The organism is Williamsia sp. Leaf354, from assembly GCF_001424365.1.
In the GTDB taxonomy this organism is placed as follows: domain Bacteria; phylum Actinomycetota; class Actinomycetes; order Mycobacteriales; family Mycobacteriaceae; genus Williamsia_A.
On sequence record NZ_LMPL01000004.1, the window covers coordinates 173,015 to 230,685 of the forward strand.

A 57,671-nucleotide genomic window follows, 5' to 3' on the forward strand; every position below is an offset into this window, starting at 1 on the left:
CGCCCGGCGCGCCATCACCGGATTGGCGAGGTGGTAGTCGATACGCCAGCCCGAGTCGTTGTCGAACGCCTTGCCGCGCCACGACCACCACGAATAGGGACCGGGCTCGTCGCCGACGAGCGCTCGTGTCACGTCGACCCAGGAGCGGTCGAGCAGTCCCCCGACCCACGCACGCTCCTCGGGGAGGAATCCCGGGCTGCGCTGATTGGTCTTCCACGCCTTGAGGTCGAGTTCGCTGTGCGCGATGTTCCAGTCGCCACCGACGATTACCCCGCGCCGTCGCCGGGACAACGTGTCGAGGTGGGCGCCGAACTCGTCGAGGAAGCGGAACTTCTCGTCCCGCTTGGGTCCGTCGGACGCGCCCTTGGGCAGGTAGAGCGACCCCAGGGTCAGCGCCGGGAACTCGTCGTCGGCGGCGACGTCGATCTCGAGGTAGCGGCCGGTGCCGTCGAACTCCTCGCTGCCGAAGCCGACGCGCACGGCGTCGGGGGCGACGGTGCCGAGGACACCGACGCCCGCATGGCCCTTCACCGACGATTCCGTCATCGACAGCGACCACCCCGCGTCGAGGGCCGGTGCGAGCGCCTCGACCGCCTGATCGCGGGACGCGCGGATCTCCTGCAGGAGCACGAACCGGTGGCCCGTGGGCGCGCCCAGCCAGGGCAGGATCCCCGGGTTGTGGGGGTTGCGCTCCTTCACCGCGGCGCGGATACCGTTGACGTTGACCGAGGTGATGGTGAGGGACACGCGGCGAGTGTAGCGAGGGGTCCCGACATCAGTGGACGGCGGTGATCTCCTGCGCCGCAACCGGCTTCGCCTCGCCGAGGTCACTATGGCGATCGGTGTGGGTGTCGTGGGCCACCACACCGTCGGTGCGACGGTGCGCCAGCAGCGTCACCCCGAGGACCACCAGTCCGGCCGCGGCGAGCGCCGCACCGAGCAGCGACGGGGCGCGGTAGCCGTAGCCGGCGCTGATCACCAGCCCGCCGAGCCAGGCGCCGCCGGCGTTGGCGATGTTGAGCGCCGAGTGGTTCAGCGCCGCCGCCAGGGTCTGCGCGTCGTCGGCCACATCCATCAGACGCGTCTGCAACGCCGGGACGAGCGCCGAACCGGTCACCCCGACCGCGAACACCAGTGGCAGCGCGGCCCACACGGTCCCCGCCACCACGGCGAACACCACGAGACTGACCAGGATGGCCACGAGTCCCGCGACCATGGTGCCGATCACCGACCGGTCGGCGAGCGCACCGCCGACGATGTTGCCGACCACCATGCCGATGCCGAACAGCATCAACGCGAACGGGACGAGACCGCCGGGCAGGCCGGAGACGTCGGTGAGAGTGGTGTGGATGTAGGTGTAGAAGGCGAACATGCCGCCGAATCCGACGACGCCGATGAGCAGGGTGAACCACACCTGCGGTCGGGCGAGGGCGCCGAGCTCGGTGACCGGGTTGCTCGCGGTCATGCCCGTCAGCGACGGCAGATACCGCAGGAGCGATGCGATGGTGGCGAGACCGATGACGACGACCACGCCGAAGGCGGTGCGCCAGCCGAATGCCTCACCGAGCCATGTGGCGGCGGGGACACCGACGACGTTGGCGACGCTAAGTCCCAGCATCACCTGTCCGACCGCCTTGGCGCGACTGCCCGGTCCCGCGAGGTGCGCGGCCACCAGGGCGGCGACGCCGAAGTAGGCCCCGTGCGGGAGGCCCGCGACGAAGCGCGCGGCCATCAGGGTGCCGTAGGTCGGGGCGACGACGGTCGCGGCGTTGCCGACGGTGAACGCCACCATCAGCGTGATCAGCAGGCCACGTCGCGACATCCGCGCGGTGGCCGCGGCGATCAGGGGTGCCCCGACGACGACGCCGAGTGCGTAGGCGGAGATGACATGGCCCGCGGTGGGCTCGGAGATCCGCAGTGAGTCGGCGATGCTCGGCAGCAGTCCCATCGACACGAACTCGGTCGTGCCGATACCGAAGCCACCCAGGGCCAGCGCGAGGATCGCGTTGCGGCGGGCGGTGGTGGACACGGGCATGAGGCAACCTCTCGCGACAGAACTCGGGAGACGCACACCGGTGGGCGCCAGGGACGCGTCGGCGATCTCTCGCCGCGCACAGAGAACCTCAACGTCATGAGGTCGGGAAAAGATTCCGGGCACACGGTACGCGAGGGCGATTCTTTCGAATCTGGCTGCGCGGGATCCTTTCGGGACGAAATCGGCGATGTTATATCCTTGACGCCAGGTCATGAGTATCAGCGCCAAGCCCCGGCTCGCTGATCGGCAACCCTCCAACCGCGGTGGGGTGCTCCGGGTGAAAGACCAGGTTGTGGGCGTTCGCCGAAGGCGACGCTCCGCAGCAAGCGCGGGTCCGATGGTCGGACCCACGGGGCACTGTCGCCCCACCGACCGAAAGAGAGCTGTTTCCGAAGATGTCTGAAGCAACCGTCGACGCCGCCGAGGTCGACCCCACCTCCCACTGGGCCTTCGAGACCAAGCAGGTCCACGCCGGGCAGACCGCCGACGCGGCGACCTCGGCCCGTGCACTGCCGATCTACCAGACCACCTCGTACACCTTCCGCGACACCCAGCATGCCGCCGACCTGTTCGGACTCGCCGAGCCCGGCAACATCTACACCCGCATCATGAACCCGACGCAGGACACCGTCGAGCAGCGTCTCGCCGCCCTCGAAGGCGGCGTCGCCGCGTTGCTGGTGTCGTCGGGTCAGGCCGCCGAGACCTACGCGATCCTCAACGTGGTCGAGACCGGTGGTCACGTGGTGTCGAGCCCCCGTCTCTACGGCGGCACGTACAACCTCTTCCACTACACGCTGCCGAAGCTGGGCATCGAGGTGTCGTTCGTCGAGCAGCCCGACGACATCGAGTCGTGGCGGGCGGCGATCCGTCCGAACACCCGCGCGTTCTACGGCGAGACCATCGCCAACCCGAACAACGAGATCCTCGACATCCCGGCCGTCTCGGCGCTCGCGCACGAGACCGGTGTGCCGCTGATCGTCGACAACACGGTGGCGACCCCGTACCTCATCCAGCCGCTGGCCCACGGTGCCGACATCGTGGTGCACTCGGCGACCAAGTACATCGGTGGCCACGGCACCGCGGTCGGCGGCGTGATCGTCGACGGCGGCACCTTCGACTGGCGGGTCCAGCGCGACGGGCAGGATCTGTTCCCCGGCTTCACCACCCCCGACGCGAGCTACCACGGTGCGGTGTTCGCCGATCTCGGCGCACCGGCGTTCGCGCTCAAGGCGCGCGTGCAGTGGCTGCGTGACACCGGCGCGGCCATCGCACCGTTCAACGCGTTCCTCATCGCGCAGGGCCTCGAGACCCTGAGCCTGCGTATCGAGCGCCACGTCGCCAACGCCCGCAAGGTGGCCGAGTTCCTCGAGGGTCACAGCCAGGTCGAGTCGGTCGCCTACGCAGGCCTGCCGTCGTCGCCGTGGTACGAGCGCGGACAGCAGCTCGCACCGCGCGGCCAGGGCGCGATCGTCGCCTTCGAGATCGTCGGCGGCGTCGACGCAGGCAAGCGTTTCGTCGACGCGCTCACCCTGCACAGCCACGTCGCCAACATCGGTGACGTGCGGTCGCTGGTGATCCACCCCGCCTCGACCACCCACTCGCAGCTGACCCCCGAGGAGCAGGTCTCCGCAGGTGTCACACCGGGACTGGTGCGTCTGGCGGTCGGTATCGAGGGGATCGACGACATCATCGCCGACCTCGAGACGGGATTCCGGGCGGCGAACTGATCGTGACCACCGAACCCCGAACGTCCACCGTCGCCGGTGGGGTCTCCGCGCCGCCCGACTGGGAGAGTCTCCCCGACGGCGAGTTGACCTATGCGTCCGTGGGTTCGGTGGAACTCGACAACGGTGGCCGGATCGACGACGTGACCCTGGCGTTCCAACGCTGGGGCACGTTGTCGCCGGCCCGCGACAACGTCGTGTTGACGCTGCATGCGCTCACCGGTGACTCCCATGTCGTCGGCGCCCCGGGGCCCGGTCACCCGCTCCCCGGATGGTGGGACGGCCTCATCGGCCCCGGCTGCGCGGTCGACACCGACGAGTGGTGCGTGATCTCGGCGAACGTCCTCGGTGGTTGCGGCGGGTCGACAGGCCCGGCGTCGCCGGGTCCCGACGGCCGGGCCTGGGGTTCACGCTTCCCCCACATCACCGTGCTCGACCAGGTCCGCGCCGAGGTCGCTCTCATGGATGCACTCGAGATCGGAACGGTGGCAGCGGTTCTCGGCGGCTCGATGGGTGGTGCCCGGTCGCTCGAGTGGATGATCGGTTATCCCGAGCGGGTTCGCAGCGGACTGGTGCTGGCCGTCGGACCGCGTGCCACGGCCGATCAGATCGGCACCCAGACCACACAGATCGCCGCCATCACCTCCGACCCGGATTGGCGGGGCGGCGACTACCACGGCACCGACGTGCGTCCGGTCGCCGGCCTCGGCATCGCCCGTCGCATCGCCCACCTGACCTATCGCTCGGAGATCGAACTCGACCAGCGGTTCGCCGATGATCCTCAGGGAGAAGAGGTCCCGCTCGCCGGCGGCCGCTACGCCGTGCAGAGCTACCTCGAACACCAGGCCGACAAGCTCGCCGGTCGCTTCGATCCCGGCAGCTACGTGGTCCTGAGCGAGGTGCTCAACCACCACGACGTCGGACGCAACCGCGGTGGCGCCGAGGCCGCGCTGCGCAGCTGCGAGGTGCCCGTGATCGTCGGCGGGATCTCGTCGGATCGGTTGTACCCCTTGCGAACCCAGGCCGAGATCGCCAGCCTGATGCCCGGCTGCGTCGGCGGCTTGCACGTCATCCAGTCCGACAGCGGACACGACGGCTTCCTCACCGAGTTCGACGCGATCGCCGATCTGCTGAAGCGAACGATGGAACTCGCCCGCGGCTGACCGGTCGGGCAGCGGTGTTCCGGTGCGTCAGGGTGCGGGTGTCACCGACGGCGTGACCGACCCCGGCGCCGGCGTCGAACGCGGTGCGGGTATCGGGACGAGCGGATACGGCGTGAGCGAGCGGAGATCCGTCGGCACCACCGGGGACAACAGTGGCGGCGAGGTCTGCGGTCCCGAACCCGATGGCGATCCGGAGGTCTCTGGAGGTCCCGGCACGTTGGGGGTCAGCTGCGGACTGGTGGCGCTGATCGTCGACGTCGGGCCCGAGGTGTCCTCGGGGGTCGGCAATTCGGTTGTCGCCCAGGGACGTTCCTGGCGTCGATCCATCCCACCGTTCGGATAACCCAGCGTGGGCGAGGTCGTGGTGGTGGGCAGGTCGGCCGTCTCGGTCGGCTGCACGACGATCGACCGGCTGGGCGCCTGCTCGTTCGGCGCCGTGGGTCGGGCGTCGGTCGTCCGGACGACCGGCGTGGCGGTGTCCGGCCGGTCCGCGGTGGGGGCGTCGGGACGTGCCGCCGTCGTCGCGGTGACCTCGACGTCGCGCACGGGCGAGGACGATCCGTCGAGTGCGGCGGTGAAGGCGTAGACCGCGAGCATCGCGACCGCGAGGAAACATCCCACGATCGCCAGCGGTACCGCCGACCACCAGTCGCGGTGTCCGCGACCACCGATGAACGCCAGGCGCAGCGCCGAGGACCGATTGGGGCGCGCCAGCAGCGCCGCGCCGACGGCGCCCAGGAGATCGGGGGTCGACGCGACGACGACCGGCCCCTTCGTGGCGTGCTCGAGGACCCGGCGCACCGCGGCGATGTTCGCGACACCGCCGACCAACACCAGCGCGGTGTCCTCCGGGATCGACTGTGCACGAACGTAGTCCGCGACCGCGTCGGCGAGGCGCTCGGCCATCGGCTCGCTCACCGCCGACACCATGTCCGCGGTGATCGGCACCGGTCGTCCCCGCACGAGGATGGTCGTCGCATCCTGTTCGGCCAGTTCCTCTTTCGCGGTTCGACAGGCGCTGATGAGCGCCCGGCGCGAGGCGCGTGTGGTCGAGGGCAGGTCGTCACCGACGAGATCGGCGAGGGCGCCGTCGATGGCGTGTCCCGACATCACGGTCGACCGCGTTGCGGCGGTGAGCTTTCCCGTCGCCGGGTCGAGCCGCGAGATCGTCACACCGGTGTCTCCGCAGTCGATCAGGATCGTCTCCTCGTGCGCGGCGATCTCACCCGACTCGGCCAACGCGTGGGCGACCGATTCGGCGTCGCCGAGCAGATGGATCTGCCGCCGGGGACCCGACCCCCGCGACGAGAACCCAGCGCGGTGACCGGAGTCACGGGACGCGACACCGATGGCGGCGACCGACAGGCCCGCGGACGCGGCGCTGCCGAGCATCAGATCGATGCCCGCGTTCACCCTGCCGGCGCGGTCGAGTCGGTCGGTGTGGTCGACCTCGATGACCCGTGAGTCGACGACGAGGCGCTCGTGGTCATCGACCGTGACCAGGGCACAGTGGGTCATGCCCCCGCCGGCCGACACTCCCAGAGTGGTGATCGGCGGCCGCGGATTGGTCGCAGAGGTGGCCGTCATCGCGATCGAGAATAGTCGGTGGGCGGAGGGGAAAGCGACCGACTATTGATCGATACCGGTGCCCAGGGCGTCGATCGAGGCGGCCAGCCAGATGATCGCGCCACCGGCGATCGCCATGGCCACCACGTCCACGAAACGGCCTCTGACCTGGAGCAGTCCTACGCGCGAACTCGGCAGCACCGCTCGCAGGAGAGCTGCCACCAGTGCCCCGCCGCCGAACACGAAGGCTCCCCGTCGCCAGCGGTCCAGGATCAGGAAGATCAGGGCCACGGCCACGAACGCCAGCACGACCGCGAATGGGATCTGCACCAGGACCGAGCGTCGACGGCGCGCACGACGGACGTCCTCGACCGAGCGGCCGGGGCCGCGGCTGCTCATCGCCGGCGACCGCTCACGACGTGCGTTGCCGCAGCAGGGCCTCGGCCCGCTCGACGACGTTGACGAGCAGGAATGCGCGGGTCAGCGGACCCACACCGCCGGGATTCGGCGAGATGTGACCGGCGACGTCCCACACGTCGGGGGCGACGTCGCCGACGAGGCCGGCGTCGGTCCGACTCACCCCGACGTCGAGTACGGCCGCACCGGGTTTGACCATGTCGGCGGTGATGAGATGCGGTACGCCGGCCGCCGCGACGACGATGTCGGCACGCGCGACCTCGGCGGCGAGATCGGTGGTCCCGGTGTGGCACAGCGTGACCGTGGCGTTCTCGCTGCGGCGTGTGAGCAGCAGTCCGATCGGACGACCGATCGTGACGCCGCGACCGACCACGACGACGCGCGCCCCGGCGATGGGGATGTCGTAGCGGCGCAGCAGGTGCACGACACCGCGGGGGGTGCAGGGCAGTGCCGCGTCGGTGCCGAGCACGAGGCGGCCGAGGTTGATCGGGTGCAGGCCGTCGGCGTCCTTGCCGGGATCGATGCGTTCGAGGGCGGCGTTGTCGTCGAGCTGCGGGGGCAGCGGCAACTGCACGATGTAGCCGGTGCAGGCCGGATCGGCGTTCAGCTCGTCGATGACGGCGTTGAGCTGTTCGGTGGTGGTGTCGGCGGGCAGATCGCGGCGCAGTGACGCGATGCCGACCTTCGCGCAGTCGGCGTGCTTGCCGCGGACGTAGGCCTGCGATCCCGGGTCGTCGCCCACGAGGACCGTGCCGAGGCCCGGGGTGACCCCGGCCTCACGGAGCGTCGCCACGCGCGCCGCGAGGTCGACGAAGATCTCGTCGCGGGTGGCCTTGCCGTCGAGTGCTGTCGCCGTCACGCCACCAGTGTCCCCGATCGCGGCCGCGGGCCTGCGTTCAGCCCAACCGCAATCCGTGGGCCAGCGCGTAGTCGACGGCGTGGTCGTGGTCCACGACGGTGTCGGTGACCTTTGCCGCGACCCAGAACGCCGGGTCGATCCGCGCCCCACGCAGGTCGGAGTCGGTGACCGTCGCACCGACGGCACGCGACCCGGTCAGGTCGACGCCCGCCAGAGTCGACGAGGTGACGGTCGTCGACGCCAGATTGGCCTCGCGCAGACGCGAGCCGGTCAGATCGACCCGGTGCAGGGTGAGACCACCCAGCGACGTCAGGGACATGTCGCAGTCGGTCAGCGACACCCGACGCATCAACGACTGCGTGATGGTCGACCCCAGGAGGCTGCAGTCGGTGAAGGTGGCGCCCGGCATCGGGCATCGGTCGAGGGTGCACGTACGGAACGCGGTCCGGCGGTGCTCGGAGTCGGCGAGGCGACAGCCGACGAACGTGCACCGGGTGAACACGACCGCCTCGGTGGTCAGTTCGGAGAGGTCGCAGTCGAGGAAGGTGCAGTCGTCGAACGTGTCACCCGACCACGTCTGGCCCGACAGGTCCTCCTCGTCGAAGGTGTGGTTGTCGTAGGCGGTCATGGATGCCCATGATGCGCCGTCGCCGGGCCGGGGACGTGACCGCGGGTGCCGGCATGCGTTCGAGCAGGTGGGGCGACACCGGGGGCAGTGCGGGCTCGGTGGTCATGTGCTCGACCAGAAGCGGTGACACCGGCGGGAGGTCGCCGACGACCCGTGTCCGTCGTCGACCGATCCGGGTGATCGGGTAGCAGGCGAGCCCGACGATCGCGGCGCAGAGGTGGCCGATGTCGGTGAACGTGAAGTGTGTGCCGTGCACCAGAGGCCACACGATCGGGGTGAGGCAGACGACGGCCAGGGCACCGCCGTAGAGCCAGCGCCAGCGGCGCGCGATCCGGTAGACGAGGATCCCCGCCACACCGGCCAGCCCGTAGCTGACGCCGATGTCGATCACCGCGAGATCGCTCTGCGGTGCACGACCGCTGTCAATGGCCCACAGGAGGATGCCCTGGCTGATGTAGGTGGCCGTGACGTGGGCGATGACCACGACCGCCACCCAGCGCGCCGTCCCGAGCCAGCGTTCGACCGGTGCGTGGATGAGGGTGAACACGATCGCGTAGAGGAACCAACCGTTGCCGTCGATCCAGAAGGCGCTGCGGAACAGGCTCGGGAGCGGGTTGTGCAGCAGGTGTCGGAGGTTGGTGGAGCGGTTCTGGAGGATGTGCGTCAGCTGATCGGGCGCCACGCGATGGGCGATCACGGTGGTGACGAAGAGGACGGTGAGCCAGAGATAGGTTCCCGGCGCCGACCGCACGTAGCGCCAGACGACCCCGGACGTGGTGCGCACCGTGTCCCGCATGTCCCACCCAGTTCGTTCCGTGACCACCGCCTGCGCCGGGTCTGCCCTGCCCCGTCGTGCTCGACAGGTGCTCAGGCACAGTAGACGCTTGTGTTCCGCATTTTGTTCCATGAACCTCGCATACCCCCCAATACCGGCAACGCCATCCGTCTGGCGGCCAACACGGGGTGTGAGCTGCATCTTGTGGAACCGCTCGGCTTCGACCTCGATGCGGCGAAGGTGAAGCGGGCGGGCCTGGACTACCACGAGATGGCGTCGGTGACGGTGCACCGCGATCTCGACGCCGCCTGGGAGGCGCTCGCCCCCGAACGCGTCTACGCCTTCACCGCGCACGCCGAGAGGTTCCACACCGCGGTCGACTACCGGCCGGGCGACGTGCTGCTGTTCGGACCCGAGCCGACCGGTCTGTCCCCCGAGGTCCTCGCCGACCCGCACGTCACCGATCGCCTGCGCATCCCGATGCTCGCCGGTCGTCGATCACTCAACCTCGCGAACGCCGCGAGCATCGTGATGTACGAGGCCTGGCGTCAGAACGGCTTCGAGGGCGCGGTCTAGCGGATTGCGTTCGAGCGCTCTCTCACCGTTCGCACGCTTGCTCGCTGTTCGCATGTTCCCCGCGGCATGCGACCGACACACGAGCGTGCGAACCACCCTCGGGCGTTCGATCGAGCCCACGCCGGCGCGATCAGTCACTGCTCCAGTCCACGCGGGACGCCATCTCCAGAAGTCTCTGCCGGCGGGCGGGGCTCGTCGCCCCGACCCATGCGATCCGTCCGCGGACGTGGGCCTCGAAGTCGGGGATGTCGTCGCGATTCTGGTCCTTGGCCCCGGTCCGTATCGCGTTGTGCATCAACGCCCGCAGATCGTCGTACTCGGATCGGGACACGCGCGGACGATCGTTGACCACCAGTCCCGTGAGGCGCTGTTGCTGGTGGGCGTACATGATGCGCGTCTTGTCGCCGTGGACGGTGAAACCCTCGGCGGTCACGATCTGCGCCACCACCCACACCACCGCCGACGGGTCCTCGATGGTGCCGCTCAGCGCCAGATCGTCGCCGTAGCGGGTGTAGACGAGTCCGTGTCGGTGGGCATAGCCGGTGATGCGGCGGTCGAGCGTGCGCATCACGAGGTTGGCCAGAGCCGGCGAGGTCGGCGCCCCCTGGGGCAGGTGGCGGGATCGCAGGATGGCCGCGTGCACGGGGTCCACGCCGACGAGTCGTTCCGCCGGTGTTGTCGTGGTGCACAGGTCGGCCAGAGCGCGGGCGACGGCGGGCGGGTACCCGACCGCGGCGAACACGGCACGGACGCGGGCGACGGTGATCGTCTCGAAGCACCGGCGCAGATCGATACGGACGACCACCGGCCGACCGGCGTGGGGGCTCGCGAACGTCACCGGCGACGTCCCGGCGACGAATCCCTGTGCGGCAGGGTGAGGCGGTAGCCGGTCGAGGACACGGCGCAGGATGCGTCGCTGCGTCTCACGCAGACGGGGTTTGGGGATCTCGAGGACGCGGACACCCCGACGCTTGGGGATCGGGGTCACTCGATAGTGCTGCAGCGGGCCGGTTCTCGACCGCAACCAGGTGCCGCGGTCGGCCAGCCAGTCCAGCTCGGGCACGGTCATGTCGTAGGCCGCCGCGAGGGCGGAGTAGTCGGCGTAGCGCGGCAGACCGTCCCACAGCTCGCGCGGCGCCGGTCGGGGTCGCATCGGCGGCATCGCCAGTTCGACGATGCGCCCGGCGATCGCGTCACGCCGATCCGGGGGTTGGCGGGGAAACGCTACGAGAAGGTGACCTGCGACGGCGTCCGCCTGCGCGTCGTCGAGACCGCGGCGGTGTGCCGAGAGCGCATCGGCGAGACCCGCTCGCGTCCACTCGGGATCGGCCGCATCGACGATCGCGGCGAGCATCTCGGCCGTCGAGCGCGGATACCGTCGCACGGCCCCGATCGTCACCGGATGCGTGGCGGGCGAGTCGACCGAATTCTCCTGTCCACGGCGCCGCGATGCACGCGCAGCGTGCGGTCCGGCGTCGGACGCAGGGTCTCGCTGTGTGGTGTACCCAGGGGTTGCCCCTGAGACGGGTGTGTCACCCCGTTCTCGTCTCGCCCACCACGCATCCGATCATGTTGCCATGGCTCACTATCGCCAGTCGCGGGATCGGGTGCCGACCTTGAGGTCCATCTTCTCCAGGTGTTCGGCGACCACGGTGACCGCGCCCTCGGCGTTCTGCACCGTGCCGCGGATGACCAGTGCGGTGGCGTTCTGGGCGAGGCGGCGGTAGCGCTTCCACAGCCCCACCGAGCAGACCACGTTCACCATGCCGGTCTCGTCCTCGAGGTTGATGAAGGTGACGCCGGACGCGGTGGCCGGGCGTTGCCGATGGGTGACCGCCCCGGCGACGACGACGCGTGACCCGTCGGGTACGGCGAGCAGACCGTCGGCCGCGACGACACCCATCGCGGTCAGGCGGGGCCGCAGGAACTGGGTGGGATAGACGTTCGGCGTGACCCCGGTCGCCCACGCGTCGGCGGCCGCGGTCTCCACATCGGTGAGACCGGGCAGCGTCGGCGCGGTCAGCGACGCCTCGAGCGCGAGCTGATCGGCCCGCTCGAACGCGGCCGCCCCGGCATCCCACAGCGCCTGTCGCCGACTACCGCCGAAACAGTCGAACGCACCCGCGGTCGCCAGCGCCTCGAGTTGCCTCTCGCCGAGTTCGGCGCGACGGGCCAGGTCGGCCGGGGTGCGGTAGGGGCCGTCGGCGACACGGCGGTCGACGATGACCTGCGCCACCTCGTCACCGATGTGACGCACCGAGCCCAACCCCATCCGCACGTCGAGACCACTGTTCTCGAGATTCGCATGGGCCAGTGAGATGTTGATGTCGGGGCCGTGGACGGCGACACCGTGCCTGCGCGCATCGGCCACCAGCGACTGCGGCGAGTAGAACCCCATCGGTTGCGCCCGCAGCAGCGCGGCGCAGAACGCCGCCGGGTGGTGGTACTTGAACCACGAGGAGTAGAACACCAGCGCCGCGAAACTCTGCGAATGACTCTCGGGGAAGCCGAAATTGGCGAACGCGGCCATCTTCTCGAACACCCGGTCGGCGATCTCGCCGGTGATCCCGTGGGTCTGTTCCATACCGGTGTAGAAGCGTTCCTTGAGTTTCTGCATCTTCTCCGGCGACCGCTTCGATCCCATCGCGCGTCGCAGCTGATCGGCCTCGGCGGCGTCGAAACCGGCGACGTCGACGGCGAGCTGCATCAGCTGCTCTTGGAACAGCGGGACCCCGAGGGTCCGTTCGAGCGCCGCCCGCATGGACGGGTGCTCGTATCCGGTCACCTCGAGTCCGTTGCGTCGCCGGATGTAGGGGTGGACCGACCCGCCCTGGATGGGGCCGGGACGGATGAGCGCCACCTCGACCACGAGGTCGTAGAACTCGCGCGGCTTCAGCCGGGGCAGGGTGGCCATCTGCGCGCGCGACTCCACCTGGAACACGCCGACCGAGTCGGCGGCACAGAGCATGTCGTAGACGGCCTTCTCGCCCAGGTCGATCCGCGCGAGATCGACGTGCAGCTCCTTGTGCTCGGCGACGAGATCGATCGCGTAGTGCAGCGCGGAGAGCATGCCGAGGCCGAGCAGGTCGAACTTGACCAGACCGATGGCCGCACAGTCGTCCTTGTCCCACTGCAGCACGCTGCGGCCGGGCATCCGCGCCCACTCGGTGGGGCAGACGTCGGCGATGGGGCGGTCGCAGATCACCATGCCGCCGGAGTGGATGCCGAGATGGCGCGGCATCCCCGACACCTGACCGGCGAGGTCGAGGACATCGGCGGGGATATCTGCTTCCGGGTTCTCGTCGCCTGGGTTCTCATCTTGGTCGACCGTGCGTCCCCATCGGCTGACCTGTTTGCTCCACGCGTCCTGCTGCCCGATCGAATACCCCAGTGCGCGAGCCATGTCCCGCACCGACGACCGCCCGCGGTAGGTGATGACGTTGGCGACCTGTGCGCTGTACTCGCGGCCGTACTTCGAGTAGACGTGCTGGATGGCCTCCTCGCGTCGATCGGATTCGATGTCGACGTCGATGTCGGGCGGACCGTCCCGCTCGGGCGACAGGAACCGTTCGAACAGCAGGCTGTTGCGCACCGGGTCGACGTTGGTGACACCGAGGGCGAAACACACCGCGGAGTTGGCGGCGCTGCCGCGACCCTGACAGAGGATGTCGGACCGTTTGCAGAAGTCGACGATGTCGTGCACCACCAGGAAGTACCCCGGGAAGTTCAGCGAATCGATCACCGCCAGTTCGTGTTCGATCTGTCGATAGGCCTTGGGGTGTGTCGCGGGTGTGCCGTAGCGGTCGGCGGCACCGCGCATGGTCAGCTCCCGCAGCCAGGTTTTCTCGGTGTGTCCGGCCGGCACGTCGAACGGCGGCAGTTCCGGTGCGATCAGACGCAGTTCGAAGGCGCAGTCGATGCCGAACTGCGCGGAGTTGTCGATGGCCTCGGGGTGTGCGGCGAGCAGTGTCGCCATCTCGTCGCCACTGCGCAGGTGCGCTCCCCCGAGCGGACCGAGCCACCCGGCGATCTCGTCGAGACTCGACCGTGCACGCACCGCGGCGAGTGCCATCGCCAGACGCCGCCGGTTCGGGGCGGCGAAGTGGGCTCCGGTGGTCGCCACCGTGTGCAGGCCGTGGGCGGCGGCGAGCGTGGCGAGCGCCGCGTTGCGTTCGTCGTCGGTGGGCAATCCGGCGGTGGACAGTTCGACGACGACGTTGTCGCGGCCGAACCGGTCGATCAGAGTCCGCAGCTCGGTCGCGGCGGCGTCGGGACCACCGCTCGACAACGCCTGTCGCACCGCACCTTTACGACACCCGGTGAGGATCAGCCAGGAATCGTCCGCCGCCGCGGCGAGGGTGTCGAGATCGTGGCGCAGCAACCCCTTCTCACCCGCGGCCATGTGCGCGGCCGCCATCTGACGCGACAACCGGCGGTATCCGTCCTGCCCGCGTGCGAGAACCAACAGATGTGCGCCACCGGGATCGGCGACGCCGGTGCGCGCGGCGTCGTGCTGCAGCGACAGCTCCGCGCCGAAGACCGTCGGCATGCGCCACTCGCGGGCGGCCTCGGCGAACCGGACGACCCCGTAGAACCCGTCGTGATCGGTGACCGCGAGCGCCGACAGTCCGAGGCGGTGGGCCTCGGTGACCATCTCCTCGGGAGAACTCGCGCCGTCGAGGAAGCTGTAGGAGGTGTGGGCGTGCAACTCGGCGTACGGGGTGCTGGTGCGCCCGCGCTCGATGTCGTCGGCCCGGAACGGTTCGCGCTTGCGCGACCACGCGGGGCTGTCGCTGCCGTCGCCCGGGAACGTCTCACCCGGTCGACCGCCCTGGTTCGGGCGCCCGGACAGCACCCGCTCCATCTCCGCCCAGGTGGGCGGGCCCTCGTTCCAACCCACACCCGACTGTACCGAGAATCGAACACATATTCGAGTCGATTCGGCGGGGCGGCCTCAGCGGTCGGCGAGTGCGGCGAGGTCGTCGCCGACCAGTCGGTGCGTGGTCCATTCGTCCATCGGTCGGGCGCCGAGTGATCGGTAGAACGCGATGCTCGGCGCGTTCCAGTCGAGGACCGTCCACTCCAGCCGCGCGTATCCACGCTCCACACAGACCGCGGCGAGCGACGCCAGCAGAGCCACACCGTAACCGCGTCCACGCTCGGATTCGTGGACGAACAGATCCTCGAGCCAGATGCCGTGACGCCCGGTCCAGGTGGAGTAGGTGACGAACCAGATCGCGACCCCGACCACGGCGCCGTCCCGTTCGGCGATGTGCGCGAACACCTTCGGGTCGTCGCCGAACAGTGCGGCGGTCAGCGCGTCGACGGAGTTGTCGACCGCGTCGGGCTCGCGCTCGTATACCGCGAGCGCGGTGATCGCGGCCAGCAGGCCGGCCTCGTCACCGGGCTGCGCGGCGCGGATCACCGACCCGTCGGAGAGGACCCGCGGGTGCACCGGGTCCGCGTCAGATGCGTGCGGCGACGCGACCGGCGGCGTTCACCGTGTCGCCGTTGACCGCGTAGAGCACATGCAGTCCGTTCGGCTGACCCAGCGGCGCACCGTTGCAGATGGTGTCGCCGGCGATGCAGTAGCGGATCGTCTTGCCCTGATACAGCGGGCCGACCTCGATCGCGGGCGCCTGGGCGTCGCGGAGGAACCGGGCGCTCGGCGGCGCGAACAGCACGACCGCGGCCACGTTGCGGGCCACCGACGCGGGCAGCGGCGCCGGCGCGGAGCCGCGGTACTGCGCGGGCAGTGTGACCCGCGGGGCAACCGCGTAGCCCGCCACGACCGCGCCCTGGGAGTACCCGCCGACCACGATGCGGGTCTGGGGGCAGGTGCGGGCGAGGAACGTGATGCGGTTCTGGGTGTCCTTCACGCCGTTGATCACCGTCTGCGCGAGGCCGATCCGGTCGCGGAAGTTCGCGCTCGCCGGGTAGTTCACCCCGCGCACCACGACCGACTTACCGGGCAACGCACCGCGCAACGCCTGCCCGAACGACAGACCGGTCAGTCCGACCGGGGGCGCGGGCTCGGCGGTACCGCGGGCGAAGAGCACCTCGACGTTCGCGCACGACGGCGCGGCGGAGGCCGCGGTGACGGTGGTGGCCGCCGACAGGCCGACCGCAGCGATCACGCCGCACAGGATGGCCATGAAGGATCGTTTGAGCATGCGCTCAGCGTAACCGCTGGGACCCACCCCGGGTGATGGGCTTGCGCGAAGTCCGGTTCGCCGCACACGGCATCTACACCTGCAGAAGTCGCACGATGGGCGTGAGGTAGCCGTACGCCTCCGACGACAATCCGATGAGCCCGACCTCGCCGGGGATCTCGCCGTAGACGACGATCGCCACCGGTCCCCTGCCGGTCGGCAGATCCACGGCACGGTCCACCGTCGGATACGACGCGGGTGGCGCCGTGCGGCCGGGCAGCGCGCGGGGCAGGCCGGTCACGCCGGATCGCCCGGTGGCGAGGTTCACCCATCCGACGGTGAGCCGCGATCGCTCGTACTGCAGCCAGCGCTGGATGACGGTGATCGTTGCGCGATCGTGGTCGATGACCGCGTCGATGTTCTGGCCGGGGTTGCCTCGATTGTTCAGGTTGATCGTCTGGCCGGCGGCGGGTGTCGCGAACGGCGCCAGCACCGCGACGTCGGCGGGGACACCGGCGGCGATGAGTCGCGACACAGGCTCGACCGTGTCGGCGTGTGCGACCCCGATGGCGCCTGCCGCACCGACCCCCGTGAGCAGTAGCGCTGCGAACGCCGTTCCGAGAATGCGTGGCAGGTGCATGGTCGTTCACCTCCGTGGTCGGCCGCGCCCGGTGCGCGGCCCGAGACCTCGACGGTACGCATACGTACCGGGCAAACGAAACCGCTGTTTGCTGATCGTTACCGATCAGAAACAACCAACCGAGGTGGCCTCTGCGCGGCTCGGTCACGTCGTAGAGTCCACGGTGATGCCGACCCGACCTCCGACCGCCGACACCCCGTACGTCCGCGTCGACACCGACGTGCTCGACGCGAACATCGCGACGATGGCGACGAGGGTCGCCGCACAGGGACTCGCGCTCCGTCCGCACGCCAAGACCCACAAGTGCGGCGACATCGCGCGACGGCAGATCGCTTCCGGCGCCGTCGGGTTGACCGTCGCGACGATCGGTGAGGCGCAGGCCTTCGCCGCGGCAGGCTTCGACGACCTCTTCATCGCCTATCCCCTGTGGCTCACCGCGTCGAAGGCCGAGCGGTTGCGGTCGGTGGCACACGACGCCTCGTTGCGGGTGGCGATCGATTCGGTGGCCGGCGCGATCGCGATGGCGCAGGCGCTCGGAGACACCCGCGACTCGGTCGAGGTGCTCGTCGAGGTCGACAGCGGTCAGCATCGCACGGGCACCTCCCCCGGGGACGCCGGAATCGTTGCCGCACAAGCTGTTGCGCACGGCCTACGAGTGGTGGGGGTGTTCACGTTCCCGGGTCACGGCTACTCCCCCACCGGGCGCGAGACCGCCGCACATCAGGAGGCCCGGGCGATCTCCGATGCCGCCGATGCGTTGGCGTCGGTGGGGGTCGATCCGATCGTCCGCAGCGGAGGTTCCACGCCGACGGTCGAGTTCGCGCATCCCGATGTCCTGACCGAGGTCCGTCCGGGGGTGTACCCGTTCAACGACGCCCAGCAGGTGGCCCTGGGGCGCGCGGGAATCGACGACGTGTCGTTGTCGGTGGCCTCGACCGTGGTCCGTCGCGAGCCGGGGCGCGCCGTACTCGACTGCGGCAGCAAGATCCTGGGTTCCGAGAAGCCCGACTGGGTACCGGGTTTCGGACTGCTCCCCGACCTTCCCGACGCCCGCATCGTCGCTCTGTCGGAACACCACGCGACCGTGGTGAGCGAGGGGCCGCTCCCCGACGCCGGATCGGTGGTCCGGGCGGTGCCGAACCATGTGTGCCTCACCGTCAACCTCGTCGACGATCTCGTCGCGGTGACCGGTGCGGGCGAGGTCGAGCGATGGCACCTCCTCGCTCGCGGTGCGAACTCGTGAGCTCCCCAGGATGCCGGAGCGAACTCGTGAGCTCCCCAGAAAGACGGACGGTCGTGTCGGTGGCCGTGGCTACGGTTCTGCTGTTCAGCGGGTGTGCCACCGATGCGGTGCCGCCCGACACGGCACAACTGAGTAGGGCACCGAGCGTGACATTCGCACAGATCGGCATCGACACCGAGCGGGCGGCCACAGAGGCGTTGGTCGCCGGGGTCCGGCGTGTCGGCGTGGCCATGGCATCGGCCTCGTCGTCGACGGGGTCGCCGAACACCGTCGTCTCCCCGTGGAGCGCGGTGACGGCGGTCGGGATGGTGCGGGCCGGTGCCGACGACGCCGCGGCCGCGGAGATCGACCGGGTGCTCGGCACGAGCCGCCCGGAGGCGATCGCGGCGCTGGTGGGGCAGCTCGGCGCGATCGGTGGCGATCCCGGCACGGTGGATGTGAACAACCCGCCCAGCCCTCCTGTGTATCGACAGGGGGCGGGTGCTTTCATCGCGCGGTCACATCCGCCACGTCGGTCGTACCTCACCGATCTCGCACGGTATTTCGACGCCGGTGTCTACCCCCTGGACTTCGCGACGCCGCAGGCACGAGAGGCGGTGAACGAGTGGGTGGCGGTCAACACCGGCGGGCAGATCACCCGTGCACCGGTGCCGATCGGCTCCGACACCGACCTCGCGCTGCTGACCACCGTCTATCTCGCGGCCGCCTGGGCGTCGCCGTTCACCCCCGACGCGACGCGTGACGAGCCGTTCACCACCGCGACGGGTCGTACCGTCTCGGCGCCGCTGATGGGTAGCTCCTTTCCGACCCGTCTCGCGAACGGACCCGGGTGGACGGCCGCCGAACTGCCCTATGCCGGTGCCGGTCTGGCCATGCAGGTGATCTTGCCGGCGTCCGGTGCCACGACGCGATCGTTGTTGTCCGACACCGTGTTGGCGTCGGTGTCGGGCGCACTGCGCGCGGCGACGCCGACGCCGAACGTGGAGGTGACGGTGCCGCGCTGGAAGACCGAGGCATCGATCGATCTCGGCCCGGTGTTGCGTGCGCTCGGGATGGAACGGATCTTCGCACCGGGGTCACTCGACGGCATCGCACCCGGCACGGAGGTCAGCAGCGTCGCACAGTCCGGTGTCATCACCGTCGGCGAACGGGGCACCGTCGCCGCGGCGGCCACCGGCGTCACGACCATCACCGGTGTCCCGCAGCCACCGGCGGCCACCTTCACCGCCGATCGGGCGTTCGTGTACCAGATCGTCGACACCGCAACGGGTCTGCCGGTGTTCCTCGGCACCATGAACGACCCGTCCGCCTCGTAGAAGCGCACACCGCGGCTCACTCGTAGACGCCTTCGACCGTCCATCCCTGCTGCTGGTATCGCAGCAGCAGAGCGCGCGAATCGTTCAGCAGCACCTGCGCTCTCGCGTGGGTGCCCACCTGTTCACCCGGGGCGGCCCACCAGCGTTCGTCGGCCGGCCACGGACCGGCCCACCAGAGCAGATCCCAGCTCCGCGATCCCCAGGTGACCGTGGTCGGTTCGGCGCTGAACATCCCGCGGCGGGTGACCTGCACGGGGTCGTCGTTGCAGTCGCGTACCGTCACCGGCGCACTGAGCACCACCGCCGGCGCCGGTTCGGGGATCCGTCCCGGCCAGGGGGCGTCGGGGTCGGACGCCGGTGTCAGCTCGTCGCCCAGCGGGATGAGCGTGATCCGTTCGGCCACACCGCGTCCGCCGCTGCGCACCGGAACACGGACGGCCTCACCACCGAGGAGTCCCTGCACGCGCACCAGCGCCCGACGGGCCCGATCGGCCACCTCGCCGTCGCCGCCGGGGATCCCTGCCCCACGGAAGCCGAACTGCAGGGCACCGGAGTCGACGAGTTCCACCGGCTCCAGCCGCAGACGGGAGATCGGTGAGTCCGGGCGGTTGCCGGAGTCCTTGCCGCTGAGCCACCCGTCGAGTTGCCATCGGATGCGGTCGGCGGTGGCCTCCGGGGTCAACGGCTCGGCGCATCGCCAGGTGCGTGACGAGTGCTGTCCACCGGTGGTGGAGGCGTGGACGGTGAGTCGGGTGCAGGCCACCGACGCCGCCATCAGCGCGCGGTGCAGTTCATCGGCCAGTCGGCGACCGACGAACGCCGCGGCGTCGACCCGGTCGATCGGCGGATCACACTCGTGGTCGATGACGACGTCCGTGCTCGGCAACCGACCCGACGCCGACCGGCCGGCCTCGGCACGGGTGGCCCGGTGGGCGACGACGGCGTCGGCACCGAAGCGCGTCGCGACGTCGGTCACCGACAACGCCGCGAAGGCACCCATCGTGCGTACACCCAACCGCCACAGCAGGTCGATGAGGTGGTCCCGGTCGTCGCCGCACAGGCTGGGCTCGGCTCCCAGCTCGGCGATCGACAGCGGCGCGAGGAAGTCGACGTCGCCACCGGCCGGCACGATCTGTCCGTGTCGCGCGGCGACCACGGCGGTGAACAGCTCGTCGGCGATCCCGGTGAACGACTCCGTACCGCAGACGGACACGACGTCGATGAGTTTCTCCGCCGCCACCTCCTCGCCCCCGAAGTACCGGGCGGCGCCCGCCGCGGGGAGCAGCATGAGACCCGGTCGCAACACCTCCACGATGGGGATCACCTCGGCCACAGCAGCCACCAGCGGCTCGAAGAGTCGGCCGTCACGCCCGGGATCGGCGGTCATCACGTGCAGCGAGGGACAGCGTGCCTGCGATTCCCTCTTGCGCATCCCGCGGCGCACCCCGGCCGCCCGCGCGGTCGCCGAACAGGTGACCACGCGGTTGGCCGAGATCACCGCGACCGGTTCGTCCGGGGAGATGTCGGCGTCGGCCGCAGCGGCCACCGCGGGCCAGTCCGGGCACCACAGCGCCAGGGTGCGTCGGGGCCTCCCCGCGGGTGCGGACGTCATCAGTTCGCCACGGCTATCGTGAGCCCGCCGGTGGCGGTGACCGGAGCGGCGTCGGCGACGGCACCGACCGGGCGTGCGGCGACCAACCGGACCCGATCGTCGGCATGCACCACATCGATCCGGGTCTCGGTCACCCGTGTACCGCGACCACGCGCCTGCACCGACAACGACAACCCGGAGATCCGACCGTGCCCGGCCGCCCGGAACGGCAGGTGCCGATAATCGGCGACCTGGGCACTGAGCGTCGCCTGCACACCCGACCACCGTCCGTCGGTCACCATCAGCGTCGACCCCTTGGCCCGCGCCCGGGCCATCACCGCCCGCGCCCGCGACGGCGGCACCGACACCCCGCCCAGGCCGACCACCACCAGATCGAGCCCGTCGAGCAACACCGCGGCCACCTCCACGGGGTCGAACCGGACCGGGCTCCGCCCGGGATCGAAGACCCCCGGATCACCCTGTCCGGACACCACCGCCACATGCGACAGGTCGCCGCCCATCTCCTCCACCGCGTGCAGGCTCAGGTGGGGCAGGCCGACCACCGCCACGTACCCGCCCGAGGCGGTGATCTCGGCGATGATCGAGACCAGCACCGACCGCGCGCCGTCGACCGCGACCACCGATCCCCGCGCGAGGCCCCCACCGGGCATGATCTGCGCGAGTGGGGCCGGGATCGGCAGCATCTCCTTGTCGACCTGCTCCGAGGCGGCGACCGTGACCGTTCTCTGGTTCTGCGGGACAACGGGTTTCGCTTTGGTCGACGAGACCGTGGCGAGCTTCTTGCGCAATTCCGCCAGCGTGTCCGCGACCCGCTTGTCGGCTTCCCTCACGTCTACAGACGTCATCGCACCATTCCTCAACACCTCATGGGAGTCGCGGGGAAGGTGTGCGCAGGGAAGGTGCGAACACTCACGACCGTTCGAACAGGTTTTCGATTCTGATCGTAGGTGTGGGGTCCGACAACCGTCAATCGGCAGTGCGCCGATCGGGTTCGACCTCTCAGACGGCCGCGCCGGACCGTTCCCGATGCGCGGCCAGCGCGGCGGCGATGTCGTCGGCCATGAGGCTCGCGTGCACGCCCATCGCGACGTTGACCCCCGCCGCGGCCGAGGCGATGACGGTGGCGCGGGCGTCGGCGACGTTGCCCGCGGCGAAGACGCCGGGGACGGTGGTCGCGCCCATCGGGTCGGTGTCGATGGCCGTGGCCATCAGATGGTCGCCGAAGCGGACCTCCGACACCGCGAGACCGAGTGACTCCACCACCGCACCGAACACGCGCCCCGTGGTCGCGACGACCGCGGCGTCGCAGTCGATCACCTCACCCGACGCCAGGCGCACCCCGACCAGCCGGTCGTCGACCACCACCACCTCGGCCACGGCCCCGTCGACGACGCCGATGCCGCGGGCCGTGAGCTGCTCGAGGGTCTCGGCGTCGAACTCGGGTGCGGTGTTGCGGGCGATCGTCACGTTCTCGCTCAACTGACGGAACATCTGCGCCTGATGGGCCGACGTCGACCCGGTCGCGATGACGACGATCGCCTGATCACGCACCTCCCACCCGTGACAGAACGGGCAGTGCAGGACGTCGCGCCCCCACCGCTCGCGCAGGCCCGGGATGTCGGGCAGATCGTCGGTGACGCCGGCGGCGATCACGATCCGCCGAGCCCGCACCGAGCGTCCGTCGTCGAGGACCACCGTGAAGTCCCCGATGCCGCCGTCGACGCGCACCGCGGTACCGCTGACGATCACGCCGCCGTAGTGCTCCACCTCGGCACGGCCGAGCGACCCCAACTCGGTGGGTGAGATCCCTTCGCGGGTGAGGACGTTGTGCGCCCCGGCGGCGGTGGCGTTGCGCGGCGACCCCGCGTCGATCACCACCACCGACCGACGGGACCGACTCGCGGTCACCCCCGCCGCCAACCCTGCTGCTCCGCCGCCGATCACGGCCACATCCACCATCTCGTCCATCGCGTTCTCCTCCGGTCATCGGTTGTGAGAACCACCTTGCAACCCCATCCTGGATGCTGGCAAACATTCTTGCCGATATGGCAAAGTGGGGCCATGACCGACCCACTCACCGACACCGACTCCGTGCTCGCCGCCGTCGGACCGCGGCTGCGCGCGCTCCGCACCCGGCGGGAGGCCACACTCACCGAGGTCTCAGACGCGACCGGCATCTCGGTCAGCACCCTGTCGCGACTGGAGTCCGGCCAGCGCAAGCCGACGCTCGAGCAGCTGCTCCCCCTCGCCCGCGAATACCGCGTCGCCCTCGACGATCTGGTGGGTGCACCCGAGACCGGGGATCCGCGGATCACGTTGCGGCCCATCGACCGACACGGCCGGACCTACCTCCCGCTGACCCGTCGCGCCGGCGGACTGCAGGCCTACAAGGTGGTGATCCCGACCGCACGTCCCGGTGACCGCGTGACCACGGGATCGCACGAGGGGTACGAGTGGCTCTACGTGCTCGACGGTCGCGTACGCCTCGTCCTCGGCGACCGCGACCTCGAACTCGCTCCCGGTGAGGCCGCCGAGTTCGACACCCACCTGCCGCACTGGATCGGTACCACCGATCGGGGCCCGGCCGAGGTGCTGATGCTGTTCGGCAAGCAGGGCGAGCGCGCGCACGTGCGCACCGATGACTGACTCCCCCGGCGATACGTACAGTCGTGGCGTGACCGAATCGGACATGACAGTCTCGAACCCACGGCTGCCCGACCTGTTGCCCACCGAGATGCTTCCCGACGGTGTGGGGCACGCCGACATGCGGCAGCTGCGAGATGACTTCGCGCGCTTCATGATGGAGTACAAATTCGGCATCGACACCGTGCACACGAAGATCGCCATCCTGCGCGACGAGCTCACCCACCTGCACGACTACAACCCGATCGAGAACCTGTCCTCGCGACTGAAGTCACCCGACAGCATCCTCGACAAGATCGGTCGCAAGAAGTGCCCGCCGACCTTCGACGGCATCCGCGCGGCCATCACCGACATCGCCGGGGTCCGCGTCACCACCTCGTTCGTGTCCGATGTCTACCGCGTGCTCGACATGTTGACCCGCCAGGACGACGTGACGGTGATCGAGATCCGCGACTACATCGCCCGCCCCAAACCCAACGGCTACCGCAGCCTGCACGCGCTGCTCGCGATTCCGGTCAACATGAGCGACCGGGTGGTGACCGTGACCGTGGAACTCCAGATCCGCACCATCGCCATGGATTTCTGGGCCAGCCTCGAGCACAAGATCTACTACAAGTACGACACGGTGGTGCCCGCAGGTCTGCTCGACGAACTCGCCGAGGCGGCCGAGACCGCACACCGACTCGACGCCACGATGGAACACCTGCACGAGGAGATCCGCGGCTCCGACACCCGCTCCCCCGACGGGGACGTCGTGCCCACCGACGACGTGCTCCACCGCTGGGTGGCCGCGCGCAGCCGGTTCGACAACACCCTCTGAACCGTCGCCTGTCACGTTCTCGGTCCGACCGGTGTCTCAAGGGGTGACGACAGTACACACTGTCGCCACCGACCCGGTGAGAGGGAGACCATGACCGACCATCACGTGATCGTCATCGGGGCCGGCTATGCGGGATGCATGGCCGCCAACCGACTGCAGGCGACCGGTGCCGCGCGGGTGACCCTGATCGATCCGCATCCGCAGTTCGTCGAACGGATCCGACTGCACCAGCTCGCCGCGGGCACCGGCGCCGCGACACTCGACTTCGCGACCCTGCTGCATCCGGAGATCACCCGTGTCCAGGCCGCCGTCACGCGGATCGACGGACCCGCGCGCCGCGTCGTCCTCGACGACGAACGATCACTCCCCTACGACGCGATGATCTACGCCGTCGGCAGCGGGACCGGCTCGTCGTCGGTTCCCGGCGTCGCGGAGTTCGCGGACCGGCTGGGTGACGCCGACGAGGCGCAGCGGCTCGCCGAGCGACTGGCCGGCGCGCCCCGGGACGCCGCGATCGTGGTGGTCGGCGGTGGCCTGACCGGTGTGGAGGTGGCCGCCGAGATGGCACAGGTCCGACCGCACGGGTCGGTGACGTTGGTGGCCGGTGGCGGTCTGGTGCCCACGGCAGGGGCTAGCGGGGCACGATCGGTCGCGAGGCGGATGCGACGTCTCGGGGTCGACGTCGTCGACGGCACCACGGCGAGCGAGGTCACCGACAGCAAGGTCACTCTCGCCGACGGTCGCACGCTCGGTGCCGACATCACCGTCTGGACAACGGGATTCGGCGTTCCCCCGCTCGCCCGCGAGAGTGGACTGGCCACCGACGAGTCCGGGCGACTGCGTGTCGACGACCACCTGGTGAGCGTGTCCGATCCGCGGGTCGTCGGGGCCGGGGACGCCGTGGTGATCGACGGCATCGACCTGCGGATGAGCTGCCAGGCGGCGTTGCCGCTGGGGGCACAGGCCGCGGGCACGGTGACCGCGCTGCTCGACGGCACGCCACCCCGCCGTGTCGACCAGGGCTTCGCGGCGCAGTGCATCGGACTGGGCCGCGACGGCGGCACCGTCGTGCTCACCGATCGATCCGACCGACCTCGCAGGATGTATCTCGGTGGGCGCGCCGGCGGGCTCGTGAAGGTACAGGTGTGCCGGATGACGGTGCGGTGGATCGCCGGCGAGGGCCGCAAGGGCGGTTCGTACTCCTGGACACGCGGACCCCGACGGTGACCGGACCGGTCCGGGATCACGCGCAGGTCTTCACCACGCTGCGACCGCTGCTGTTCACGATCGCCTACGAGATCACCGGTTCGACCACCGACGCCGACGACGTCCTGCAGGAGAGTTACCTGCGGTGGGCCGACGTCGATCTCGACACGGTCGACGCCGACCGCTCGTATCTCGCGTCGATCGTCACGCGCCAATCGTTGAACGCATTGCGTTCGGCATCCCGTCGACGCGAGGACTACGTCGGGCCGTGGCTTCCGGAGCCTCTGCGTCTCGACGACAGTGACCCCGAAGCCGATGTCGTGCTGAGCGAGTCGGTGTCGATGGCGATGATGGTCGTTCTCGAGACCCTCGGTCCCGACGAACGGGCGGTGTTCGTGCTGCGGGAGGTCTTCGGGTTCTCCCACGCCGAGATCGCCGCCGCCGTGGGACGTTCGGTCGCCGCGGTCCGTCAGATGTCGCATCGTGCACGGTCGCACGTGCAGTCGCGCAGGCGACGCTTCGACGCCGATGGTGATGTCACCGAGGTCACCACCGCGTTCCTCACCGCGGCGATGACCGGGGACGTCCAGGGGCTGATGGACATGTTGGCGCCCGATGCGGTGCTGATCTCCGACGGTGGCGGCAAGGTCAACGCGGCCCGTCGACCGATCCACGGCGCCGATGCCGTCAGTCGCTTCCTCGTCGGCATCGCCCGGCGGGGGATACCGGACCCCGGTTTCGAACCGGCGCGCTACAACGGGTCACCCGCGGTGATCATCACCTCCGCCGGCGACGTCGACTCGGTGTTCGTCCTCGAGAGCAGGGGTACGACCATCTCCGGGGTCTACGTCGTCCGCAACCCCGACAAACTCGCCGAGGTCACCGCCTCCCACGTGATCGCCCGCTGAGGGCCGACGCCGCGGGTCGGTTGGGGTGTACATCCGCACGAGCACACAGTTCGTCCACTAACCTCGATTCCCGTGACCGCTCCACGAACACCCCGCGAGATCCGGGGCCCCGGCTCGCTCGTCGCCGGCCGGTATCGACTGCGGTCGAAGCTGGGTGGCGGCGGCATGGGCGCGGTGTGGTTGGCGCGTGATCAGCTGCTCGACCGCGAGGTGGCCGTCAAGCAGGTGGTGTCGACCGAGGGGCTCACCGAGGAGTCCGCGGATGACGTGCGCACCCGCGCCCTGCGTGAGGGGCGAATGGCCGCGCGTCTGGCCCACCGCAACGCGATCGCCATGCACGACATCGCCGTCGACGGCGGCGAGCCCTGGCTGGTGATGGAGTACCTCCCCTCCCGCAGCGTCGCGCAGATCCTGCACACCACCGGCACGCTGTCGATGCGCCACGCGGCGCAGATCGGCGCCCAGGTCGCGTCGGCGATGGCGACCGCGCACCGCGACGGCATCGTCCACCGCGACATCAAACCCGGCAACATCCTGATCGCCAACACCGGCCGCGACGCCGGGACGGTGAAGATCTCCGACTTCGGCATCTCTCGCGCCAAGGACGAGGCGGCCGGACCCGACACCGGCGTGATCACCGGTACCCCGGCCTATTTCGCACCCGAGGTGGCCCGCGGAGCCGAGCCCACCGAGGCCTCCGACGTGTACTCGCTCGGCGCGACCGTCTTCACCATGGTGGAGGGTGAACCGCCGTTCGGTGTCGACGAGGACTCCCTGAAACTGCTGCACCGCGTCGCGCGTGGCGAGATCAATCCGCCTGTGCGCGCAGGAGATCTGACGCCGGCACTGCTGGCGATGCTCGAGCCGAGCCCGGCCAACCGCCCGACGATGGCGCGGGCTCGCGATCTGCTCGCCGCAGTGGCGGCCGGACCGGGTGGCAACCCGGCGGCGGTGCTCGCCTCGCCGCTGCCCCGCACCGACAGCGCCATCCCGATCTGGGGCCTCGGAGGACGTTCGACGACACGGGGTTCACGGAGCGCGCCCCGCACCGAGACGGGACTGCCCGCGGCGCGCGTACACCCGACGACGTCGCATGCACCGTCATCGACGGGTCCGCGTCCGACGGGTCAGCCCACCGGTGCACCGATCCGTCCCCGCATTGAGATCACCGGAGAGACCGTCTCCCCCGCACCACCGGCGGCCACGCCTCCCCCGGTGGCGCCACCGGTCGCACCCCCGCCGCCGGTCGCACCCCAGCCATCGGTGGCACCCCCACCGCCGACCCCCGAACCGGTCAGCCCCATCTCACCCGCCCTGATCGGCGTGGCCGTGGTGGTTCTCCTCGTGGTGCTGCTCGCCATCGTCGTCGTCGCGTTCTGATCGATACGTCGCGTGACGCCGTCACGCAGTTCGATCACCTCGTCGGCCATCGCCGCGAGGCGACGGTCGTGGGTGATGATGAGCGTGGCCCGTCCGGCCGCGTGTCGCCGGATCGGCGCGATCACCCGGTGCACCGACTCGGCATCGAGACCGGTCGTCGGTTCGTCGAGGACGAGGATCGGTGTGTCGCGGATGAGGGCGCGAGCCATCGCGATCCTCTGGCGTTGACCACCGGACATCGACAGACCGCCGTCGGTCACCACCGTCCGGTAGCCCTGCGGCAGGGCCGCGATGAACCCGTGGGCGTCGGCCGCACGCGCGGCGTCGGCGATCTGTTCCGCAGTGGCATCCGGTCGCCCGAAGGCGATGTTGTCGGCGATGGTTCCGGTGCGTATCACCACCTGCTGCGGTAGCAGCGTGATGGCCTCGCGGACCGATTGCGCTGTGGCGTCGGTGATGTCGTTTCCGTCAACCCGGATCGTCCCTCGGTGGGGGCGTTCGAGGCGCGTGATGAGCGCCGCCAGAGTCGATTTCCCGGACCCGCTGGCCCCGACGAGCGCGACGATCGTTCCCGGACGCACCGACAAAGTGGCGTCGGTGAGCAGCGGCCGATCGAAGCCGAAGGCGACACCCGACAGCTCCAGGCGCGGACGGACGGTGGGCAGCGCGTGGGCGGTGGGACCGTCGACGGTCAACGGCGGCATGTCCAGGATCTCGGCGACGCGGTCGGCACTGACCACCGACGAGGCGATTGCGAGGCGGATCTCGGCGATCTCCTGGACCTTCGGGTAGAGGTACCCGAGGTAACCGGTGAGTGCGACGAGACCACCGACACTCAGTGCGCCCGCACGGATCTGCCACGCACCGACGACGGCGACGGCCAACATCGTGAGCACCTGGCCGACGTTCATGACGGCACCGAAACCCGCCTCCACGCGGGTCTGAGACATCCGGGCCGTCAACCACGACCGACCGTGCCGGGCCAGGACGTCCTGCTCGCGGTCCTGCTGGTTGTAGGCCACGGTCGTCTCGACGCCGGTGAGGCTCTCGTGGACCGCGACACCGATGTCGGCGGTGGCGACCCGTTCGGCGCGGGTCGCCGCGGTCTGGGAGCGACCGAACAGCACCGACGACGCCGCGAGGACCGCGATGGCCACCACGGCGACGGTCGACACCTGCCAGCTCATGACGATCGCGACCACCAGCAGGCCCGCCACGTGGGCGAGCCCGATGGCGAGCTGCAACAATCCCGACGCGGTCATGTGCTCGACGGCCTCGATGTCGCCGGTGTGGCGGGCGACGAGATCACCGATCCCGATGCGGCGGTGCGTGTGCGGACTCAGTCGCTGTACGTGCGCATAGAGCTTCGTGCGCAGCGCCAGCACGAACCGTTCGGATGTGCCGACCGCGATGAGCAGACCGACGTACCCGGCCACGGCGGCGACAGCGGTGACGATCAGCCAGATGACGGCCGATTCGACGAAGTCGGCGGTGGAATCGGCACTCAGCGCGGAATCGATCAGGTCGGAGAGGAAGAACACCGCGGCGATCTCGCACGCGGCAGCCACCGACAGGAGGAGTGCGGCCAGTCCGATCGTGGCGCGATCGGGACGCAACAGGGGCCCGAAACGGCGTAGGGCGGCGGTGAAGGTCATGGGGTTCTCCGGTTGTCGAGGTGACGGCTGTGATCCGGGCGCACAACAGCTCTGGGGCCCGCGGTGATCGCGGGCCCCAGAGAACGGTGTGACACCGGCGTGGCGAGGGACCGGGTCAGCGCCAGATCCAGATCCACCGTCGGGTGCGCGGATCCCATGTGCGCTGACGACGCTTCGGGGCGGTGCGGTTGGGGGTGGGGTTCTGCTGTGCGAATGCCATGTCGGACTCCTTCTCTCGTGTCGGCATCTCTTGCCGACACCCGTGAAGGTAGGGACTGAGTCTGTGCGGTCACCGCGACGATGGCTGTGGGGTCGCTACGTGCCTGCCGTCACACCGAGTCGGTTCCGGGTCAACGGATGTGGCGGTTCGCCGCCCATCGCGTCAATGCGTTGCGGTTGGACTGCTGGGTCTTGCGCAACACGTTGGAGGCGTGGGTCTCCACCGTCTTGACCGAGATGAACAGGTCCTCGGCGATCTCGCGATAGGTGTACCCGCGGGCCAACAGTCGCAGCACCTCGAGTTCCCGCGGGGTGAGGGAGTCCAGCTCGGGGTCGAGGTGCGGTTCGGGCATCGGAGATCGACCGGTGAACGAGTCGAGGACGAACCCGGCCAGGCGGGGACTGAACACCGCGTCACCGTCGGCGACACGGCGCACGGCGTCGGCGAGTTCGGTGCCGGCGATGGTCTTCGTGACGTACCCGCGCGCACCGGCCCGAATCGTGGCGATGACGTCCTCGGCGGCGTCGGACACGCTCAGCGCCAGGAACACCGGTTGCTGCGCGACACGCGAATCGGCGACACCGCGGACGACGGCGACGCCTCCCCCGTCGGGCATGTGGACGTCGAGCAACACGACATCCGGTGTGGCCTCCACGATCCCGGCCACGGCGTCGGCCACCGTCCCCGCCTCCCCCACGATGCTGATGCCGCTCGCCGACGCGAGTTCGGCACGCACCCCGGAGCGGAACACGGCGTGGTCGTCGACCAGGAACACCCGGCACGTCGTGGTGACATCGGTCATCGGTTCTCCCCGCTCTCGGCGGGCACGGTGTGCACGCCGTCGGTCGCAGCATCGGATGCGTGGTGTTCACGCGGCATCGACATGACGACCTCGGTGCCGCGGCCGATCGCGGTCTTCACGACCACCGAGCCGCCGTGACGTTCGACGCGCCCGCGGATCGACTTCGCCAATCCCTGTCGGTCGTGGGGCACCGCGTCGGGATCGAAACCCCGTCCGCGGTCGCGCACGAAGGCCTCGACGCCGTCTGCGGTGACCTCGGCGAACACATCGACCTTGTGCTCACCGGAGTGCTTCGCCGCGTTGATCAATGCCTCCCGGATGGCCGCGACGAGCGCGGCCCACCGCTTGGTGTCGGGGAGTTCGGCCCGCGGCGACCCGTGCGGCCACGTGAGGTCGCCGACGGTCACCACGTCGACCTCGATGCCATAGGCGTCCTCCACGTCGCCGGCCATCAGCTTCACCGCCGCGGCGAGCGAACTGCCCGCGCGCTCGGTCTCGCCGAACAACCACCGCCGCAACTCGCGTTCCTGTCCGCGCGCGAGTCGGGTGACCTCCTCGGGACGATGGGCCTGCTTCTGGATCAACGCGAGTGTCTGCAGCACCGAATCATGGAGGTGGGTGGCGATCTCGTCGCGTTCGGCCGCGCGGATCCGCGCGGCGCGTTCGGCGTTCACGGTGCGCAGCATCCGCATCCACAGCGGGACGGTCAGCAGCACCACGCCGAGCAGGGTCGCGACCACCGCCAGCAGGGTGGTCCCGAGACCGCCGAACGACCGGTTGGTGGCGAGGACCGCGACGGCGAGTCCACCGATCACCAGCACGCCTCCGCCGGCGACGCGGGTCCACGTCATCACCCGGCTGCGGGTTCCGCCGTGGCCGGTGTCGAACTCGCGCCACACCAGGCTCGCACCGACCGCGACCACCACCAGCGGCACCAGGTACTCCGCCGGTGTCCCCGACGCCGCGAACCCGACGACCACCACCGCGGCGAGACCGACGAGAGCCAGACCGTAGGCCTGTGCACGTTCGCCGCGTGACGGTGGTCGCGTGTCGGTACCCGGCGGGCAGAAGAACCACAGCAGGCCGTAGGCGCACACCCCGGCGCCGGCGAGGGCGCTGAGCACCACGAACACGATCCGCACGACCACCACGTCGACACCGAGGTGGTCGGCGACACCGCCGGCGACGCCACCGATGATCCGGCCGCCGTCGCGACGCAGGACACGGTCGGGCACCCCCGCGCGCGTCACGGCGTCGTGCGCGCGCCGTTCGTCCTGCCCGTTCACGCTTAGATGGTGACACGCACACCCCGCACCGCACATCAGGGACGACCCTGACCGGGCGTGCGGAATCGGTGCGCCGATTCAGGGTGAACACCGATGGTGCGCGGCCCTACGGCGAACCAGGATGGTCGGCATGGACACGGAGACACCGAACCGGAACCCGGGCACGTCGAATCCCGGCGCGATCAATTCCGAGACGCTGCACCGGATGTGGGACACGCGCCCGGTCCGCACCGGCGGCGACCGTACCGTCGCCGGCGTGTGCGGCGGTGTCGCGCAGCGATACCGCATCGACCCGACGCTGGTGAAGGTCGCCTTTGTCGTCGCCACGTTGTTCGGCGGCAGCGGCATCGTGCTCTACATCGCCGCGTGGGTCACCTTCCCGTCCGACGGCGCCTCCGACGACGTGTCGCGACGCGAATGGCACGACCGGTACCGTGCCGCACGCGGCCGTCGCGGACGTCGGCGGCACGACCACCAGGGGCGCGGGCCACACCTGTCGCCGCCGGTCGTGGTGCTGGTGATCCTCGTCGTCGCCGTCACCTCGTTCGGCCCGAACGTGGCCTGGGGATCGGGCGGCCTCCTCGGTGCCGCGCTGATGCTCCTCGCCTGGTGGCTGCTCTACCAGCGGTGCCCCGATCCCGTGGCCGGTACCTCGGCCGACACCATCGGCGCGGCCACCCTGGCGGCCACCGAGACCTTCACCCGCTGGACTCCCCGCGCCTGGACCGATCCGACAGCCGCCGGCGCCACGGCCGCAGCACCCGTCGACCTGACGAAGGACCGGACGGCCACCACCGACGCCGACTCCGACACGCACTCCAGGCCGACGACCGAGATGCCGCGGACGCCACCGGCGTGGGACCCCCTCGGTGTCGCCCCGTTCGCCTGGGATCTGCCCGAGCCCTCCGATCCCGCCCCGACCCATCCACCCGTCACACGGCGGCCCCGTTCCGCACTGACCCCGATCACGCTGGGGATCGCTCTGCTGGTGGCGGCCGCAGCGACGACCGCGGCGTTCGCCGGCGTCTCCGCCCTCACACCGGTCCGCATCATGGCCCTGGCGCTGGCCGTCGTGTGTGTCGGTCTGCTCGTCGGGGTGGTGTCGCGGCGCGGTTCGGGCCTCGTCGGGGTCGCGGTGATCCTCGCGGTCGGCGTGGTCGGCGGGTCACTGCTGTCGGGCAGCGATCTCCTGCCCGGAGGCGGAGTGGGACAACGTGAATGGCGACCGCTGACCGAACGCGCCATCGCCGCGCAGTACGACCACTCGGTCGGGCAGGCGACGCTCGACCTACGGTCGGTGACGCTCACCGCCGACCGGTCGGTGCGGGTACGCGGCGGCGTCGGCGAGACGCGGATCATCGCTCCGAAGGGGATGAACCTCGACACCCGGTGCCGGGTGATCGTGGGTGATGCGACGTGCCCGAGCGGCGTCGACGGTGGTGACGACGGCACCGCGGGTCCGATTCTTCGACTGGATGTCTCGAACGTCCTCGGACAGGTGACGGTGGATCGTGGATGACGGACGGGGCCTGCGGCCCGCACAGGCTCTCGTCGGGATCGCCGGTCTCGCGATCGCCCTCTGGGGCCTCGCCGGCTCACCGGAGTTCACCGACACCACCATCCTGCGATGGGCCGCGGTCGGGGTGGCCGTGATCCTCGGGGTGGCGCTGATCGTCGCCGGCGGCGTCAGTCGCCGCAAACCCTGACCCCGGCCCCACCCCAGTTGGGCACGTAGATACCGCAGTTGGGCACGTAAATACCGCAGTTGGGCACCACACTGCACGGGGGCTGCACTACCCGCCCAACCGGCGGCATTACGTGCCCAACCGGCGTCGTTACGTGCCCAACCGGCGTCGTTACGTGCCCAACTGGCGTCGTCGAGTGCCCGAGGGGGCTATTCCCACTCGATCGTGCCCGGCGGCTTGCTGGTGACGTCGAGGACCACACGGTTGACCTCGGCGACCTCGTTGGTGATGCGGGTCGAGATGAGCTCCAGGGTCTCGTACGGAACGCGGGTCCAGTCGGCGGTCATGGCGTCCTCGCTCGACACCGGCCGCAACACGATCGGGTGTCCGTAGGTCCGTCCGTCACCCTGCACACCGACGCTGCGGACGTCGGCGAGCAGCACCACGGGGCACTGCCAGATGGTGTCGTCGAGCCCGGCCGCGGTGAGTTCCTCACGGGCGATCAGGTCGGCGGCCCGTAGGATGTCGAGCCGTTCGGCGGTGACCTCACCGACGATGCGGATCGCCAGGCCGGGACCCGGGAACGGTTGGCGCGCAACGATCTCCTCGGGCAGGCCCAGCTCGCGACCGACCGCCCGCACCTCGTCCTTGAACAGCAGGCGCAGGGGTTCGACGAGGGCGAACTCGAGGTCCTCCGGCAATCCGCCGACGTTGTGGTGGCTCTTGATGTTCGCGGTGCCGCTGCCGCCGCCGGACTCGACGACGTCGGGGTACAGCGTGCCCTGCACCAGGAAATCGACACTCGAGTCGGCATCGCCGATCACGTCGGTGACCGCACCCTCGAACGACCGGATGAACTCGCGACCGATGATCTTGCGCTTGGTCTCGGGATCGCTGTGCCCGGCGAGTTCACGGAGGAAGGTCTCCTCGGCGTCGACGGTGATCAGGCGGGCCCCGGTCGCGGCGACGAAGTCCTTCTGCACCTGTTCGCGCTCGCCGGCGCGCAGCAGACCGTGGTCGACGAAGACGCACGTGAGACGGTCACCGATCGCCTTCTGCACCAGCGCCGCGGCGACCGCGGAGTCGACACCACCCGACAGCCCGCACAGCGCGAGACCGGTCTCGCCGACCTGGGCGCGCACCTGCTCGACGAGGGCGTCGGCGATGTTGGCCGCCGTCCAGCTCGGTTCGAGTCCGGCGACCTCGTAGAGGAAGCGCGTGAGCACCTGCTGGCCGTGCGGGGTGTGCATGACCTCGGGGTGGTACTGCACCCCGGCCATCCGGCGTTCGAGGTTCTCGAACGCCGCGACCGGCGCACCCGGGGTCGATGCGGTGACGGTGAAGCCGGCGGGCGGCTCCTGCACGGCGTCGTTGTGGCTCATCCACACCGGCTGACTCTCGGGCAGACCGGCGTGCAGGACCGACTCCCCCGTCAGCGACAGGGTGGTGCGACCGAACTCGCGGCCGCCGGTGTTGGCCACCACCCCGCCGAGCTCGTTGGCCATGGCCTGGTAGCCGTAGCAGATGCCGAACACGGGGATGTCGAGGTCGAGGACGGCGGGGTCGAGACCTGGTGCGTCCTCGGCGTAGACCGACGCGGGACCACCCGAGAGGACCAGCGCCACCGGGTTTTTGGCCTTGATCTCCTCGATGGACGCCGAGTGGGCGATCACCTCGGAGTAGACACGCGCCTCGCGGACCCGCCGTGCGATGAGCTGCGCGTACTGCGCACCGAAATCGACGACGAGAACGGGGCGGGGGGCGGCCGATTCGGCAGGCGACGAAGCGGCCGGGCTCGACTGTTCGGGTGCGGTCACGCCGCTCAGTCTAGGCGCTGACCCCGTCTCGACTGACCTGCGCGGTGGGCAGCAGGGCGTCATCGGATCGCGGCACCGCGCCACCTGAGGTGATGGCCACGATCGGCAGCCGCAGGGCGCCCGGTGCGCTGTCGGGGACCACCGGCGCCTGCGGGGCGACGGCCTCGAGCCGACGGTAGGGCTGGGCCTGCGACGGCCGCGTGTCCGCCTCGTTCTTGTTGGGCCAGAACGACATCGCACGCTCGGCCTGCGCGCTGATCGACAGCGACGGGTTCACGCCGAGGTTCGCGCTGATCGACGCACCGTCGGTGATGTGCAGCGTCGGGTAGTTCCACACGCGGTGGTACGGATCGATGACACCGTTCGTCGGCGAGTCGGAGATGACGCATCCGCCGAGGTAGTGCGCGGTCATCGGCATGTTGAACACGTCACCCCAGGTCCCGCCGGCCAGTCCGCCGAGCTTCGCCGCTACGCGCTGTGCCGCCTCGTTGCCCTTGGGGATCCACGTCGGGTTGGGCTCGCCGTGGCCCTGGCGGCTGTTGACGAACCGGAACGGGCCGAAGCGCTGGACGAACGTCGACAGCGAGTTGTTCTTGTTCTGCATCACCAGCAGGATCACCGTGCGCTGCGACCAGTTGCGCACGTTGATGAGCTGCAGCAGCGCGAACGGGTTCTTGCGTACCTCGTCGAGGAACTTGAGGAAGCGGTTCCGCCCGGGCTCGCCGTCGGTGAGCATCGTCTGCAGCAACCCCATCGCGTTGGAGCCCTTGCCGTATCGGCACGGCTCGATGTGGGTGTCCGACGCCGGGTGGATCGACGAGGTGATCGCGACGCCCTCGGAGAAGTCGTCGGTCGGGTCGACCTTGCTGCGCATGGCGCCCAGGATCGATTCGGAGTTGGTGCGGGTCAGCTGACCGAGCGCGTCGGACAGGGCGGGCAGCGACCCGTCGTCCTTGGCCAGGTGGAGCAGTTTCTGGGTGTTGTAGGTGCCCGCGGCCACGATCACCTGGCCGGCGGTCAGCGTGCGCCGACGCGCGCCCAGTCGGGTCCAGGTGCCGGTGCGCTCGGTGTCGACCGACCACGAACCGTCGGCGTGCGGGTGCAGCCCGGTGACGGTGGTGCGGTCGAGGATCTGCGCGCCGTTCCGCTCGGCGAGACCCAGGTAGTTCTTGAGCAGGGTGTTCTTGGCGCCCACCCGGCAGCCGGTCATGCACGACCCGCACTCGGTGCAGGCGGTCCGTTCCGGTCCGGCGCCCCCGAAGTAGGGATCGGGCACCGTCTGCCCGGGCTTGCCCTCGCCACCGGTCTTCTCGCCGAAGAACACGCCGACCGGGGTGGGGCCGAAGGTGTCGGCGACACCCATCTCCTCGGCGAGTTCCTTCATGACCCGGTCGGAATTGGTGAAGGTGGGGTTGGTGACCACGCCGAGCATGCGACGCGCCTGGTCGTAGTGCGATTCGAGCTCGTCGTCCCAGTCGGTGATGTGTCCCCACTGCGGATCGGTGAAGAACGGCGTCGGGGGCTTGTAGAGGGTGTTGGCGTAGTTCAGCGAGCCGCCGCCCACGCCGGCACCCGCGAGCACCATCACGTCGCGCAGCATGTGGATCCGCTGGATCCCGAACAGCCCGAGCTTGGGCGCCCACACGAACTTGTTGAGACGCCAGCTGGTCTTGGCGAAGTCCGGGTCCTCGAACCGACGGCCGGCCTCGATGACACCGACGCGATAGCCCTTCTCGACCAGCCGCAACGCGCTCACGCTGCCACCGAAACCCGATCCGATGATCAGGACGTCGTAGTCGTGCGTACCGGGAGTGGGCATCGGGTCACCTCGCGACAGATCGTGTGATCGCGTCACCGGAGACGGATTGAACCGCTATGACGCAGACCTCATCGTACAACACTCATTGTCAGATTCGACGGCCGGTTCGCGTTTCCGCACCGTCCCCGACGCGCGCGTCACGAGTGCGCGGTCAGCCCGACCTTCTGGAATTCCTTGAGGTCGGAGTAGCCCGCCTTGGCCATCGACCGACGCAGACCGCCGACGACGTTGAGCTGCCCGAAGGGCTCCGACGACGGGCCGTGCAGCACCACGTCGAGGCCGGGACGGTCGTCACCGAGCGCCACCTGCAGCAGCGCGCCGCGCGGAAGCGACGGGTGAGCTGCCGCTGCGGTCCAGAACCAACCCTGGCCCGGCGCCTGTGCGGCGGCGGCGAGTGGCGTACCGAGCATCGCGGCGTCGGCGCCGCACGCGATCGCCTTGGCGAGGTGACCCGAGGTGTGGATGTCGCCGTCGGCGATCACGTGCACGTAGCGACCACCGGTCTCGTCGAGGTACTCGCGGCGCGCCGCCGCGGCGTCGGCGATCGCCGTCGCCATCGGCACCCCGATGCCCAGCACCTCACCGGTGGTGGTCGATCCCTCGGCCGAGCCGTACCCGACGATCACGCCCGCCGCGCCGGTCCGCATCAGGTGCAGCGCGGTGCGATGGTCGTGGACGCCGCCGGCGACCACCGGGATGTCGAGTTCGCTGATGAACGTCTTCAGGTTCAGCGGTTCACGTCCGTCGTGCGACACGTGCTCGGCGGAGATGATCGTGCCGTGGATGACCAGCAGGTCGACCCCGGCCGCGACGAGTGTCGGCGTGATCTCCTGCGCGTGCTGCGGGCTGACGCGCACCGCGGTCGTCACCCCGGCCTCCCGGACACGGGCGACGTTCTCCCCCAGCAGTCCCGTGTCGAGCGGGGCGGCATGGAGTTCCTGCAGGCGTCGGATCGCCGCCGACGGATCGACCTCCTCGATAGCGATCGCGATCACCTCGGCGATCTTCGCCTCGACGTCGCGGTGCCGCGCCCACAGTCCCTCACCGTTGAGGACGCCGAGCGCCCCCAGTCGACCGAGTTCGATCGCCGACTCCGGCGAGACCAACGCGTCGGTCGGATGGGTCAGGATCGGGGTGTCGAAGCGGTAGGCGTCGAGTTGCCAGGCCGTCGACACCTCGCTCGACGAGCGGGTCCGCCGCGACGGCACGATGTTGATGTCGTCGAGTTCGAAGGTCTGCCGGGCCGTTCTGCCCATGCCGATGTCCACCAGGTCACGCACCGGTGCACCTTTCCGTTGTAAGCCGCGCCCACGCCGATGTCGCCGAGGACCGGCGGCACCCACTCATCGGGGCGATCAGCGCGAATAGTAGTTCGGTGCCTCGACCGTCATGGTGATGTCGTGCGGGTGGCTCTCCTTGAGTCCCGCCGCGGTGATCTGCACGAAGCGGGCGTCCTGCAGGTGCTCGATGGTCGCCGACCCGGTGTAGCCCATCGCCGCGCGCAGCCCGCCGCGCAACTGGTGGATGACCTGGGTGAGCGGACCGCGGAACGGCACGCGGCCCTCGATGCCCTCGGGGACCAGCTTCTCCTCGGCGAGCACGTCGTCCTGGAAGTAGCGGTCCTTGGAGAACGACTTCTTCTCGCCGCGTCCCTGCATCGCGCCGAGCGATCCCATGCCGCGGTAGCTCTTGAACTGCTTGCCGTTCACCAGGATCAGTTCGCCGGGTGCCTCGGCGGTTCCCGCGAGCAACGAACCGAGCATCACCGTCGACGCGCCTGCCGCGAGTGCCTTGGCGATGTCGCCGGAGAACTGCAGTCCACCGTCGGCGATCACCGGGACCCCGGCGCGCTTGCACACCGCGACCGCCTCCATCACCGCGGTGATCTGCGGCGCCCCGACACCGGCGACCACACGGGTGGTGCAGATGGATCCGGGCCCGACACCGACCTTCACCGCGTCGGCGCCCGCGTCGACGAGTGCCTGGGCGGCCTCGCGCGTCGCGACGTTGCCGCCGACGATCTGCACACGGTTGCCGACCTCGGCCTTGAGCTTGGCCACCATCTCGAGGACGAGGCGGTTGTGGGCGTGGGCGGTGTCGACGATGATCACGTCCGCGCCGGCGTCGGTGAGCGCCATCGCCCGGGTCCACTGCTGATCGCCGGTACCGATGGCGGCGCCGACGAGCAGACGCCCGTCGGAGTCCTTCGTGGCGTCGGGGTGCTGCTCGGTCTTCACGAAGTCCTTCACCGTGATCAGACCGGTGAGCTTGCCGTTGCCGTCGACGATGGGGAGCTTCTCGAGCTTGTTGCGACGCAGCAGCCCCAATGCGGCCTCGGCCGACACGCCCTCCTGGGCGGTGATCAGCGGCGCCTTGGTCATGACCTCCGACACCGGGCGGTTCTGGTCGACCTCGAACCGCATGTCGCGGTTGGTGATGATGCCCAGCAGGTTGTCGTCGTCGTCGGTGACCGGCAGCCCGGAGATGCGGAACCGGGCACACATCGCGTCGACCTCGGCGAGGGTGTTCGTCGGGCTGCACGTGACCGGGTCGGTGACCATGCCGGCCTCGGAACGCTTGACCGTCTCGACCTGACCCGCCTGATCGTCGATGGACAGGTTGCGGTGCAGCACGCCCATGCCGCCGGCGCGTGCCATGGCGATCGCCATCCGCGACTCGGTGACGGTGTCCATGGCCGAGCTGACCAGCGGCACCTTGAGTCGGATCTCGCGGGTCACCTGCGAGGAGGTGTCGACCTCGCTCGGGATGACGTCCGACGCCGCCGGCAGCAGCAGCACGTCGTCGAAGGTGAGGCCCATCATCGCGACCTTGCCGGGGTCGTCGCCGCCGGTCCGCACGGCCGGCGTGCTGGGCGTGGTGTCGAGGGAGGCCTGGTGGTCGGTGGGTGGGGTCATCGTCAGATCAACCTCTCGATGGTGTCGTCGAATTCCGGTTCGCCCGTCCGCGCCGATCTCGACGGGCACGGGTGGCGATCGCGCGACGTCCTCGGGACGGACGACGCTGCCGTGGGGTGCCGACGTGTCGCCCCATCGTATAAGCCCCGAGCCGACCGGAGCGACGAGGATCCGTCGGCGGCAATTGCGATCAGCAGGAGTGCTGAGGTGGCGCCCGACGCCGGTCGCTGACTACGGTGGCCGTGTGCGCGACCACCTGCCGCCGGGCCTGCCCCCGGATCCCTTCGCCGATGATCCGAGCGACCCCTGCGCGGCCCTGGATTCGGTGGAACCGGCGCAGCCGCTCGACGCCGAGGAGCGCCTCGCGGTCGAGGAGGATCTCGCCGATCTCGCGGTGTACGAGGCCCTGTTGGCCCGACGCGGTGTCCGTGGCCTGGTCGTCGTCTGCGACGACTGTCAGCTCGACCACTACCACGACTGGGACATGCTGCGCGCGAACCTGTTGCAGCTGCTCGTGGAGGGCACCGTCCGTCCGCACGAGCCCGCCGTGGACCCCTCGCCCGAGGCGTACGTGACGTGGGACTACTGCCGCGGCTACGCCGACGCGGTGATGCACACCGAGGACGACTGAGCTCGAGGCCGTTCCGGCCACACTCGAGCCGGCGCAGGCGGAACTAGCCCGCCGGGGTCGTGGTCGTCGTGGTGTCCGACGGCGCTGCGCTCGACGGGACCGGGGTCGTCGTGGTCGGCGGCGTCGACTTCGGGGGCATCGGTCGCAACAACAGCGTCCGCGGATCCGGCACACTCGACGGGATCTCGATCGACGGAAGCGTGACCTCCGACGGCAGCTGGATCGGCGGGATACCGGAGATCGACGGCAGGTTCGTGATCGACGTCAGCGGGTTGTTCGGGATCGGCCCCACCTGCTCGGCCAGACGCTGCGTCCAGTCCTGCATACGCTGACGCGAGTCGTCGCCGGTCATGTCGCCGACCTTCTTCTGCGCCTGCACCAGCAGCTCCGCCGCGCGACGCTTGTCACCGGTCGACAGGGCCTGCTCGGCCTGCTCGAGGTTCGACTGCGCATCGGCCGAGGCGACGGTGGCACTGGCCTCGGAGCCGAACATCGCCTGCTTCACACCCCACAGTGGATCGCCGGGGTTGGAGTTCTGGGCCAGGACCGTGACCGCGCCGAACGCGACCAGGGCGACCGAGGCCGCTCCGGCGACGACCCGTAGGCGGCGCAGGGCCGTCTTCCGCGAGTCCATCCGGCCGCCGCGCGCGATCTCCGCCTCGATCTCGTCGATCGTCGGACCCGCGGGCATCGGGGCGGCATCGATCTCGTGCCGCCAGCCCGCGAGGAGTGCGGCGAGCTGATGATCGGGCGCCTCGGCGCCGAAGCCACCGGGCATCTGATCGCGGGCCAGAGCATCGAGCAGGCGGTCGTCGGCGCGGACGGCCTCCATGTCCACCGTCACCGCGTCGGCGCCGTCGTGTGCGTTTCCGCCGTGTGCGTTCACTGTTTCCCACCGACCAGAGCGATCACGTCCGGACGGACCGTGACCGAAGGGCGACGTGCGATCGTCGTCGTTCATCGTCCCTCACCTGCTCTCGTCATCTCGTTCTTCAACTTGTTCAGGGCCCGGTGCTGTGCAACGCGCACCGCGCCGGGCGTACTCCCGACCGCATCGGCGGTCTCCTCGGCCGACAGCCCCACCACCAGGCGCAACACGAGGATCTCGCGCTGCTTCTCCGGCAGCCTGCTCAGCAGGCGATCCATCCGCCTGCTCGCGTCGGCGTTCAGAGCAGCCTGTTCGGGGCCGTCGTCGACGTCCATCGTCTCGGGGATGGTCTCGAACGGATCGGACTTGATCCGCGCGGCACCACGATGCGCGTCCGCCACCTTGTGCGCGGCGATGCCGTACACGAAGGCCATGAACGGCCGCCCCTGGTCGGTATACCTGGGCAGCGCGGTCATCACGGCCATACAGACCTCCTGCGCCACATCGTCGGCGGACAGCGTGTGCCGTTCGCCTGCCCCCACCCTCGCCCGGCAGTACCGCACGACGAGGGGTCGAACACTCTCGAGTACATCGGAGAGAGCAGACCGACTGCCCCGCCCTGCGGCGGCGACAGCGCGATCCAACTCGTCACCTGTGAGAATCATCGTCGAGTGAGGTCCCTGCGTTACATGCGTCGGAGTTCGGGTGGACGGGTGGTTCGTGTGGGCAGACCGGCGTGCGGTCGAGGAGAGCCGGCGGGGTGGGCCGTCGTGCGGCGCCAACTCGGTAGTCAGCTTAGCGAGCGGTCCCGCGGGCACACCGGTGTCCTGGCATCCCACCGGACACATCTGCACCTAGCGCGCCGGTTGCAGTTGCCCGCCGCGTGCGTTCACCGTGCGACGTGCACGTGCCTCCTGCTCGTCCGCCCAGTGTGAAGTGGGCTGGTCCAGGTGCGGCGACAGCCCCACGAGCAGCGCCGCCGATGCCCACCGCAACGGGTCGAGCCCCAGACGATCGGCCCGCCGTACACAGTCGGTGGCCAGATCGACCGCGCCGCCGATGTCGCCGCCCGTCGCGCGCGTCGCCGCCTCGATGACGTCGGTCTTGAGCAGGTGCCGCACCGACGGGCACCCCTGCACCGCGGCAACCGCGGTGTCCGCGCTGCGCCGCGCGCCCTCGGGATCGCCGCGATACAGACACAGCTCGGTCCGCACCCAGGCGGCGCGCAACGCGAGTCGGTCGCCGTGCACCCATGTCCACAGGTGCGCGTCACCACCCGCGTCGGAGGTGCCGACCGCGTCGCGATCCGCTGACCCCGACACGGCGCGATCCAGGAGCCGCCCCGCGACATCGAAGGCGCCGAGTCCGAGGTGATCGGCGGCCAGTCCCACGAGTGCATCCGCGGCGGCCGAGGTCGTCAGGGGTCCCGGGGGCGCCGCGGACGCGAGGCCCAGGGCGTCCCCGTCGAGCCGACGCGCGTCGGCATGACGGCCGCACTGACGCAGGTGCGACGCCCACGTCGAGGCGACGAGGGACAGCAGCGCCGACGAGTGCGGGCCCGCAGGCGTCGCTGCGCGCAACCGCTGCAGTTCTGTTAGTGCGCGTGCGTAGTGACCGCTCGCGCCCAGAGCGACCGCGTGCAGCCATCTGTCGTGGCCGGTCACGACGGCGTCGCCCCCGCGCGAGGCGTCGACGAGGGCGTCGGGATGGGCCCCGAAAGCGATGTCGATCACAGCTTCTGGCCCCCTTTCGACCCTCAGATCACCGATTTAGCGAAAAGTTAACCTGCTCGTGACCGATCGATTCCGGCCCGGGTGTCACCCGGAGGTCACCCGCGGATGTCCGCGACGTTAACCACCCGGACGCGATCGGGCAGCGTCGGACATCCGGGCGCCTGCCGACACGGTCGTCGCCCGTGGCGCGAAGTGCCCTGTGGCGTGGCGATTCACCTCTGTTCACCACCTGCCGCGTCGCCCGATGTGGCATCCGATCCGACCGGGCACCGACGCAACATCTGCTTAACATCTGGTGTCCCACCAAGGGTTTTGCTCAGCCGTGCGGGCTTGTTGACTGGTTTTCCGACCGTCGCCTACGTTGAGCGAGTCGGGCGGGGACAACGTCGTACTCGACTCCGGAGAACTGCTTCACCCAACCAGTTCACGCCGAAATCGGCACGTACAAGGAGCTCCACATTGCCTCAGCCAAACCACCTTCCCGGACCGAACGCCGACATCTGGGACTGGCAGATGAAGGGCCTGTGCCGCGGTGTCGACTCGTCGATGTTCTTCCATCCCGACGGTGAGCGCGGCCGCGCCCGGGCACACCGCGAGCGTCGAGCCAAGGAACTGTGCCACCAGTGCCCCGTGATCGCCCAGTGCCGCGAACACGCACTCGCCGTCGCCGAGCCCTACGGGATCTGGGGCGGACTGTCCGAGAGCGAACGCAGCATCCTCATGAAGCGCGGAGTCGGTCGCCGCATGGCGGGCTGATCGCCCCACACACGACACGCACGACGAAGGGCACCCGGATTCTTCCGGGTGCCCTTCGTGTTCGCGGTACGTCAGCCGATCATGTCGGACCGCTCAGTGGCTGTGTCCGTGACCGTGGCCGGCGTGCTCGTCGGAGCCGGCCTGCTTCTCGATGATCGCGCTCTCGGTGGTGAGCACCATGCGTGCCACCGACGCGGCGTTGACGATCGCCGACCGGGTCACCTTGACCGGGTCGACGATGCCCTCGGCCAGCAGATCGCCGTAGGTGAGGGTCGCGGCGTTGAAGCCGTGGCCCTTCTCGGCGGCGGCGACGGTGGCGGTGACCACCGAGCCGTCGACGCCGGCGTTGGTGGCGATCCAGTGCAGCGGGGCCCGCACGGCGGTGCGGACCACGGAGACACCGAGGGCCTCGTCGCCAGACAGGGTCGCCTCGAGGTCGTCGAGGGCCGCCGAGGCCTGGACGATCGCCGAACCACCGCCGGGGATGATGCCCTCCTCGACCGCGGCCTTGGCCGCGGCGACCGCATCCTCCACGCGGTGCTTGCGCTCCTTGAGGGCGGTCTCGGTGGCCGCACCGACGCGGATCACCGCGACACCGCCGGAGAGCTTCGCCAGACGCTCGGCGAGCTTCTCGCGATCCCAGTCCGAGTCGCTCGCCTCGATCTCGCGTCGCAGCTGCTCCGACCGGTTGCCGATGGCCTCGGACGTACCGGCGCCGTCGACGATGGTCGTCGAGTCCTTCGTGACGACCACGCGGCGCACCGAACCGAGCAGATCCAGACCCGCCTCGGCCAGCGACAGCCCGATGTCGGAGCTGATCACGGTGCCGTCGGTGACGACCGCGAGGTCCTCGAGGAAGGCCTTGCGACGGTCACCGAAGAACGGCGCCTTGACCGCGACGGCGTGAATGGTCTTGCGGATCGAGTTCACGACCAGCGTCGACAGCGGCTCGCCCTCGATGTCCTCGGCGATGATCAGCAGCGGCTTGCCGGCCTCGACGACCTTCTCCAGCAGCGGGAGGAAGTCGGGCAGGGAGGTGATCTTGTCGCGGAAGAGCAGCACGCGGGCGTCTTCGAGGACGGCCTCCTGGCTGTCGACGTCGGTGACGAAGTACGGCGAGAGGTAGCCCTTGTCGAACTGCACGCCCTCGGTGACCTCGAGGTCGGTGATAAGTCCCGAGCTCTCCTCGACGGTGACGACGCCGTCGACGCCGACCTCGGTCATGGCCTTGCCGACCATCTCACCGATCTCGGGGTCACGCGAGGAGACCGTGGCGACCTGGCCGATGGCGGTGGCGCCCTCGACCGGGGTGGCCGCGGCGAGCAGCGCCTCGGAGATCGCGTCGGCGGCCTTCGAGATGCCCGAGCCGAGCTCGATGGGGTTGGCGCCGGCGGTGACGTTGCGCAGTCCGGCCTTGATGATGGCCTGCGCGAGCACGGTGGCCGTGGTGGTCCCGTCGCCGGCCACGTCGTTGGTCTTCGTCGCGACCGACTTCACTAGCTGGGCGCCGAGGTCCTCGAAGGGGTCGGAGAGGTCGATCTCGCGGGCGATGGTCACGCCGTCGTTGGTGACGGTGGGTCCACCGAAGGCCTTGGCGAGCACCACGTGGCGGCCGCGGGGCCCCAACGTGACCTTGACCGTGTCGGCGAGCTTGTCGACGCCGCGTTCGAGGGAGCGACGCGCCGCGTCACTGAATTCGATGTCTTTTGCCATGTGTGGCTGCACTCCTGGGAGGTGGTGGGTGGTGCGGGTGATGCGAGGTCGAGCGGGCGAACAGACGAGCCCGCCCCGGTCGCCCCCGTGAGGGAGCGCCCGGGGCGGGAACCGTCACCGGGCCCGTCACCGCAGGGCGGTGACGGGTCGGTGGGTGATGACTACTTGGAGATGACCGCCAGCACGTCGCGTGCCGAGAGGATCAGGTACTCCTCGCCGGAGTACTTGATCTCGGTGCCGCCGTACTTGCTGTAGATGACGGTGTCACCCTCTTTGACGTCGACCGGCACACGGTTGCCCTGCTCGGTCACGCGTCCCTCGCCCACGGCGATGACGGTGCCCTCCTGGGGCTTCTCCTTGGCCGTGTCGGGGATGACCAGACCGGAGGCGGTCGTCGTCTCGGCCTCGTTGGCCTGGACGAGGATCTTGTCCTCGAGGGGCTTGATGTTCACGCTCGCCACGATGTGAGCCCTCCACTTTCGGGGTACTGGGCCGGACTGGGACGTCCGCGCCCGTTTTCTGATGACAGATGATTACGGCGCCTTGCTCGGTTCCGTCGTCGCGGGAGCCGAAACCTCACTCGGTGCCACCTGGCACTCTATACATGCGAGTGCCAGCACTCAAGTACCCGGGAGTGCCAGCGGCGCGGCCGTGGCCCGCCGACGCCGCAGAGCGATCACGACCAGGCTCCCGAGGACGCCGAGCACCGACAACACCGAGATCAGGACGATCGCCGACGACATGCCCGCGGGGAGTCCCGAACCCTGCTCGCCGCCGGCCTGCGCGCTGGTCACGATGGCCGTGACCACCGCGAGCATCACCGCACCGCCGACCTGGATGCTGGTGTTCACCAGCCCCGACGCGAGGCCCTGCTCGTCGTCGGACACCCCGGTGGTCGCCTGGGCGTTCACCGACGGGAAGCAGAGCGCGAAGCCGATGCCCAGCAACACGATGGTGGGCAGCAGGAAGTCGACGTACCCCATACCCGGCTGAGCACGCAGGAACAGCAGGTACCCACCGACGAATGCCGTGAGCCCGACCGCGATCAGGATCGGCGTGCCCACCCGGTCGAGCACCCGGTCCATCCCCAGGGCGCTGGCCACCACCAGCAAACCGGCGGGCAAGAATCCGAGCGCCATCGCGATCGGCGACCAGCCCAACGTGTCCTGCAGGTACAGGGTGACGAGGAACTGGAAGGCCACGTAGCTGCCGAACATCACCGCCGCGGACACGTTCGCGTGCACCAGGGTCAACGACCGCAGGATGCCCAGTCGCAGGAGCGGGTTGCCGTGGCGTGCCTCGATCAGGACGAACGCGACGCCGAACGCCGCCGCGGCGACGAAGAGTCCGATCGTCGAGGGTGCGGCCCACCCCGCCTCCGGGGCGGCGACCACCGCGTAGACGAGGACGAGCAGGGCGCCGGTGCTCGTGAGGGCTCCGCCGACGTCGAGATGCGACCAGGTGATCGCCGGGCGTCCGGTCCGCGGGATCACCTTCATGCCGGCGAGGAACAGCAGCGCGGCAACGGGTCCGGGGAACAACAGGGTCGCCTGCCACGAGACCTCGGTGAGCAGGCCGCCGAACACGAGGCCGAGCGAGAACCCGCTGGCGCCGCACACGGTGTAGATGCTCAGCGCCCGGTTGCGGGCCGGGCCCTCGGCGAACGTCGTCGTGATGATCGACAGGCCCGCCGGGACGGTGAACGCCGCGGCGACCCCCTTCACGAAACGCAGGGCGATGATCGCCGCGTCGATCTGGACGACCGCGCTGACGATCGACGCGACACCGAACACCGCGAGCGCCGCGAGGAAGACCTGCCGACGACCGAAGAGGTCACTCGCACGTCCTCCCAACAGCAGGAACCCGCCGTACCCGAGCACGTATCCGCTGACGATCCACTGCAGGTGCGATTGGTCCATGCCGAGATCGGCGCCCATGGACGGCAGCGCCACGCCCACCATGGAGATGTCGAGACCGTCGAGGAACAGGGCGCCGGCCAGGACGACGAGCAGGATCCACGTCGCCGTCGCCCACCCCCGTGCCGATGTCACCTCGGCGTGCGTGCCGCTCCCCTGCTGCGACGTCCCTGCCCGGGCTTCCCCCTCTGTTCGTGACCCGACGTCGGTCGGGTCGTCCGCTGGTGTGACCGGTGAATGAACTGTCATGCGGGAAACCATATGCAATTGCATTGAATGTGTCTACAAATAATCTGACTGCAAATAATGCGGTCACATCTGGTAGCATCGCGCCATGTCCGACGACGTGCACACACCCTCCTCGGGTGGCTCCTGTGACGAGGACGCGCTCGCGGCCGCGTGGCATCAGCTCACCGTTCGGTACCACCGGCTGCACTGCGAGATCGACCGCACCCTCGAGGCGAGCCATCAGATCAGCGGGAGCGAGTTCGAGGTTCTCGAACTGCTCTCCGCGCAGCCGGACTGTTCGCTGCGGATGAGTGAGCTCGCCGGTCAGGTGCACCTCAGTCAGAGCGCGTTGTCACGGCTGGTCGCGGGCCTGGAGAAGAACGGTCTCGCGCAGCGGACCATGTGCGAGAACGACCGTCGATCGGTGTTCACCGCGCTGACCACCGCCGGACGCGACCTCTACGAGCGCGCGCGCCCCGTGCAGCGCGCGATCCTGCGTGCCGCCACGGTCGACGCCGACACCGGGTCGCTGTGTGGTGCGGACGATTTCGCGGCCGCCGCCGCTCCTGTGGACGACGGTTCGCGGGTCAGTACGCGCTGATCTGTACCGACATCCCCGGGTCGGTGGCCACCGTCAGCGGCGAGGCCTGTGCACCTCCGGCGATGACGTGGGCACCCAGCGTCGCGATCATCACCCCGTTGTCGGTACACAGGCGCGGACGCGGGACCCGCAGCGTCACACCGGCGTCGGCGCATCGCTGCGCGGTCAACGACCGGATGCGCGAATTCGCGGTCGCCCCGCCGCCGAGCACGAGCGTGTCGACCCCGGAGTCCTCACACGCACGCATCGCCTTGAGGCTCAGCACGTCGGCGACGGCCTCCTGGAACGACGCGGCCACATCGGCGAGCGGGATCGGATCGCCGGCCCGTTCACACTTCTCGACGAATCGGGCAACCGCCGTCTTCAGTCCGCTGAACGAGAAGTCGTAGCGCGCGTCCCGCGGGCCGGTCATGCCGCGCGGGAACCGGATCGCGGTGGGATCTCCCTGCTCGGCAGCGGCGTCGAGCGCCGGGCCACCCGGATAGCCGAGCCCGAGCAGACGTGCCACCTTGTCGAAGGCCTCGCCGGCCGCGTCGTCGACGGTGGTGCCCAACTCGACGATCGGCGCACCGAGATCGTCGACCTTGAGCAGGTGGGTGTGTCCGCCCGACACCAACAGCGCCACGCACTGCGGCATCGGACCGTGTTCGAGGGTGTCGACGGCCACGTGTCCGCCGAGGTGGTTCACCGCGTAGAGGGGGATGTCCCACGCCGCCGCATAGGCTTTCGCCGCCGCGACCCCGACGAGCAGGGCGCCCGCGAGACCCGGCCCGATCGTGACCGCGATCGCGTCGGGACGGTCGACGCCGGCGACCTCACGCGCACGGGTCATGGTCGGCACGATCGCCTCGAGATGCGCCCGCGAGGCCACCTCGGGCACCACACCGCCGAAGCGCGCGTGTTCGGCGACGCTGGAGGCGACCTCGTCGGCGAGCAGGGTGGTCGTCGCGTCGTCGTTCCACCGCACGATGCCGACACCGGTCTCGTCGCAGGAACTCTCGATCCCCATCACGATCACGGGTCACCGCCCTCCTGCCGCGACGCATCGCCGCCGGCGCGCGGCGGTCGCCGCATGGTGTAGGCATCGGCACCACTGGGTTGGTAGTAGCGCTTGCGCAGCCCCATCTGTTCGAATCCGTTGTGTCGGTACATGTCGATGGCGACGTCGTTGTCGGTGCGGACCTCGAGGAACACCTCGGCCTCATGGGAGTCGGCCACCTCGAGCATGGCCGCCATCAGCGCTGCGCCGTGCCCGGCGCCACGGTGCGCGGGATCGACCGCGATGGTGTGGATCTCGCACTCGAACGTCCCGATCCGACCCAGCAGCGAGATCCCCGCGTACCCGATGAGGGTCTGCCCGTCGGTGTCGCGGGCGGCGAAGTAGCGATTGTGCGGCGAGGCGATCTCGGCGGTGAACGCCTCGACGGGCCATGGCGATTCGTCGGGGAAGATCATCGCCTCCAGCTCGGCGCAGCGTGCGGCGTCGGCGCGGGCCAGCGGGCCGATCATCGGGCGCGATCCGCGGTGGCGACTGCGTCGGGACGCCGCAGGTACAGCGGGACAACGGGTTCGGCGGCTGTTCCGGACTCCACCGAGGTGCGTGCCGCCGCGACCAGGCCCGCGGTGGTCGGTGACGTGGCCGCGTCGACGTGGTGCGCTCCGATGAGGCGGACGTGGTCGGGCGACCCGACCGTGACGTCCGGGGCCTGCTCACCCCGCAACCACTCGATCAGGTCCGCGGGGGTGTCCACGGCGGGACCGGCAAGGCGGCCGTCGGGTCCGTAGAGGGCCCAGTAGACCTCACGACGACGGGCGTCGGTCACGACGAGGACCCGCGCGGCGCCGGTGACATTGGCAGCGATCGCGTCGAGCGAACAGACACCGTGCAGCGGCAGTCCCAGTGCATCGGCGAACGCCGCCGCCGTGGCCATCCCCACGCGCAGTCCGGTGAACGGACCCGGCCCGCACCCCACCACGACGGCGTCGAGGTCGGCGCGGGCCACGCCGGCATCGGAGAGGCAGTCGAGGATGAGGGTGGTGAGGATCTCGGCGTGACCGCGAGGGGTGTCGACGGCACGCTCGGCGAGCACCTTGATCCCATCGGACGGGGTCACCTCGGCGACCCCGGTGGTCACCGTGGGTGTCGAGGTGTCGATGGCCAGAACAAGCACGGTCGCCGAGCCTAGGTGAGGTCGGCCGACGCGCGCCAACCCCAGGTGACCGTGCGCTCGTCCGAGTCGGGATCGGAGCCGTCGGGGTTGCGCTGCAGGCGGACGAGCAGATGCCGGTCGGTGAGTCGTTCGGCGACACCGGCGCCCCATTCGACGACGACCACGGCGGTGTCGAGTTCGGTGTCGAGGTCGAGTGCGTCGAGGTCGGCGAGCACGTCCGACCCGGTGGTGCCGAGCCGGTAGGCGTCGACGTGCACCAGCCCGATCCCGTCGGGTGTGCCGGGCGGGTGCACGCGGGCGATCACGAACGTCGGTGAGGTGATGCGCCCCTGCACGCCCAATCCGGCGCCGATGCCCCGGGTCAGGGCGGTCTTGCCCGCACCCAGCGGCCCGTCGAGGATCACGAGGTCGCCGGCGGTGAGCTCGGAGGCCAGTTCCGTCCCGAAGGCCTCGGTGTCGTGAACCGTTGCCAGCGTCTGCGTCCGGTCGGTCGTCACGGGGCCACGCTGCGTTGCACGAGTCTCTCGATCGCGTCGGTGACGACGGCGGGCCGTTCGAGGAGCACGAGGTGTCCGCAGTCGGGGACGCCGACGAGGTCGCTGCCGGGCAGCGCGGCGTGTAGGTCGACCGAGTTCGGCAGCGGGGTGAGTTTGTCCTCGTAACCACACGCCACCAGCGTGGGCACCCGGGCCAGCACGGGCAGTGCGCCGGTCTCGTCGTGGCTCTCGAGCGACCGGAGGAAGTTGACGACGGTGTCGATCGGGGTGCTCTGGATCATCGCCGAGACGAACGCACTCGTCGCCGGCGAGTGGAACGTCGAACCGAACGCCGCGGCAGTGAACATCGGCGACATGATCACCCGGGTCACCCCGCGCCCGGCCTGCACGGCGCGCGGCGCGGTGCGCACCGAGTAGCGGAAGGCGTCGATCAGGGGGTTCTGCAACCCCTGCCCCAGGCCGGCCTCGGTGATGCCCTTCGCGGCTGTCGCGATGAGCCCGACGCCGATGATCTTGTCGCCGAACAGTTCCGGACGACGCGTGGCGAGACCCATGATGGCCATGGCACCCATCGAGTGACCGACGAGGACGACGGGGCCGTCGGGGACCACCGCGCGGATGACCGTGGCGATGTCGGCGCCCAGCTGGGCGATGGTCGCGGTGTGCGCCGGTGCCGCACCGGACTTCCCGTGCCCGCGGTGGTCGAAGAACACCAGGCGCACACGGTCGCCCCACACCTCCTCGAGCCGTCGGCGCTGGAAGTGCCAGCTGGACAGTCGCATCGTGAACCCGTGGGAGAACACGACGGTCACCGGCGCATCGGGCGGTCCCACCTCGCGGACGGCGAGGGGTACCCCGTCGTCGGCGGTGACGATGCTGGCGCGGTCGGAGTAGATGGTGCGGAAGTTCTCCTCCGCGTTCGGGTCGGCGCGTCCGGACGGTCGGCGCGTGAGGTTGCGGGCGACACCGCCGATGGTGACCGCGCCGAGAGCCGCGACGCCTGCGACACCGGCGAGGATCCCGAGTCGTTGTGGCCGTTGATCTCCGCTCATCCTGGACTCCTCTCACGGTGGACGGTCATCACGACGAGCCGCTCTGCGGTCCGCCGTGATGGCGGCGGACCGTACGCCCGCGGATGCCGCTGACGATCTCGTAGTCGATGGTGCCGATCGTGTCAGCCCACTCGGTGGCGGTCGGTCCGCCCTGCGTGCCGCGGCCGAACAGCTCGACCCGATCGCCCTCGCGCACGGTGGTGTCCGCGCCGAGGTCGACCACCATCTGATCCATGCACACCCTCCCGACGCCCGGGTACATGCGGTCGCCGATGCGCACGCGCAGTCGGTTCGACAGCAGGCGCGGGACGCCGTCGGCATATCCGGCAGGCACCAGCCCGAGCGTGGTGTCGTGCGGCGCGGTCCACGTGTGCGCGTACGACACACCCTGTCCCGCGGCGACCGCCTTCACCATCACCACCTCTGCCGTCAGGGTCATCGCGGGGATCAGCGGGAGGTCGTCGAACTCGTGCGGGAGCGGGGAGAGCCCGTACACCGCGATGCCGGGGCGGACGAGGTCGCGCGAGAGATCCGGGCGGGTCAGTGCCGCAGCGGAATTGGAGATGTGCACCGTCTGCGGTGTCACCCCGAGGCGGGCCATCTCGGCGACGCAGGCGTCGAGTCGCGCGGCCTGGGAGTCGTTGAGCGGGTGGTCGGGGGTGTCACCGTGCGCGAGGTGGCACATCATGCCGCCGAGAATGATCGATCCCTCGGCCACGGCCGTCGCGACGGCGTCACGGAGGTCGGGCCAGTCGGCCGGGCCGACCCCGTTGCGGGCGAGTCCGGTGTCGATCTTGATCGTCACCGTCGCCCTCGCTCCGAGCGACCGTGCCGCGGTCACGACGGCGTCGAGGTGCGCGGTCGAGGAGACCGCGATGTCGATGTCGGCGGCGACGGCGGCCGCGAAATCGGTGGTCGAGGAATGCAACCAGGCCAGGACGGGCGCCGTGATACCGCCCGCGCGCAGGGCGAGGGCCTCGGTCACCGTGGCGACACCCAGTGCGCGGGCACCGGCGGCGAGCGTGGCGCGACCGACCTCGACCGCGCCGTGACCGTAGCCGTCGGCCTTGACGACCGCCATCACGTCGGCGCCCGCGCGCTCACGCAGCACCCCCACGTTGTGGGCGATCGCGTCGAGGTCGACCACGGCTTCGAGGGCGGGCGCCGAGAGCGCGGGCGCGGCGGCGATCTCGGTCATCGCTGTCCTGTTCCGGCGCTGCGCAGAGCGCGGATGGCGGGGCGCACCGCGGCCAGCAGATCCGACGCCCCGATCGGCGCGCCCCGGCCGTCACCATCGTCCCGTGCCGCCAACGACGCCGCCCGGGCATGGGCGCGTGCCGCCGACGCAGCGGCGGGCCGCGGGGTGAGTCCGGCCGCCAACAACGCACCGGCGATGCCCGACAACACATCTCCCGCGCCGGCGGTCGCCGCCCAGGACGACCCGGCGTCGTTGACCAGTGTCGGTCCGGCGCCGTCGGCGACGAGGGTCGCGCGGCCCTTGAGCAGCACGGTGGCGCCGAGCTCCACGGCGAGATCGGTCACCGCGGCCACGCGATCGGCACCCACCGGACGTCCGGCGAGTCGGGCGAACTCGCCTGCGTGCGGCGTCAGCAGGGTCGGCGCCGCGCGGTCGGCGACCCACGACCGGTGTTCGGAGACGACGGTGATGGCGTCGGCGTCGAGAAGGACGGGGAGATCGGTGTCGAGCACGGCACGGACGAGATCGGCGGCGCGACTGTCGGTCCCGGCTCCGGGACCGATGACCCACGCCTGTACCCGACCGACGTCGTCGAGATCGCCCGCCTCCCGCACCATCGACGCGACGATCTCGGGGTGGCGCGACACCACCTGTGACGCGGCCGATCCCGCGTACCGGACCATCCCCGACGTGGCCGCGACGGCGGCACCGGTGCACAGGACGGCGGCCCCGGGAAAGCGATCCGATCCGGCGATGATGCCGGTCACGCCCTGGGTGTACTTGTCGTCGGCGGGGCCCGGGACCGGCCACAGGTCACCGACCTCGGCGTCGTCGAGGGCGACGAGATGCGCTGAGGGTGCGTCGATGCCGATGTCGACGCATTCGATGCGACCGCAGCGGTGTGCGGCCAGGGCGTGGGCTCGGCGACGGGTACCGAAGGTGACGGTCACCTCGGCGAGGACCGACGGATCGTGCACCTCTCCGGTGTCGGCGTCGACACCCGACGGGATGTCGACGGCGATGACCGGTGCGGTGACGTGCTCGAACGCCGCAGCCGCGGTCGGGCGCAGCGGGCCCGATCCCCCGATACCCACGACTCCGTCCACGGCGAGGTCGTATGCCGAAGAGGCGATCGGTACGACGCGACCAGCTGCGCGGCGCAGGGCGGCCAGACCACCGGGGTGGGCGCGATCAGGTGCGGTCAGCACGGCGTCGACGGCCACACCCCGAGCCCGCACGAGTGCACCGGCGTGGAGCGCATCGCCGCCATTGTCGCCGGCACCGACGATCAGCACCACCCGCGCCCCGTACACCGCGCCCCGACGGCGGCGGAGTTCGGCGAGGATCACCTGCGCGAGACCGGTTGCGGCGCGGCGCATCAGCACGCCCGAGGTCAACAGCTCACCCGTCGCCTGCTCGGCCGCCCGGATCTCGTCGGCGGTGTGATAGCCGATCACGCCGACTACTCGACCGTCACCGATTTGGCGAGGTTCCTCGGCTTGTCGACGTCGTAGCCGCGCGCCTGCGCGACCGCCGCGGCGAACACCTGCAGTGGGACGGTGGAGACGAGCGGTTGCAGGAGGGTGGAGGTCACCGGGATCTCGATGAGGTGATCGGCGAACCCGGCCACGGCGACATCGCCCTCCTCGGCGATGACGATGGTGCGGGCGCCGCGCGCCTGGATCTCCCGGATGTTGCTGACCATCTTCGAGTGCAGCAGCGGTCGGCCACTCGGCGACGGCATGACGATGATCACCGGCAGGCCGTCCTCGATGAGCGCGATGGGGCCGTGCTTGAGCTCGCCCGCCGCGAAGCCCTCGGCGTGCATGTAGGCCAGTTCCTTGAGCTTGAGCGCGCCCTCGAGCGCCACCGGATAGCCGACGTGACGGCCCAGGAACAGCACGGTGCGCGCGTCGACGAGCGAACGGGCCAGGGCGCGAACGGGTTCGACGGTCTCGAGAACGCGCTCGACCGCGTGCGGCATCTGCTCGAGCTCACGGAACTCGCGCGCGACCTCGTCGGGGTATTTCGTACCGCGGGCCTGGGCGAGCGCGAGTCCGACGAGGTACGCCGCGGCGATCTGCGCGAGGAAACACTTGGTCGACGCGACACCGATCTCGGGTCCGGCGTGGGTGTAGAGCACCGCGTCGGACTCCCGCGGGATCTGCGCACCGTTGGTGTTGCAGATCGCCAGCACGCGCGCCTTCTGTTCCTTGGCGTGCCGGACCGCCTCGAGGGTGTCGGCGGTCTCCCCCGACTGCGAGATGGCGACCACCAGGGTCGAACGGTCCAGCACGGGGTCGCGGTAGCGGAACTCGCTGGCCAGCTCGACCTCGACCGGCAGCCGGGTCCAGTGCTCGATCGCGTACTTCGCCAACATGCCCGCGTGGTAGGCGGTGCCACACGCGACGACGAAGATCTTGTCGATGTCGCGCAGGTCCTGATCGGTGATGCGTTGCTCGTCGAGGACGATGCGACCGTTCTCGAAGTGGCCCACGAGGGTGTCGGCGAGCGCCTGCGGCTGCTCGGCGATCTCCTTGAGCATGAAGAAGTCGTGGCCGCCCTTCTCGGCGGCGGCGAGATCCCAGTCGATGTGGAACGGCTTGCCCTCCTGCGGCGTGCCGTCGAAGTCGGTGATGGTGTAGCGCTCGGCGGTGATGACGACCACCTGGTCGTGTCCGAGCTCGACGGCGTCGCGGGTGTGCTCGATGAACGCGGCGACGTCGGAACCCACGAACATCTCGTTCACCCCGACGCCGACCACCAGCGGGGTCGACCGTCGGGCGGCGACGATGGTGCCCGGGTGATCGGAGTGGGTGAACACCAGCGTGAACGCACCCTCGAGGCGACCGAGGACGGCGTACGCCGACGCGACGAAGTCACCCGCATTCGCACCGTTGGCGTACTCGAGGTCGAGCATGTGGACCGCGGTCTCGGTGTCGGTGTCGGAGCTGAACTCGACCCCGGCCGCCTCCACCTCCGCGCGCAGCGCGGCGTAGTTCTCGATGATCCCGTTGTGGACCACCGCGAACTTCCCGTCGCGGCTCACGTGGGGGTGGGCGTTGCGGTCGGTGGGCCGCCCGTGGGTCGCCCACCGTGTGTGGCCCATCCCGCTGGTGCCCGCGAACGCCTCGCGCCCCACGGTCGCGAGCTGCTTGTCGAGGTTCTCGAGCCGACCGGCCTTCTTCTCGACGGCGGTGTGACCGGCTCCGTCGAGAATGGCGACGCCCGCGGAGTCGTATCCGCGGTACTCCATCCGGCGCAGGGCCTCCACGACGATCTCCAGGGCGTCCCGGTGACCCACGTATCCGACGATTCCGCACATTCGACACAGGTTACCGGGGGTCGGGCGGCACGTTCGGCACCCCGGGTGTCATAGGGTCGAGCCGTGACCTCGGTGAAGAAGTTGTTTGCGCAGCTGTCCCGTCGCGGACCGCACCGTGTGCTGCGGGGCGACATGGCCATCGTCGGCCTCCCGGGCCTCGTCTACACCCCCGAATCGGGCAACGACCTTCCCGGCGTGGCGTTCGGTCACGGATGGCTCACCCACAGCAGGCAGTACCGCGACACCCTCGAGCACCTCGCCTCGTGGGGCATCGTCGTGGCCGTCCCCGACACCGAGCGCGGCCCGCTGGCGTCGGACCGCGCGCTCGCCGTCGATCTCGAGACGACGCTGGCGATCATCTCGAGTGTCCGACTGGGCTCCGGCGCGATCACCGTGCACCCCGAGCGACTCGCGCTGGCCGGACACGGTCTCGGCGCATCGGCGGCCGTTCTCGCCGCGGGCGACTCACAGCGGGCGAAGGCACTGGCCGCACTGTTCCCCGCACCGACCGGGCCCGCGGTACTGCCTGCCGCGCATCGCGCCCGCGTACCGGCGCTGATCCTCGCGGCGCCCGACGACCTCGACGGCATCACCTCCAACGCGCTGGCGCTGCGTAACGCCCTCCAGGGCGACCGGGTCGCGCTGCGCACGGTCCCGAAATCGAACAACCGCGGCCTCGCCGAGGGGTTCAGTGTCCGCAAGCGCCTGGGCGACGGCTCGGACCACGCCAAGACCCAGAAGGCCACGCGGGCCATGCTCACCGGATTCCTGCTCGCGCACCTCGGGGGCGCGGCGGCACGCGGCAAAACTGCGATCGGCGACCCCACCTACTCCGACTTCGCCGACCCGTCGGTCGCGATCGGCAAGCTCGAGACCGTCGATCCCGCCGGTGTCGACATCGACACCACCGACCCGATCACCCGCCTGCTGCGCTCCTGACCTCGCGCCTTCCGCCTCGCCGGGACACGATCGTCACGGTTCGGAGTCGAGGATCGGTCGGCGACGTGTGTCCTCGCCGTCCTCGTCCGGATTCTTTGCGTCAGGTTCGCGACCGTCCGCGTCATCCCGCGGATCGTTGTCGGAGGGCATCGGCTCGCGCCAGGCCTGCGCGGCGGTGATC

At 70.0% G+C, this 57,671-nt stretch carries 52 protein-coding genes, 1 pseudogene and 1 riboswitch (2 of these 54 running past the window's edge); of the genes and pseudogenes, 16 read left to right on the forward strand and 37 right to left on the reverse strand.

Features of this window, described 5'->3' with window-relative positions; all coding sequences use genetic code 11:
- On the reverse strand, nt 1-747 hold the 5' portion of the coding sequence (locus tag ASG12_RS15295) for an exodeoxyribonuclease III (RefSeq protein ID WP_055791380.1). 81 nt of this gene lie to the left of the window's left edge; only the first 747 of its 828 coding nucleotides appear in the window; it begins with the start codon at nt 745-747; the stop codon falls past the left edge of the window.
- A 28-nt stretch (nt 748-775) separates the two neighbouring features.
- Nucleotides 776-2,035: an MFS transporter gene (locus ASG12_RS15300; RefSeq protein WP_162243432.1), complete on the reverse strand. Its 1,260-nt coding sequence runs from the start codon at nt 2,033-2,035 to the stop codon at nt 776-778.
- A gap of 207 nt (nt 2,036-2,242) precedes the next feature.
- Nucleotides 2,243-2,370, forward strand: a riboswitch (SAM riboswitch).
- A 60-nt stretch (nt 2,371-2,430) separates the two neighbouring features.
- Here ASG12_RS15300 and ASG12_RS15305 point away from each other — a divergent pair.
- On the forward strand, nt 2,431-3,762 hold the full coding sequence (locus tag ASG12_RS15305) for a bifunctional o-acetylhomoserine/o-acetylserine sulfhydrylase (RefSeq protein ID WP_055791383.1): 1,332 nt from the start codon (nt 2,431-2,433) through the stop codon (nt 3,760-3,762).
- A 2-nt stretch (nt 3,763-3,764) separates the two neighbouring features.
- Nucleotides 3,765-4,922: a homoserine O-acetyltransferase MetX gene (gene metX / locus ASG12_RS15310; protein WP_156378132.1), complete on the forward strand. Its 1,158-nt coding sequence runs from the start codon at nt 3,765-3,767 to the stop codon at nt 4,920-4,922.
- A 27-nt stretch (nt 4,923-4,949) separates the two neighbouring features.
- Here metX and ASG12_RS15315 read toward each other — a convergent pair whose 3' ends face one another.
- From ASG12_RS15315 to ASG12_RS15335, 5 genes are read right to left on the reverse strand one after another with little or no spacing between them, the layout of a single operon-like run.
- Nucleotides 4,950-6,509, reverse strand: coding sequence for a hypothetical protein (locus ASG12_RS15315; protein WP_055791388.1), 1,560 nt, complete (start codon nt 6,507-6,509; stop codon nt 4,950-4,952).
- A 42-nt stretch (nt 6,510-6,551) separates the two neighbouring features.
- Nucleotides 6,552-6,887 carry a DUF3017 domain-containing protein gene (locus ASG12_RS15320; protein WP_055791390.1) on the reverse strand — a complete coding sequence of 112 codons (336 nt, stop codon included), beginning with the start codon at nt 6,885-6,887 and terminating at the stop codon, nt 6,552-6,554.
- A gap of 13 nt (nt 6,888-6,900) precedes the next feature.
- A complete protein-coding gene (locus ASG12_RS15325; RefSeq protein WP_200932799.1) occupies nt 6,901-7,764 on the reverse strand; it encodes a bifunctional methylenetetrahydrofolate dehydrogenase/methenyltetrahydrofolate cyclohydrolase in 864 nt (287 codons plus the stop codon).
- Nucleotides 7,765-7,801: 37 nt separating this feature from the next.
- Nucleotides 7,802-8,392, reverse strand: a complete 591-nt coding sequence (locus ASG12_RS15330; protein WP_055791393.1) for a pentapeptide repeat-containing protein — start codon at nt 8,390-8,392, stop codon at nt 7,802-7,804.
- Nucleotides 8,328-9,188: a rhomboid family intramembrane serine protease gene (locus tag ASG12_RS15335; protein WP_200932800.1), complete on the reverse strand. Its 861-nt coding sequence runs from the start codon at nt 9,186-9,188 to the stop codon at nt 8,328-8,330. The genes ASG12_RS15330 and ASG12_RS15335 overlap by 65 nt, the downstream gene beginning before the upstream one ends.
- A gap of 90 nt (nt 9,189-9,278) precedes the next feature.
- Here ASG12_RS15335 and ASG12_RS15340 point away from each other — a divergent pair, with 90 nt between their 5' ends.
- Entirely contained in the window at nt 9,279-9,743 is a 465-nt protein-coding gene (locus tag ASG12_RS15340; protein ID WP_055791396.1) for a tRNA (cytidine(34)-2'-O)-methyltransferase, read from the forward strand.
- 130 nt (nt 9,744-9,873) lie between these two features.
- Here the strand turns inward: ASG12_RS15340 and ASG12_RS15345 are convergent, their stop codons facing one another.
- The 5 genes from ASG12_RS15345 to ASG12_RS15365 form a co-directional block, all read right to left on the reverse strand.
- Nucleotides 9,874-11,127 carry a reverse transcriptase family protein gene (locus ASG12_RS15345; protein WP_235457133.1) on the reverse strand — a complete coding sequence of 418 codons (1,254 nt, stop codon included), beginning with the start codon at nt 11,125-11,127 and terminating at the stop codon, nt 9,874-9,876.
- A 201-nt stretch (nt 11,128-11,328) separates the two neighbouring features.
- Nucleotides 11,329-14,643 carry an error-prone DNA polymerase gene (locus tag ASG12_RS15350; RefSeq protein WP_055791402.1) on the reverse strand — a complete coding sequence of 1,105 codons (3,315 nt, stop codon included), beginning with the start codon at nt 14,641-14,643 and terminating at the stop codon, nt 11,329-11,331.
- 54 nt (nt 14,644-14,697) lie between these two features.
- Nucleotides 14,698-15,198, reverse strand: coding sequence for a GNAT family N-acetyltransferase (locus ASG12_RS15355; RefSeq protein ID WP_443089101.1), 501 nt, complete (start codon nt 15,196-15,198; stop codon nt 14,698-14,700).
- A 10-nt stretch (nt 15,199-15,208) separates the two neighbouring features.
- Nucleotides 15,209-15,916, reverse strand: coding sequence for a cutinase family protein (locus ASG12_RS15360; protein WP_055791405.1), 708 nt, complete (start codon nt 15,914-15,916; stop codon nt 15,209-15,211).
- A 73-nt stretch (nt 15,917-15,989) separates the two neighbouring features.
- A complete protein-coding gene (locus ASG12_RS15365) occupies nt 15,990-16,535 on the reverse strand; it encodes a hypothetical protein (RefSeq protein WP_055791408.1) in 546 nt (181 codons plus the stop codon).
- Nucleotides 16,536-16,701: 166 nt separating this feature from the next.
- Between ASG12_RS15365 and ASG12_RS15370 the strand changes: the two genes are divergently transcribed.
- Entirely contained in the window at nt 16,702-17,778 is a 1,077-nt protein-coding gene (locus tag ASG12_RS15370; RefSeq protein ID WP_055791411.1) for an alanine racemase, read from the forward strand.
- Nucleotides 17,779-17,924: 146 nt separating this feature from the next.
- A complete protein-coding gene (locus ASG12_RS15375) occupies nt 17,925-19,094 on the forward strand; it encodes a serpin family protein (protein ID WP_055791415.1) in 1,170 nt (389 codons plus the stop codon).
- A gap of 16 nt (nt 19,095-19,110) precedes the next feature.
- Here the strand turns inward: ASG12_RS15375 and ASG12_RS15380 are convergent, their stop codons facing one another.
- The 3 genes from ASG12_RS15380 to ASG12_RS15390 all read right to left on the reverse strand — a co-directional run bounded on the left by ASG12_RS15380 (nt 19,111) and on the right by ASG12_RS15390 (nt 22,674).
- Nucleotides 19,111-20,706, reverse strand: coding sequence for a DNA polymerase Y family protein (locus ASG12_RS15380; protein WP_055791418.1), 1,596 nt, complete (start codon nt 20,704-20,706; stop codon nt 19,111-19,113).
- Nucleotides 20,706-21,551 (reverse strand): hypothetical protein, encoded by an 846-nt coding sequence (locus tag ASG12_RS15385; RefSeq protein ID WP_156378133.1) that lies wholly within the window; start codon nt 21,549-21,551, stop codon nt 20,706-20,708. Before ASG12_RS15385 ends, ASG12_RS15380 begins: the two co-directional genes overlap by 1 nt.
- A gap of 154 nt (nt 21,552-21,705) precedes the next feature.
- Nucleotides 21,706-22,674 carry an NAD(P)/FAD-dependent oxidoreductase gene (locus ASG12_RS15390; protein ID WP_055791421.1) on the reverse strand — a complete coding sequence of 323 codons (969 nt, stop codon included), beginning with the start codon at nt 22,672-22,674 and terminating at the stop codon, nt 21,706-21,708.
- Between the two features lie 93 nt (nt 22,675-22,767).
- Here ASG12_RS15390 and ASG12_RS15395 point away from each other — a divergent pair, with 93 nt between their 5' ends.
- The 5 genes from ASG12_RS15395 to ASG12_RS15415 all read left to right on the forward strand — a co-directional run bounded on the left by ASG12_RS15395 (nt 22,768) and on the right by ASG12_RS15415 (nt 27,663).
- Nucleotides 22,768-23,352 carry a helix-turn-helix domain-containing protein gene (locus ASG12_RS15395; protein ID WP_055791424.1) on the forward strand — a complete coding sequence of 195 codons (585 nt, stop codon included), beginning with the start codon at nt 22,768-22,770 and terminating at the stop codon, nt 23,350-23,352.
- Nucleotides 23,353-23,440: 88 nt separating this feature from the next.
- A complete protein-coding gene (locus tag ASG12_RS15400; protein ID WP_156378152.1) occupies nt 23,441-24,169 on the forward strand; it encodes a GTP pyrophosphokinase in 729 nt (242 codons plus the stop codon).
- A 90-nt stretch (nt 24,170-24,259) separates the two neighbouring features.
- Entirely contained in the window at nt 24,260-25,396 is a 1,137-nt protein-coding gene (locus ASG12_RS15405) for an NAD(P)/FAD-dependent oxidoreductase (RefSeq protein WP_055791427.1), read from the forward strand.
- Nucleotides 25,393-26,283, forward strand: coding sequence for an RNA polymerase sigma-70 factor (locus tag ASG12_RS15410; RefSeq protein WP_055791429.1), 891 nt, complete (start codon nt 25,393-25,395; stop codon nt 26,281-26,283). Before ASG12_RS15405 ends, ASG12_RS15410 begins: the two co-directional genes overlap by 4 nt.
- A 72-nt stretch (nt 26,284-26,355) precedes the next feature.
- The gene (locus ASG12_RS15415; protein ID WP_055791432.1) at nt 26,356-27,663 is read left to right on the forward strand and encodes a serine/threonine-protein kinase; all 1,308 of its coding nucleotides are present in this window, start codon (nt 26,356-26,358) and stop codon (nt 27,661-27,663) included.
- A 164-nt stretch (nt 27,664-27,827) separates the two neighbouring features.
- Here the strand turns inward: ASG12_RS15415 and ASG12_RS15420 are convergent.
- The 3 genes and pseudogenes from ASG12_RS15420 to ASG12_RS15430 form a co-directional block, all read right to left on the reverse strand.
- A pseudogene (locus tag ASG12_RS15420) lies at nt 27,828-29,318 on the reverse strand (ABC transporter ATP-binding protein); the annotation flags it as partial.
- A 350-nt stretch (nt 29,319-29,668) separates the two neighbouring features.
- A complete protein-coding gene (locus ASG12_RS15425) occupies nt 29,669-30,340 on the reverse strand; it encodes a response regulator (RefSeq protein ID WP_055791435.1) in 672 nt (223 codons plus the stop codon).
- Entirely contained in the window at nt 30,337-31,626 is a 1,290-nt protein-coding gene (locus ASG12_RS15430; protein ID WP_235457134.1) for an ATP-binding protein, read from the reverse strand. Before ASG12_RS15430 ends, ASG12_RS15425 begins: the two co-directional genes overlap by 4 nt.
- Nucleotides 31,627-31,756: 130 nt before the next feature.
- Here ASG12_RS15430 and ASG12_RS15435 point away from each other — a divergent pair, with 130 nt between their 5' ends.
- Nucleotides 31,757-33,145, forward strand: coding sequence for a PspC domain-containing protein (locus tag ASG12_RS15435; RefSeq protein WP_082502102.1), 1,389 nt, complete (start codon nt 31,757-31,759; stop codon nt 33,143-33,145).
- Complete coding sequence (locus ASG12_RS15440) at nt 33,138-33,332, forward strand: hypothetical protein (RefSeq protein ID WP_055791439.1); 195 nt, start codon at nt 33,138-33,140, stop codon at nt 33,330-33,332. The genes ASG12_RS15435 and ASG12_RS15440 overlap by 8 nt, the downstream gene beginning before the upstream one ends.
- Nucleotides 33,333-33,520: 188 nt before the next feature.
- On the opposite strand, the gene guaA is transcribed toward ASG12_RS15440, so the two are convergent.
- From guaA to guaB, 4 genes are all read right to left on the reverse strand, one after another.
- Nucleotides 33,521-35,128 carry a glutamine-hydrolyzing GMP synthase gene (gene guaA, locus ASG12_RS15445; protein ID WP_055791442.1) on the reverse strand — a complete coding sequence of 536 codons (1,608 nt, stop codon included), beginning with the start codon at nt 35,126-35,128 and terminating at the stop codon, nt 33,521-33,523.
- A gap of 10 nt (nt 35,129-35,138) precedes the next feature.
- On the reverse strand, nt 35,139-36,947 hold the full coding sequence (locus ASG12_RS15450; RefSeq protein ID WP_082502104.1) for a GMC family oxidoreductase: 1,809 nt from the start codon (nt 36,945-36,947) through the stop codon (nt 35,139-35,141).
- 137 nt (nt 36,948-37,084) lie between these two features.
- Complete coding sequence (locus tag ASG12_RS15455) at nt 37,085-38,227, reverse strand: GuaB3 family IMP dehydrogenase-related protein (RefSeq protein WP_055791445.1); 1,143 nt, start codon at nt 38,225-38,227, stop codon at nt 37,085-37,087.
- A 75-nt stretch (nt 38,228-38,302) separates the two neighbouring features.
- Entirely contained in the window at nt 38,303-39,862 is a 1,560-nt protein-coding gene (gene guaB, locus ASG12_RS15460; RefSeq protein ID WP_055791447.1) for an IMP dehydrogenase, read from the reverse strand.
- A 244-nt stretch (nt 39,863-40,106) separates the two neighbouring features.
- On the opposite strand from guaB, the gene ASG12_RS15470 reads away from it, so the two are divergent.
- A complete protein-coding gene (locus ASG12_RS15470) occupies nt 40,107-40,493 on the forward strand; it encodes a DUF5319 domain-containing protein (RefSeq protein ID WP_055791451.1) in 387 nt (128 codons plus the stop codon).
- 43 nt (nt 40,494-40,536) lie between these two features.
- Here ASG12_RS15470 and ASG12_RS15475 read toward each other — a convergent pair whose 3' ends face one another.
- The 3 genes from ASG12_RS15475 to ASG12_RS15485 all read right to left on the reverse strand — a co-directional run bounded on the left by ASG12_RS15475 (nt 40,537) and on the right by ASG12_RS15485 (nt 43,094).
- Nucleotides 40,537-41,379, reverse strand: coding sequence for an anti-sigma-D factor RsdA (locus tag ASG12_RS15475; protein ID WP_162243433.1), 843 nt, complete (start codon nt 41,377-41,379; stop codon nt 40,537-40,539).
- Nucleotides 41,380-41,450: 71 nt separating this feature from the next.
- Nucleotides 41,451-42,026 (reverse strand): sigma-70 family RNA polymerase sigma factor, encoded by a 576-nt coding sequence (locus ASG12_RS15480; RefSeq protein ID WP_045822082.1) that lies wholly within the window; start codon nt 42,024-42,026, stop codon nt 41,451-41,453.
- 189 nt (nt 42,027-42,215) lie between these two features.
- Nucleotides 42,216-43,094 (reverse strand): hypothetical protein, encoded by an 879-nt coding sequence (locus tag ASG12_RS15485; protein WP_055791456.1) that lies wholly within the window; start codon nt 43,092-43,094, stop codon nt 42,216-42,218.
- A gap of 459 nt (nt 43,095-43,553) precedes the next feature.
- Between ASG12_RS15485 and ASG12_RS15490 the strand changes: the two genes are divergently transcribed.
- The gene (locus ASG12_RS15490) at nt 43,554-43,850 is read left to right on the forward strand and encodes a WhiB family transcriptional regulator (protein ID WP_045822081.1); all 297 of its coding nucleotides are present in this window, start codon (nt 43,554-43,556) and stop codon (nt 43,848-43,850) included.
- Nucleotides 43,851-43,943: 93 nt separating this feature from the next.
- Here ASG12_RS15490 and groL read toward each other — a convergent pair whose 3' ends face one another.
- The 3 genes from groL to ASG12_RS15505 all read right to left on the reverse strand — a co-directional run bounded on the left by groL (nt 43,944) and on the right by ASG12_RS15505 (nt 47,728).
- Nucleotides 43,944-45,563, reverse strand: coding sequence for a chaperonin GroEL (groL, locus tag ASG12_RS15495; RefSeq protein ID WP_055792176.1), 1,620 nt, complete (start codon nt 45,561-45,563; stop codon nt 43,944-43,946).
- Between the two features lie 161 nt (nt 45,564-45,724).
- Nucleotides 45,725-46,024 (reverse strand): co-chaperone GroES, encoded by a 300-nt coding sequence (gene groES / locus ASG12_RS15500; protein ID WP_045822080.1) that lies wholly within the window; start codon nt 46,022-46,024, stop codon nt 45,725-45,727.
- A gap of 159 nt (nt 46,025-46,183) precedes the next feature.
- On the reverse strand, nt 46,184-47,728 hold the full coding sequence (locus tag ASG12_RS15505; RefSeq protein WP_235457143.1) for an MFS transporter: 1,545 nt from the start codon (nt 47,726-47,728) through the stop codon (nt 46,184-46,186).
- 85 nt (nt 47,729-47,813) lie between these two features.
- Between ASG12_RS15505 and ASG12_RS15510 the strand changes: the two genes are divergently transcribed.
- Nucleotides 47,814-48,308: a MarR family winged helix-turn-helix transcriptional regulator gene (locus tag ASG12_RS15510; RefSeq protein ID WP_055791461.1), complete on the forward strand. Its 495-nt coding sequence runs from the start codon at nt 47,814-47,816 to the stop codon at nt 48,306-48,308.
- Here the strand turns inward: ASG12_RS15510 and tsaD are convergent.
- Genes tsaD through glmS form a run of 8 tightly spaced genes read right to left on the reverse strand, consistent with a single transcriptional unit; the run spans nt 48,295 to nt 56,551 of the window.
- Nucleotides 48,295-49,326: a tRNA (adenosine(37)-N6)-threonylcarbamoyltransferase complex transferase subunit TsaD gene (gene tsaD / locus ASG12_RS15515; RefSeq protein ID WP_055791464.1), complete on the reverse strand. Its 1,032-nt coding sequence runs from the start codon at nt 49,324-49,326 to the stop codon at nt 48,295-48,297. The genes ASG12_RS15510 and tsaD overlap by 14 nt on opposite strands.
- On the reverse strand, nt 49,323-49,817 hold the full coding sequence (rimI, locus tag ASG12_RS15520) for a ribosomal protein S18-alanine N-acetyltransferase (protein ID WP_055791467.1): 495 nt from the start codon (nt 49,815-49,817) through the stop codon (nt 49,323-49,325). Before rimI ends, tsaD begins: the two co-directional genes overlap by 4 nt.
- The gene (tsaB, locus tag ASG12_RS15525) at nt 49,814-50,479 is read right to left on the reverse strand and encodes a tRNA (adenosine(37)-N6)-threonylcarbamoyltransferase complex dimerization subunit type 1 TsaB (RefSeq protein WP_055791470.1); all 666 of its coding nucleotides are present in this window, start codon (nt 50,477-50,479) and stop codon (nt 49,814-49,816) included. Before tsaB ends, rimI begins: the two co-directional genes overlap by 4 nt.
- Before the next feature lie 11 nt (nt 50,480-50,490).
- Nucleotides 50,491-50,976 carry a tRNA (adenosine(37)-N6)-threonylcarbamoyltransferase complex ATPase subunit type 1 TsaE gene (gene tsaE, locus ASG12_RS15530; protein WP_055791472.1) on the reverse strand — a complete coding sequence of 162 codons (486 nt, stop codon included), beginning with the start codon at nt 50,974-50,976 and terminating at the stop codon, nt 50,491-50,493.
- Nucleotides 50,973-52,028 carry an alpha/beta fold hydrolase gene (locus tag ASG12_RS15535; protein WP_055791475.1) on the reverse strand — a complete coding sequence of 352 codons (1,056 nt, stop codon included), beginning with the start codon at nt 52,026-52,028 and terminating at the stop codon, nt 50,973-50,975. Before ASG12_RS15535 ends, tsaE begins: the two co-directional genes overlap by 4 nt.
- A gap of 28 nt (nt 52,029-52,056) precedes the next feature.
- Nucleotides 52,057-53,226 (reverse strand): alanine racemase, encoded by a 1,170-nt coding sequence (gene alr, locus ASG12_RS15540; protein WP_055791478.1) that lies wholly within the window; start codon nt 53,224-53,226, stop codon nt 52,057-52,059.
- Entirely contained in the window at nt 53,223-54,683 is a 1,461-nt protein-coding gene (locus tag ASG12_RS15545) for an NAD(P)H-hydrate dehydratase (protein ID WP_055791481.1), read from the reverse strand. Before ASG12_RS15545 ends, alr begins: the two co-directional genes overlap by 4 nt.
- Nucleotides 54,684-54,688: 5 nt before the next feature.
- Nucleotides 54,689-56,551, reverse strand: a complete 1,863-nt coding sequence (gene glmS / locus ASG12_RS15550) for a glutamine--fructose-6-phosphate transaminase (isomerizing) (protein ID WP_055791484.1) — start codon at nt 56,549-56,551, stop codon at nt 54,689-54,691.
- A gap of 63 nt (nt 56,552-56,614) precedes the next feature.
- Between glmS and ASG12_RS15555 the strand changes: the two genes are divergently transcribed.
- Entirely contained in the window at nt 56,615-57,490 is an 876-nt protein-coding gene (locus tag ASG12_RS15555) for a dienelactone hydrolase family protein (protein WP_055791487.1), read from the forward strand.
- Nucleotides 57,491-57,523: 33 nt separating this feature from the next.
- Here the strand turns inward: ASG12_RS15555 and ASG12_RS15560 are convergent, their stop codons facing one another.
- Nucleotides 57,524-57,671, reverse strand: partial view of a hypothetical protein gene (locus tag ASG12_RS15560; protein WP_055791490.1) — the 3' portion only. It continues 86 nt past the right edge of the window; the window shows 148 of its 234 coding nt (coding positions 87-234); the start codon falls outside the window, past its right edge; its stop codon occupies nt 57,524-57,526.

Coding starts and splice junctions, on each gene's coding strand:
- guaB (WP_055791447.1), bottom strand. CDS start 39,862: ATGACCCCACCCACCGACCACCAGGCCTCCCTCGACACCACGCCCAGC.
- ASG12_RS15365 (WP_055791408.1), bottom strand. CDS start 16,535: ATGCACCTGCCACGCATTCTCGGAACGGCGTTCGCAGCGCTACTGCTC.
- ASG12_RS15435 (WP_082502102.1), top strand. CDS start 31,757: ATGGACACGGAGACACCGAACCGGAACCCGGGCACGTCGAATCCCGGC.
- ASG12_RS15405 (WP_055791427.1), top strand. CDS start 24,260: ATGACCGACCATCACGTGATCGTCATCGGGGCCGGCTATGCGGGATGC.
- ASG12_RS15450 (WP_082502104.1), bottom strand. CDS start 36,947: ATGCCCACTCCCGGTACGCACGACTACGACGTCCTGATCATCGGATCG.
- ASG12_RS15400 (WP_156378152.1), top strand. CDS start 23,441: ATGCTTCCCGACGGTGTGGGGCACGCCGACATGCGGCAGCTGCGAGAT.
- ASG12_RS15335 (WP_200932800.1), bottom strand. CDS start 9,188: ATGCGGGACACGGTGCGCACCACGTCCGGGGTCGTCTGGCGCTACGTG.
- ASG12_RS15320 (WP_055791390.1), bottom strand. CDS start 6,887: ATGAGCAGCCGCGGCCCCGGCCGCTCGGTCGAGGACGTCCGTCGTGCG.
- ASG12_RS15315 (WP_055791388.1), bottom strand. CDS start 6,509: ATGACGGCCACCTCTGCGACCAATCCGCGGCCGCCGATCACCACTCTG.
- ASG12_RS15480 (WP_045822082.1), bottom strand. CDS start 42,026: ATGATTCTCACAGGTGACGAGTTGGATCGCGCTGTCGCCGCCGCAGGG.
- ASG12_RS15395 (WP_055791424.1), top strand. CDS start 22,768: ATGACCGACCCACTCACCGACACCGACTCCGTGCTCGCCGCCGTCGGA.
- ASG12_RS15380 (WP_055791418.1), bottom strand. CDS start 20,706: ATGACGTCCGCACCCGCGGGGAGGCCCCGACGCACCCTGGCGCTGTGG.
- glmS (WP_055791484.1), bottom strand. CDS start 56,551: ATGTGCGGAATCGTCGGATACGTGGGTCACCGGGACGCCCTGGAGATC.
- ASG12_RS15505 (WP_235457143.1), bottom strand. CDS start 47,728: ATGACAGTTCATTCACCGGTCACACCAGCGGACGACCCGACCGACGTC.
- rimI (WP_055791467.1), bottom strand. CDS start 49,817: ATGATCGGCCCGCTGGCCCGCGCCGACGCCGCACGCTGCGCCGAGCTG.
- ASG12_RS15370 (WP_055791411.1), top strand. CDS start 16,702: ATGCCGACCCGACCTCCGACCGCCGACACCCCGTACGTCCGCGTCGAC.
- ASG12_RS15425 (WP_055791435.1), bottom strand. CDS start 30,340: ATGACCGATGTCACCACGACGTGCCGGGTGTTCCTGGTCGACGACCAC.
- alr (WP_055791478.1), bottom strand. CDS start 53,226: ATGACCGAGATCGCCGCCGCGCCCGCGCTCTCGGCGCCCGCCCTCGAA.
- ASG12_RS15510 (WP_055791461.1), top strand. CDS start 47,814: ATGTCCGACGACGTGCACACACCCTCCTCGGGTGGCTCCTGTGACGAG.
- ASG12_RS15385 (WP_156378133.1), bottom strand. CDS start 21,551: ATGACGTCTGTAGACGTGAGGGAAGCCGACAAGCGGGTCGCGGACACG.
- ASG12_RS15305 (WP_055791383.1), top strand. CDS start 2,431: ATGTCTGAAGCAACCGTCGACGCCGCCGAGGTCGACCCCACCTCCCAC.
- ASG12_RS15390 (WP_055791421.1), bottom strand. CDS start 22,674: ATGGACGAGATGGTGGATGTGGCCGTGATCGGCGGCGGAGCAGCAGGG.
- groL (WP_055792176.1), bottom strand. CDS start 45,563: ATGGCAAAAGACATCGAATTCAGTGACGCGGCGCGTCGCTCCCTCGAA.
- ASG12_RS15535 (WP_055791475.1), bottom strand. CDS start 52,028: ATGAGCGGAGATCAACGGCCACAACGACTCGGGATCCTCGCCGGTGTC.
- ASG12_RS15360 (WP_055791405.1), bottom strand. CDS start 15,916: ATGCTCAAACGATCCTTCATGGCCATCCTGTGCGGCGTGATCGCTGCG.
- ASG12_RS15300 (WP_162243432.1), bottom strand. CDS start 2,035: ATGCCCGTGTCCACCACCGCCCGCCGCAACGCGATCCTCGCGCTGGCC.
- ASG12_RS15330 (WP_055791393.1), bottom strand. CDS start 8,392: ATGACCGCCTACGACAACCACACCTTCGACGAGGAGGACCTGTCGGGC.